This window comes from Zobellella maritima, from assembly GCF_003075035.1.
In the GTDB taxonomy this organism is placed as follows: Bacteria; Pseudomonadota; Gammaproteobacteria; order Enterobacterales; family Aeromonadaceae; genus Oceanimonas; species Oceanimonas maritima.
Genome location: NZ_QCZE01000006.1, coordinates 57,672 through 109,292, shown reverse-complemented (window position 1 = coordinate 109,292; position 51,621 = coordinate 57,672). Strand labels below are relative to the sequence as shown.

Here is a 51,621-nt window from a genome sequence, read left to right as displayed (position 1 = left end):
TCTTTGGGGCCGCGCTGCGACCCTCTATTTCAGATACCGCTCTGGTAAGCCATATCCTTTCAATTTGGAGCGGGAAACGAGATTCGAACTCGCGACCCCAACCTTGGCAAGGTTGTGCTCTACCAGCTGAGCTATTCCCGCAAATATTGCTATGGCAGACGGCGGCGGTGATACGATTTGCTGCTGTCTACGGGAGGCGAATTATACGAGCCGAATGAATGAATGCAAGATTTTTTTCAGCCTCCAGAACCGGTTGCCGAATTTAACAGCAACCGTCTCCAGCAACATCAAATTTTGAACACCTGCGCCCGATAAAACCTCAGTTCGTCGATGGATTCGCGAATGTCATCCAGTGCCTGGTGGCTGCCCTTCTTGGTGAATTGCTCCAGCAACGCCGGCTGCCAGCGGCGCACCAGCTCCTTGACCGTGCTCACATCGATATTGCGGTAATGGAAAAACGCCTCCAGTTCGGGCATGTGTTTGACCATGAATCGTCTGTCCTGGCCGATGGAGTTGCCACACATGGGCGATACCCCTTCCGGTACCCACTGCCGCAGGAACGCCAGGGTCTGCTCCACTGCCAGGGCCTCGTCGACCTTGCTGCTTCTAACCCGCTCCACCAGACCCGACCCGGTATGGGTACGCACATTCCATTCGTCCATCTTGGCCAGTTCGGCCTCGCTCTGGTGAATGGCCAGCACAGGCCCTTCGGCCAGCACGTTCAGCTCCTTGTCGGTCACTATGCTGGCGATTTCGATGATCCTGTTTTCTTCCGGATCCAGCCCGGTCATTTCCAAATCAACCCAAATCAGATTCTCGGCATTCTGGCTCATATCGCTACTCTTTGATCGGCAATGGGGACAAGCTTTAAGGGGAAAGTGTATCATAGCCAGGTATCAGTGCTGGTCTGAGGAAGTCCGTGACAAAGAAAAAACACCTGAACAAGGGGCAGAAGCGCAGGGTTAGTGATAACCACAGCCGCCGCCTGCGCCAAAAAAATGACGTGCAGATCGATGACAGCCTGTTGGGTTCGCCCCAGGATGGCATTGTGATCAGCCGCTTTGGCCAACATGCGGATATCGAAGATGCCCAGGGTGCGATTCATCGCTGTAATATGAGACGCACACTGGACTCCCTGGTCACCGGCGATCGTGTGGTCTGGCGACCCGGCGCCGACAATATGCAGGGGATCAGCGGCGTGGTAGAAGCGGTTTATCCTCGCCAAACCGTGCTCACCCGTCCCGACTACTATGACGGTATCAAGCCTGTTGCCGCCAATATCGATCAGATAGTGGTGGTGTCATCCGTGTTGCCCGAACTCAGCTGCCATATTATCGACCGTTATCTGGTCGCCGCCGAAGATGTGGGCATGCCACCTATCATCGCCTTGAATAAGGTCGACTTGCTCACCCCGGAACAACGCCAGCAAGCCGAGCAGGCCCTGCAGCGTTATCGGGATATCGGCTATCAGTTGCTGATGGTCAGCTGCGAAAGCGGAGAAGGCCTGTCCGAACTCAAGCAGGCGCTGAGTGATAAAACCAGCATCTTTGTCGGCCAGTCCGGGGTAGGGAAATCGTCTCTGGTCAACGCTGTGATGCCCCACGTCGAGGCCATCACCGGGGCTGTATCCGATAACTCGGGGCTGGGACAGCACACCACTACCACAGCGCGTCTGTATCATTTTCCCTCTGGGGGCTCCCTGATCGACTCACCCGGTATTCGCGAGTTTTCACTCTGGCACCTGGAACCCGAACGGGTCGCCTGGTGCTTCCGGGAGTTCCGGGATTACCTGGGGGGCTGCCGTTTCCGCGATTGTACTCACGGTGCCGATCCGGGTTGCCTGTTGCAGCAAGCCAAGGAGCAAGGAGATATTCATCCCGAGCGGATGGAGAGCTATCACCGTATTATCGACGCCATGGCCGATCGCCCCACCCGACATCTGCCCAAAAATGCCTGAAGTCACAATTTTGCCACTCATCACCCAACTCTGCTTTTCGGTAACAACATGATCGATCACCTGAAAATTCTGCTGCAGTACCTCTTGCCCAAACACCTGCTGTCCCGCCTGGTTGGCCGCCTAGCCGCCATGGAAGGCGGTAACCTGACCCAATATCTGATACGCCTGTTTATTCGTCGCTATCAGGTAAATATGAGCGAAGCGCTGCACCCGGATCCAGCCCACTATGCCAGCTTCAACGACTTTTTCACCCGACCATTAAGCCCGGATGCCCGCCCCTTGGTGACCGCGCCCGAGACGCTCGCCATGCCGGTCGATGGCGCCATCAGCCAACTGGCTCCCATCCAGCAGGGCCGCATCATCCAGGCCAAGGGGCATGACTACAGCGCACGCACCCTGCTGGGGGGAGACAAGACCCTGGCCGCGCCTTTTATGGGCGGTGACTTTGCCACCATCTATCTGGCCCCCAAAGACTACCACCGCATCCATATGCCCCTCGACGGAACACTGAGGACCATGGTGTATGTGCCCGGCGAGCTGTTCTCGGTCAACCCCCTTACCGCATCCCGGGTACCCGGCCTGTTCGCCCGCAACGAACGGGTGGTGTGTATCTTCGATACCCAGGTCGGCCCCATGGCCCTGGTACTGGTGGGCGCCACCATCGTTGCCAGCATAGAAACCACCTGGGCGGGGACCATCACACCGCCGGTCGGCAAACGGATCCAGCGCTGGGATTATGCGCCCGAGACGGCCCCCCGCCTCAACAAGGGGGACGAAATGGGTCGCTTTAAACTGGGCAGTACCGTCGTGTGTCTGTTTGCTCCGGACAGGGTTACACTGTCTGCCGAGCTGACTCCCGGTACCCCGACCCGGATGGGCACGGAGTTTGGTCGAATCAATCCGCAGTAACAGGGAACAGTCGGAAAGGAACCAAGGGATTGCTTTATAGACTAACCAGGCTCATCACCTGGTTAGAAACAATCAGCTAATCATTATTGTCGAGAGTGTCGCGTGCTTGCCCCTATCCTGCTGTTGCTGAGCCTGTTGTTTATACCTGCCACTGTCCAGGCCGATCAGACGACGGCCGATATCGAGGCCTTGCTGGCGGAGGTTCCCAAAGGAGACAAACCGGAACTGCAGCGACTCCGTGACAGCTATGGACAGGCCCTGCAACTGGTACGGGAAGGCGAGCGCTATCAGCAACAAGCCATCGAGCTGAAGGAGTTTATGGACAGCTATCCGGCCAAGTCCAAAAAACTCGAACAACAGCTGAAAAATTTCAAGCCCACCAACACCGCTGGCATCGCGAACATGACCGAAGAGGCGGCCCAGCTCGCCCTGGTCAGTGCCCAGACCCGCCGCCTGAAACTCAGCCAGCAACGGGAAGAGCTGAACAATGCCCTGAACCTGCTTGAGCTGAGCGACAGCGGCCTTCTCGACCTGCTCAACGACTTGCGTCAGCGTCTGCTCAAGACCCAGAAAAGTCTCGATGACATGCAGCTCGATGAGAGTCAAGGGCGCCAGCAGGCCGCCAACCGGATCCTCGCCCTGGCACGCGAGCAGGCGCTGCAGAAACGTATTCAGGCCGTTGAACTGGAACAGCTTTCATCCGCCAACAGAAACCGCATGGATAGGCTGACCCTGGAGCTCTTGCAAAAGCAGATAGCCGATCTGGACAGCCGGATAGAAGCCTTGCAGGGCCGGCAAAACGAACTCCGGAGAGAAACCACCGAAGCCACCATCGCCGAAAGCGATCGTTTGCTCGGTGAGGTCATGTCAGACGCTCCCCTGCTGGCCAAGCAACAGGAACTCAATCAACGACTGTCCACCCAGCTCAGCGACAGGAGCCGGGCCATAGAAGCCCTGCAGCAGGAGTATCAGGCGGTCGAGCAATCAGCCGGCGAGCTGGCCACCATGCAGGCCAACCTCAAGGAGCAGCTGGAGTGGCTGCAGGTAAGCCGGGGCTTCGGGGAAAACCTGCGCAACCGGCTCAATGATCTGCCGGCCCCCTATCCGCTGCCCCAGCTGGAAGCCCGCATTGTGGAAAGCCGGGTCGACAAGTACAGCTTCCAGGAGGCGCTCGATAACCTGCAAACCAATGGTTACAGCGAAAACCTGCGACTGGCTCAACTGGATCCGGAACTGGACGCGGAGCAGCTGGCTCAGTTGGAAGAACTGCTGAGTACCCAGCAACGCCTGTTGGAAAGGCTGATTGTCGCCACCGAGAACTATATTCATGAACAAACCCGGCTTAAGGTGGCCTATAGCCGCCAAAACAACCAGTTGGCGGAGATCAAGGCCCTCACCGACGAACGCCTGTTCTGGCTGCCGGATCTACGGCCGCTGGACGGCCATTTTCCTCAGGCCCTGGCTGAAACCCTGGGCTGGCTGCTTAAGGCCAAAACCTGGACGGCCCTGCCCCAGTCTCTGTTGCAGCAGGGAACAGCCAACCTGACCCTCTATGGCCTGGGCAGCCTGGTGGTGCTGTATCTGTGGTACCTGAGTCGACGCAGCCTGAAAGACTACCTGGCCGACATCAGCACCCGCATCGGCAAGGTCACCCTGGACAAGTACCAGTACACCTTCAATACCCTGCTGCTCAGCCTGCTATCCGCCCTGCCGCTCCCCGCCCTGTTGTCCCTGCTGGGCAACGCCATCGACTCAACCTGGGCACCGCCCATCGTTGCGGCCCTGGCACACGGCCTCAGGGAGCTGATGGCGCCGGTCTTTATCCTGCTGGTGGTCACCAACCTGATGCGTGGCAACGGCCTGCTGGTGGTGCATTTCAATCTGCCTCGGCAAAAGGTCCAGCGGATCCGCCGCCAGTTTCAGACCCTGATGCTGATGTTGCTGCCCGCCCTGCTGCTGTTCTATGTATCCCAGGAGTTTCGTGAGTATTCCTTGTACGACACCCAGGGCCGGCTCAGCTTTATGTTCGGTTGCGTGCTGATCAGCTTATTTTCCTGGCGCATGTACCGGGAAGGCCTGCCATTGCTGATCACCACCCCCAAAAGGGAACATCTGACCTACGTCAACCACCTGCTCTGGGCCGTGCTGATCATCTCGCCGCTGGCCGCCATGGTTGCCGCCATGATGGGTTATCTGTTCACCGCCTACACCCTGTTGCGCCAGCTTGAGGTGTCGGTGCTGGTCGGGGTCAGCTTCCTGCTGTTCTACTACCTGGTGAGCCGCTGGATGCTGTTACAGAGGCGCCGTCTGGCTTTTGAGCGGGCCAAGAGCAAACGGGCCGAGATGCTGGCACAAAGAGGCAAGGAACGGGTAAAACAGAAAGAAGAGGGTGCCGAACCGCAGGCCAGCAGCGAGATGGAAATGACCGAAGAGCCGGAAGTGGATCTGAACACCATCAGTTCCCAGTCCCTGGGCTTGCTGCGTTCGGCACTGATGTTTGGCTATGTGCTGGGGCTGATGCTGCTCTGGTCCGAGCTCAATACCGCCTTCAGCTTTCTCGACACCATCGAAGTGTGGCAGGTCAGCAGCACCCTCGCCGGCGAAGACAGCCTGGTGCCCATCTCCCTGAAGGATCTGGTGATCGCCGTATTCGTGGTGGTGCTGACCCTGGTCACTGCTCGCAACCTGCCCGGATTGATGGAGCTGAGCCTGTTACAGCGCCTGGATCTGTCACCCGGTACCGGCTTCGCCATTACCACCATATCCAAATATGTGGTGCTGATCGTCGGCTCCTTTACCACCTTCGCCATGCTCGGCATCGACTGGTCCAAAACCCAATGGCTGGTCGCCGCCCTGTCGGTCGGCCTGGGATTCGGACTACAGGAGATTTTTGCCAACTTCGTATCCGGCCTGATCATCCTGTTCGAAAAACCCATCCGGATCGGTGATACCGTTACCATACGGGAGTTGACCGGCACCATATCCAAAATCAAGACCCGGGCAACCACCATAGTGGATTGGGACAGGCGGGAAATCATAGTGCCCAACAAGGCCTTTATTACCGAGCAGTTTATCAACTGGTCGTTGTCCGATGCCATTACCCGGGTGAAGCTGTTGATCCGGGTGCGCCTGGATGCGGATATCGAGCTGGTACAGGCCCTCACCCACGAGGCCATCGGTGAATGCAGCCTGATCCTGGATTCCCCCATCCCGGAGGTTTTCCTCGTGGAAATGACCGATTCGGCCCTGGTCTATGAAGTACGGGTATATGTCAACGATATGTCCCATCGCATGCCGATGACCCATGAACTGCACAACCTGCTACTGGAGCGATTGCGCCGGTACGATATCAAGATCCCCCATCAGCAGATCGATATTCGCCTGATTGGCGAGCAGCCGATCAGGACAATCGATGCCGGCAGAGGCTGACCCCGAGATGAACTTCACCCTAAAACAGCTCAGGTTATTCGTCACCGTGGCCGAACGTGGCAGCCTGAGCCAGGCCGCCGAACTGATGGCCATGACCCAGTCAGCCGCCACCATGGCGTTACAGGAGCTGGAGCGCCAGCTTAATCATCCCTTGTTTGATCGGGTCGGTCGCCGCCTTAAACTCAATGCCTGGGGCCAATGGCTGCTGCCCCGGGCCCAAAAGATGATGGCCGAAAGCTATTTGATTGAACAGGGCTTCAAGGGCCAGAGCCCCATCGCCGGCCGCCTCAAGCTGGGTGCCAGTCGCACCATCGCCGACTACTGGATACCCGAGCTGATTGAGTACAGCTCCCGCCGTTACCCCCAACTGGATATTAGCCTGGTGGTCGATAACACCCACAGCCTGTTGAACCAGCTGTACCTGGGCAAGCTGGAACTGGCACTGATTGAAGCGCAGGCACAGGAAAAGTGGCTCAAACTGGAACCCTGGACTCAAGATGAACTGGTAATCGTCTGCCACCCCCAGCACCCCCTGGCACAATGCCAACGGGTCGGCCTGGAGCAGTTGAGCAAAAGCGAATGGATTTTACGCGAACCCGGCTCCGGTACCCGGGATACCTTCGAACAGGCACTGCAAGGCAAGATGGGGCCGCTGAAGATCCGTCAGGAATACCCCCATCTGCCGACCATCAAGCGCCTGCTGCAGTGCCGGCCCTGGCTCAGCTGCGTCTCCCGCCTGAGCGTGGCCGAAGAACTGGCAGCCGGTACCCTGGTGGCATTGCCGGTCCCGGAGCTGTCTCTGAAACGCTTCTTCCACTTTGCCTGGCACAAGGACAGGGGCGATCACCCGGCCCGTGCGGCATTGCTGGAACTAGCCAGGGAAATTTTGCACTGAGCGGCCATACTCAAGGTATATGTCGGAGGCATTATGGTGAGAATCTTCCTGTTTTGTCTGCTGCTTGCCGGTTGCGCCTCACCTTACGACTATGATGAAGACGTCAACTTCGACCAGTACGACAGCATAGCCCTCTCCCCCGAGGGCGATTTCCAGTCCCTGGACGGGGCCAGGATAGGCGAATATTCCCTGCAGTTACTGGCGGAGAAAGGACTGACGCCCAAACCGGCCGACCAGGCGGCGCTCTGGCTGAATTACCGCCTCACCACCGAAACCCGGCTGCTGACCACCATGCCACGTATGCTGCCAAGAGGACGTTATCACCGCGGGTCCGGCTGGTATGATGAAGAGCGGGTATATGGTTCGGTACAGGAGCAGAAGCTGACCCTGATGCTGACCGATGCCCGCACCCGCAAGATGGTCTGGCAGAGCAAGGCCAGGCAGGCCTTTCCCGCGCAATACCGGGGCGCAGAGCGCAGTGTGCGGGTAGAGGAGCTGGTACGGCACCTGCTGGAAAATTATCCGCCCCGACGGTGAGAAAGTCCGCCGGAAACGTAAAGCTGAAAGCTTGAAGAAAGACAGCCGGCCTCTGATTGTCGCATGACACGCCGTAGCCCCATCCATAGGGACTCAACCGCGCAGCTGACCACCCGGGATGCCGGTCAGATGGCATTTGCCTGCAACACAATGAGCCTGAAGCGTGCCTGAGCAGCCCCCCAGTTGATACCTGGCTTCGCAGGCGGTACTGACAACTTGTGACCAAGAGTCAGGCCTACAGCTTAAAACTCACATTCAGGCCCGATCCACGGGAAAGGCGATCACCTGCTCCAGCCGTTCGGCTTCAAGCGCCAGCATCACCAACCGATCGATACCCAGCGCCACCCCGGCACAATCAGGCAGGCCGGCATGCAGGGCCGCAAGCAGGTATTCATCTATAGGCTTGGGAGCAAGGCCACGGGCGACACGCAGCCGGTTGTCCTGTTCGAAGCGCCGCCGCTGCTCATCCGCATCGCTCAGCTCATGGAATCCATTGGCCAACTCTATACCCTTGAAGTACACCTCGAAACGCTCGGCCACCCGCGGGTCATCCGGGCTGACCCGGGCCAAGGCCGCCTGGCTGGCAGGAAAATCATGGATAAAACAGGGTACCCGTTGTCCAATGACGGGCTCCACTCCCAAGGCGAACATCAGCTGCAACAGGGTATCCCTGTCCTCTTCCCCGGCGACCAGCTCATCGGCCCCCAGGCCCAGTGCCGCCGCCTTCAGCTCATCCAGGCTGGCCGTTAACGGACAGACCCCCAGCTGCTGCCGGACCGCAGCCTGATAGCTCAGCCGCTCGGGCTCGCCACAGCTCAATACCAGCATCAACAACTCGGCCATCTCGTCCATCAGCCGATGATGATCGAAGCCGGTCCGGTACCACTCCAGCATGGTAAATTCAGGGTTGTGCAGGCGCCCGGACTCTTCGTTACGGTAGGACTTGCATATCTGGTAGACAGGCCCGCTGCCCGCCACCAGCAAGCGTTTCATATGGAATTCAGGCGACGTCTGCAGATACAGATCCTGCCCTCGAGCCATGCCCGGTCCGACAAAGCGGGTGACAAAGTTTTCCAGGTGCAGATCCGTCACCCCCGCCTGGGCCAGGGTCGGGGTATCCACCTCCAGCACACCACGCTGGCTGAAAAAATCGCGGATAAGGGCCAGTATACTGGCCCTTTGCTGTAACAGGGCAAGGGAGGCCGAAGGCCGCCAGTCGACAGGCTGAGACATAAGGTTTTCCGGCAAAAAAGGCGATTTTACCCTTGCCCTGCCGCTTTACCAGCCTCGGGTGGACCTTTTAGCTCCAGTTGATTACCTTCCGGATCAAACAGGTAGATAGACAAGCCCTCGCCTTCGGCGCCATAACGCATCACCGGCGACTCACAAATCACCCCGGCCTGACTGAAGTAGGTCAGCAGCCGGTCGGCGTCGAACGGCGTAATGCGCAGGCAGAAATGATCCAGGTTGGCCCTGCACTGATCAGCCTCCAGACCATCACCGCCCAGCGGGCCTCGGATATCCACCAGATCGATCAGGCTGTTTCCGGCTCTCAGTTGATACAGGCCGATATCGGTTTTCTCCCGCTCCAGCTGACACCCCAGAATACGGCAGTAAAAGTCAATCATGCGTTCCGGGTGCCGGACCCTCAGTACCAGATGATCAATTCCCAGGATCTGAAACATACAAGCACCCTCTTTTGCTTAGGCTGCTATGAGAATGGCGTAAAATTAATCGGATTAAAAGGGTAAACTGAGATCCGTCTGCCTCGTTAAAGACAACGCTGCCCGGGTCAGAAGTCTCTGCGTACCCATGTGATGACATCAAAGAGTTGCAATGGCTGCGACGATGAATAGGATCGGTTCCCTTGCATGAACGCATGTCTTCCCCCTTGGCAGGCCAGGCATGTTGAAATACCCGTGGCCCGTGTCTGGGGTATTCGGTGCCGCCTCTTGCTATGTGTTTCACTTTTTAAGGATCTACCTATGGATATTCAGCGTATCAACCCGGCTCCCCGCTGGTCGGATGCCACCATTTATAACGGACTGGTGCATGTTGTGGAAATTCCCGAAGATGCGGATGCGTCTACCGGTATCAGGGAGCAGGCACGTCAGATCTTTGCCCAGGCCGAGGCATCCCTGGCGCAAGCGGGCAGCGATAAGTCCCGAATCTTGTCGGTCACCATCTACATCACCGACAGAAACAATGTCGCTGCCTTCAATGAAGAATGGGAAGCCTGGCTGCCGGCCGGTTGCGCCCCCTCCCGTGCCTGCCTGAAGGTCGAGCTGCTCAACCCGGATCTGCTGGTGGAAATTGCCTTTGTGGCCGCCAGGGCCGACGCCTGAACAGAAAAAGACAGCAACAGTAAAAATAATAATACCAGGGCAAAAAAAAACGGCGCCGAAGCGCCGTTTTTCAGAGGCAGGACGAGTAGATTATTTCACTCGAGAGACATATTCCCCGGAACGGGTGTCGATTTTCAGCACCTCACCGATCTGAATAAACAGCGGAACCCGTACCACGGCGCCTGTGCTCAGGGTGGCCGGCTTGCCACCGGTACCGGCGGTATCACCTTTCAGACCCGGATCGGTTTCCACCACTTCCAGTTCAACGAAATTGGGCGGGGTCACCGAGATAGGGGCGCCGTTCCACAGGGTCAGTACGCACACATCCTGCTCTTTCAGCCACAGCTTGGCATCACCCACGGCCTTGTCGTCGGCAGCCAGCTGTTCGAAGGTGTCGTTGTTCATGAAATGATAGAACTCACCATCGTTGTACAGATAGGCCAGTTCCATATCCATGACGTCCGCCGCTTCCACACTGTCGCCGGACTTGAAGGTCTTTTCCAGCACCTTGCCGTTAAGCAGGCGACGGATCTTTACCCGGTTGAATGCCTGGCCCTTGCCCGGCTTGACGAATTCGTTTTCGATAATGGCACAAGGCTCGCCATCCAGCATAATCTTTAGGCCGGATCGGAATTCATTGGTACTATAAGAGGCCATTTTACCCTCGAGAATGTCACAGAGTTGCAGAAAATGCCGGCAATGATACCCCTAAACGGTGAAGATTTACATATTAACTGGCAAAAAGAGCTTGCCCAGGCCTTCACCACCCCTGAACAACTGCTGGCTTACCTGGATCTGGACCCGGCTCCCTGGCAGGCCGGACTGGCCGCCCGTCGTCTGTTCCCCATGCGGGTTCCCCGTCCCTTTGCCGACAAGATGGAAAAAGGCAATGCCCGGGATCCCCTGCTGCGCCAGGTGCTGCCCCTGGCCGAAGAATTTCGGCAGGTTCCCGGATATGTCCGGGATCCGCTGGCAGAACACGACAGCGCCCTGCCCGGCCTGTTGCACAAATACCGCTCGCGGGTACTATTGGTGCTGCGCGGCGGTTGTGCCGTCAATTGCCGTTACTGTTTCCGCCGCCATTTTCCCTATGGCGACAACAGCCCCGACAGGGCCGGCCGGCAACAGGCCTTGGACTATATCCGCCACGATCCCGAGATCAACGAGGTGATCCTCTCCGGCGGCGATCCGCTGATGGCCAACGATCGGCAGCTGTCCGTCTTGCTCGACGAGCTGGAAGCCATTCCCCACATCAAGCGGCTGCGAATTCATACCCGGCTGCCGGTGGTGATTCCGAGCCGCCTGACCGACACGTTAAGGGCTCGCCTGGCCAATAGCCGGCTGCAAGCCGTCATGGTGCTGCATATCAACCATGCCAGGGAAATAGATGAAAAACTGGCAGCCCTGTGCCGGGACTGGCGCCACGCCGGCATTACCCTGCTCAACCAGAGTGTATTGCTGGCCGGCGTCAATGATGATGCAGACATTCTGGTCCAGCTGTCTGAACGATTGTTTGAAGCCGGCGTTTTACCTTATTATTTGCATCAACTGGACAAGGTCGAAGGCGCCGCCCATTTTGCCGTCGACGACAAACAGGCCAAACACCTCATGGCCTTGCTGTTGGCACGCCTGCCTGGTTTCCTGATGCCCAGGCTGGTGCGGGAAATCGGTGGGGAAAACAGTAAAACACCCATCGATCTCGGCCTCGAACCCCGTTAAGGAGCACCAATGCACGATTCTGTCACCGCCAAGTTGCATGACACCATTAAAGAGTTGTACCACCAGGCCATAGACGCAGATAAGAAATTGCAGGCCCTGCGAGACAAGGGTCAGGCCAAATTCAATGCGGTGTTGCGGGAGGACAGCCAGTTTATCTGCCACGCGGATCATTTTATGCCCTACGTGGCGGAGCTGGCAGAAGAGCTGGAACTGCTGGAAATGGCTGATCAGGAAGAATATGCCAAACTGCTGGCCCGCATGGTCAGCAAGATCCAGTTGCTGGCCGCGACCCTGAACCAGTTTGTCCGCCTGTCCTGATCGGGGCCGCTCGCCCCTGGCGATTTAGGCGGGTGTCGCTGCCCTCAGGCCACCGCCTGGCGCTGTGCCATGCTTTTTCAGCCAGGCCTGAACCTCCAGTGCCGGCAGGGGGCGAGTGACCAGCTCCCCCTGTATCATTAACTCCCGGCTAAGCTCGCCGAGCACCTGCCGCTGATGCTCCGACACCACGCCATCACAAATCAACGGCAGGTTCAGTACCTGCCCGATGGCAATCAAATTACCCAGCTGATGACGGGCCGGACCCGGATGTTCGATGCCAGACATAAAACCGGTATCAATCTTTAACCAGTCGAAGGGTGCGCGGGATAGCTGCCCCAGGGAAGAGAGGCCGCTGCCGAAGCCATCCAGGATCAGGCGGATGCCGTGCCGGGCAAAAGTATCCATTAACACCATCGTGCCCGGAATATCCTGCGCCAGGGTCTCCTCGGTCACTTCCAGCACCAGATCCTGCGGTTTCAAGCCGGCCTGCTTCAACTCGTCCCGGATCGCCGCCAACAGTTCCTGGCGAAACACCGACGGGGGGATCTTCAAGACCAAAGTCAGCTGTCGATATCCCTGCTGGTGCCAGTTGCACAGATACCGGCAGGAAAGCCGCAAGACCCAGTTGACCAGGCGTTCCGACAATTGAAACTGTTCGGCCACCCGTAGCAGCTCCGGCTGGGTAATCACCCCAAATTCGGGGTGGTGCCAGTGACACAGGGCCTCCAGCCCTGTGCACCGGCCCGATCCCAGCTCGATCACAGGTTGATAGCTCAGTGTCAGGCTGTGGTTTTCCATGGCGACGATCAGATCGGTGGCCAGCTGCCGGGTACGGGTGATTTCTTTCAGCAGGGAGGGGTCAAAAAAGACATACGGTGCCTGCTGCCGACGGCACAAATCCAACGCGATTTCCGCGTGGGAGACCAGCTCGACCGCGGTACCCGCATCCGAGGGGTACAGGGCAACCCCGATCATGGGCTGCAGGTAAAAATCATGCTCCATAATACTCTGTCGACGGCCGATGGCTTCGCGGATCCGGGAAACCTGGGCCCTGACCTCTTCCAGTTCAACCAGTCCCTCGGCTACCAGCAGGAACTCATCCCGCTCCAGGCGGGCAAGGTACTCATTGGCGGACAAAGATTCTGACACCCGGCAGGCCACCGCCTGTAACAGCTCGTCACCGAATTCAAAACCGAATTTACGATTGATATCACCAAATTGCCGTATTTTTATCAGGGTCACACTAAAGGGCACCGCCCGTCCGATCAGCAGGTTCAGCCGCCGCTGGGCTGCTGCCCTGTTGGCCAGCTGGGTCAGCGGATCTTTCAGCTGCTGCTGCTGGTGACGGAGGTGTTCTCGCAACAGCAGCAGCAGCAGCAGGATCACGCTGACGAACAGACTGGCCACCTGGATATTGAGCCGCTGGCTCAGGGCCCGATAGGCCTGATCATACTCGTTATAAAACCGCACATTGTTCTGCATGGTCGCGGTTACCGTCTGAGACAAAGGCTCGAAATAGGGAATCAGCTCGATCAGGATGGTCTGATAGTCGGAACTGTTGGGCAACAGCTTTACCACTTGTGGCTCCAGCCCCTGGACCCGGTTTTCAATCTGTTGCACCAATTGCAGCAGGTCCGGCCTTCTATCCAACACCTCCGTGAGTTTACCACTCAGCAATACCGGGGTACGACTCCAGAGAATATCGTAACGCAGCATCAGTTCATCATGGGTCACTGCCCCGTAGTGCCGTAACCGTACCGCATCGATAAAGCGTCCCATTTCCAGCTGCAATTGCATCAGCGACCAGGGGACGTCATAGGCTCTCTGCTCCAGCAGGCTGTTATGATCGCGTATCTTGACCAGGGTATGGGTGGCGCCGACGGCAAACAGTATCATGATGCCCAGCAGCAGCAGGGTCGCGCCTGTCTTCAGATAATTAAGAGTGACCTGATTGCTCTTGAACCAGTATACCAGCGGGATCTGCACGCCTAGTTAATCTCCGTTTGGACTTTGATATGACGCAGCTGCCAAACCATCAAGTGGGTAAATTCGGCCTGCTGCAACACGGGCACCTGATCAAAGGGCAACATCAACCACAGGGGCCCCTTGTTTCTGCGGCTCATTGCCTGGCCATTATCCTGCCAGGCCAGAATGGGGTCGTAAGGTACCACCTTCGACCAGTCAACCGCGATGCTGTAGCCGTTTAATCCGCCGAGTGTCAGGGTTTTTATGGTGGTATGGGCAAACAAGGGGGCCAGCAACTGCTGCAACGCCGGTCCGGTATAGGTATGAGGCTGCCGCGTCCAGACATGACTGGTCGTGATATTATCCTGCGGAAATGCCTGCAACTGGCGCAGGGTATAATCCACCCGATCCAGGTGTTGACCATGCTCGATAATCGGACCCGAAATACTCAATACCACCGGCTCCATTGCCTCCTGTGCCTGCAACTGCCATCCCAGCAGTATCAGCACCAAGCCAATCACTTTCATTGCCGCTCCTCCCTGCTTTTATTTGTCTTATTGCCAATGACAAATAAACAACCGCGCCTGAAAAATAACACTCAAACGAGTCAGTATCGCATAGATCCATATGAATCTTAATTCCATCATCGCAATCCAATGATAGTCGCGAGCAGGCCGATATAATCAATACTCAGATCCGGAGAAAGTATCAATAAAAAAATCCGGGCCACCAGGGCCCGGATTAGGATGTTCCCGACAGTCAAACGCCGGGAAAAGGGGAGATGAGACGGATTACATCATGCCGCCCATGCCACCCATGCCACCCATACCGCCCATATCAGGCATGGCAGCGGCTTCGTCTTTCGGCAGGTCGGTAACCATGGCTTCGGTGGTGATCATCAGACCGGCCACGGAAGCGGCGAACTGCAGGGCAGAGCGAGTGACCTTGGTCGGATCCAGGATACCCATTTCCAGCATGTCGCCGTAGCTGTCGTTACCGGCGTTGTAACCGTAGTTACCTTCGCTGGCCTTGACCTTGGATACCACTACAGAGGCTTCTTCACCGGCGTTGGTGACGATCTGACGCAGCGGGGCTTCCATGGCGCGCAGGGCAACCTTGATACCCACGTTCTGATCTTCGTTGTCACCGAGCAGGCCGACCAGCTTGCTGGCAACGCGTACCAGCGCCACACCGCCGCCAGGCACCACACCTTCTTCAACCGCGGCGCGAGTGGCGTGCAGAGCATCGTCAACGCGGGCTTTTTTCTCTTTCATTTCCATCTCGGTGGCAGCACCCACCTTGATCACGGCAACACCGCCAGCCAGCTTGGCCACACGCTCCTGCAGCTTCTCCTTGTCGTAATCGGAAGAAGACTCTTCGATTTGCTGACGGATCTGTGCAACACGGGCATTGATGGCGTCAACCTCACCCACGCCATCGATGATGGTGGTGTTGTCTTTGGTAACCACCACGCGCTTGGCACGGCCCAGATCTTCCAGGGTCGCCTTCTCCAGCTCCATGCCCACTTCTTCGGAGATCACGGTACCACCGGTCAGGATAGCGATATCCTGCAGCATGGCCTTGCGACGGTCGCCGAAGCCCGGCGCCTTGACGCCGGCCACTTTCACGATACCGCGCATGTTGTTGACAACCAGGGTGGCCAGGGCTTCGCCTTCCACGTCTTCGGCTACCAGCAGCAGCGGCTTGGATTGCTTGGCCACACCTTCCAGTACCGGCAACAGTTCGCGGATGTTGGATACTTTCTTGTCAACCAGCAGGATGAAGGGATCGTCCAGCTCGACGGTGCCGTTTTCCTGCTTGTTGATGAAGTAGGGAGACAGGTAGCCACGGTCGAACTGCATGCCTTCTACCACATCCAGCTCGTCCTGCAGGGCCTGGCCTTCTTCCACGGTGATGACACCGTCGGTGCCGACTTTTTCCATGGCTTCGGCGATCAGCGCGCCCACTGTCTCGTCGGAGTTGGCGGAAATGGTACCTACCTGGGCAATGGCGGTGGTGTCTTTACAGGGAACAGACAGGCCCTTCAGTTCTTCAACAGCCTGGATCACGGCCTTGTCGATACCGCGCTTCAGATCCATCGGGTTCATACCGGCGGCAACCGCTTTCAGACCTTCGTTGACGATGGACTGAGCCAGTACGGTGGCAGTAGTGGTACCGTCACCCGCTTCATCGTTGGCCTTGGAAGCAACTTCCTTCACCATCTGGGCGCCCATGTTCTCGAACTTGTCTTCCAGCTCGATTTCCTTGGCTACGGACACGCCGTCTTTGGTGATGTTGGGGGCACCGAAGGACTTGTCCAGTACCACGTTGCGGCCTTTGGGGCCCAGGGTCACTTTCACGGCGTCGGCCAGGATGTTTACACCCTTGAGCATTTTAACGCGGGCATCGTTACCAAATTTTACGTCTTTAGCTGCCATTGTTCTTTCTTCCTTTAAGCTGAATGAAAATTAGGCTTCGACAATAGCCAGGATATCGTTCTCAGACAGGATCAGCACTTCTTGGCCGTCCAGCTTCTCGGTCTTGACACCAAAACCTTCATTGAAAATAACCTGGTCGCCAACCTTGACGGACATAGGCTTCACTTCACCGCTATCCAGGGTCCGGCCATTACCGACCGCCAGGACTTCACCACGGGTAGATTTCTCGGCGGCGGAGCCGGTCAGTACGATACCACCGGCAGATTTGGATTCGGCTTCAATACGCTTGATAATGACACGATCGTGCAATGGACGAATGTTCATCGATAACTCTCCTGATGAGTGTTGTTACCTTGTGAGATAAACGGCCCAAGGCCGCAAACTGTTCCGTTGACCCTTTATATGGGAGCGCTTTTTTCCCCTTCAAGGGGTAGAACCCAAAATTTTTTAAATTTTGCTCCAGCGGGGCGTTATCATAGCCGCCACCCTTACGCGGCCATGACCCGCGTTCAATCAAGAGAGTCCGAGTGGCACGACAAAACTCCCTGCTTACCGCGCCCATAGGCCCGCAGCTGGCCAGGATGACAGGACCCATGGCGCTGGGCATCGTCGCCATCCTGGCGTTCAACCTGGTCGACACCTTCTTTATCGGGCTGCTGGGTACAGAGGCACTGGCGGCGGTGAGCTTCACCTTTCCGGTCACCTTTGTAGTGACATCGCTGGCGATGGGCCTGGGGGCGGGCCTGTCTGCCAACCTGGGGCAGGCGCTGGGTGCCGGCAACCAGCGCCAGGCGGCCCAATTCACCAGCCACAGCCTGCTGTTGTCGGTGTTGCTGGTCAGCCTGCTGGCATTCGCCGGCGCCGGCACCATAGATCCCCTGTTCCGCGCCTTGGGTGCCGGAGCCTCACTGATCGGGCTTATCCATGAATATATGCTGATCTGGTATCTGGCGGTGCCCATGCTGATCCTGCCGATGGTCGGCAATGCGGCGATTCGGGCCACCGGCGATACCCGCACTCCCAGCCTGGTGATGACGGTGGCCGGACTGGTCAACGGCCTGCTCGACCCCCTGCTAATCTTCGGGCTGGGCCCCTTTCCCGAACTGGGTATTCGCGGCGCGGCCATTGCCTCAGCCTGCTCCTGGCTGATGGCCATGCTGGTGGGCATGTATCTGCTGCAGACCCGTGAACGCCTGCTGATCTGGCGCCTGTCTCCCCTGCCGGTACTGCTTGCCCATTGGCGTCAGCTGTTGCATGTGGCCATCCCCGCCTCTTTTACCAACATGCTCAATCCCATCGCCACCGCCCTGCTGATGACGGTACTGGCCGGTCTGGGAACGGAGGTGGTGGCCGCCTATGGTGCCGCCTCCCGGGTGGAGGCCTTGGTATTGATCGTGATGATGGCGCTCAGCTCGGTCCTCGCGCCCTTTATCTCACAGAATACCGGAGCCGGCCTGCACGAGCGCAGTCGCACCGCCCTGCTGATGAGCATGCGTTTCGCCCTGGGCTTTCAAATGCTGGTATTTGCCTTGCTGTGGTTGCTGGCGCCTCTGATTGCCAGGGCCTTTACCGACAGCGACGTGGTGGCCCGACATATCACCCTGTATCTGCGGCTGGTACCGCTCGGCTACGGCCTGCAGGGCTGTTTTATGTTGCTGTCCTCGGCCCTGAACGGTCTGCGGGTATCGGTGATTTCGCTGATGCTGAACGGCCTGCGACTATTTGGCCTGTTGCTGCCCCTGGCCTGGCTGGGTGCCGGCTGGAGTGGCGAACCAGGCATTTTTACGGGCATACTGCTGGCGAACATGCTGGCGGGACTGATTGCCTGTCTGTTCGCCTGGCAGCGCTTTCCCTGGCAGATCAAGCACCCGCTGGCCTGAGGCTTGCCAATACAGGATTAGTCGTCCTTGCGCTGGTAGTCGCCTTCAAAGGTAGAGCCTTGATCCTGAGGATGACGTTTGATGCCGGGGCGCTCAACCCCTTGTTCGGTGTAATGGTACTCCGCATGGGTAAAGGTCCGCCCCTGACGCATATGAACCTGGGCATTCCCTATCAATCGGGTTGCCAGCCGCTCACGCACCGGAGGCAGCAACAGCGCCAGACCGACGAGGTCGGAAACAAACCCCGGGATCAGCAGCAAGAGTCCGCTGACCCCCAGCATCAGGCCAGACAACATTTCCTGTGCCGGCGCCTCCCCCCGGTTCATCTTTTGTTGGGCATCCATCATGGTTTTCAGCCCCTGATGACGCACCAGGTTAATACCCGCCAGGGCGGTCAGGATGATCAAGGCGATGGTGGTCCAGGCGCCGATGGCCGAGCCTACCTGGATAAATACAAAAATTTCCAGCAAGGTCATGCCGACAAATAACAAAAACACTTTACCCACTCGTTACCTCATCACGCCGGTTTCGGCTTTATTCGGGTTAAGGGTAATAAAATGGGGGCAAAGCGCACCACTTTCAAGCAAAAATCTCTCCCACTGGTATGCGCCCCGGCCAATGCCGACGAGTGATCTTGTTTGCTTCCCGGGGTATATTAGGGTGCGTCCCGTTACTGTTCATGATTTTGCCGCCATCCCAACAGGGTGCGACCAAGCTTGGGCTGGCTCCCGCAATGCCGCTGTTGATCAACTCCTCCAGCTTTCATGAGCCCAGTCAATGCAGCAGACAACTGCATAGCTATGATAAATCCAAGATACTGGTGCCAAGCGAGCGGTCAACGTAATGCCAGGTGGATATCCGATGTTACACAGAATTCATATTCTTTTAGTCTGTTGCTTGTTGGCCAGTCCCGCCAGCGCCGGTCTGCTGGAGCGGCTTGCCGCGGGCAACAGTGCCCCGGTGCAAGACGCCTTCCTGCGGGTGGAGCAGGCGTTCAGGGTCGACAGCTGGCAACAGAACGGCCAGCTGGTTATCCATGTTGATATTGAACCCGATTATTATCTCTATCGCCACAGTATTTCACTGAGTACGGAAGGGGCCGAGCTGGGTCAGTGGCTGCTGCCGGAAGGCACCCCCCACGAGGATGAATACTTTGGCAAGAGCCAGGTCTATTACCAGAACCTGCAGCTCCGCTTGCCGCTGGAAAATGTTGATGCCGAGGCCAGGGTCAGCTTCGCTTATCAGGGATGTACTACGGGTCTCTGCTACCCACCTGAACGACTCGACATAGCACTTGATGCCGTTGCCGACGGGAACCGAGCCATTCCCACGGCCGCCGGTAAAGGCTCACCGGTCGATACCCGCTTCGATGCCAGCGAACAAGGCCTGCTCGCCGCCACCCTGAGCAGCCAGGGTGTCTGGCTCAACATGGGTGTCTTCCTGTTACTGGGAATCGGTCTGGCCTTTACCCCTTGCGTCTTTCCCATGTATCCGATACTCACCGGTATTATCGCCGGCAGCGGTCGGCTAAGCACTGCTCGGGCATTGTGGCTGTCCTTCGTGTATGTACAGGGCATGGCCCTGACCTACACCCTGCTCGGCCTGGTAGTCGCCTCCATCGGCCTGCAGGCCCAGGCAGCATTTCAGCATCCCCTGGTGCTGGTGATCCTGGCGCTGCTGTTTGGCATGCTGGCGCTGTCTATGTTCGGACTCTATGAACTGCGTCTGCCCAACCACCTGCAAACCCGGCTAGCCGGGCTGGCCAATCGCCAGCGCGGCGGCTCCACGCCGGGCGTCGCCGCCATGGGCATGATCTCTGGGCTGGTCTGCTCCCCCTGCACCACGGCGCCGCTCTCCGGTGCCCTGCTCTATGTCGCCCATAGCGGCGATCTGGTACTCGGCGGCCTGGTGCTGTATGCCCTCAGCCTCGGCATGGGGGTGCCGCTGCTCATCCTCGGCACCAGTGGCGGCAAGCTGTTGCCCAGGGCCGGCGCCTGGATGCACCAGGTCAAGGCCCTGTTTGGCTTTGGCTTGCTGGCGGTGGCCATTCTCCTGCTGGCCCGGCTGCTGTCCGACTCGCTAATTGTCTGGCTCTGGCTGGCGCTGGCGCTGATGCTGATTGGCTACCTCTATCATCAGAACCGGCGCCGCGCCCTGTCGGCACTGCGTTCCGCCATCACGCTCGGACTGACTGCCGGCCTTGCCCTGACCCTATTGTCTGGCTGGCAGCAACTGCAAAAGCCGGAGCCCGCCGGCCAGCCGGTCGGCTTTACCCGCATCAAGACCGTCGACGATCTGGCCCTGCAGCTGGCTTTTGCCCGGGAGCAGGGTAAAACGGTGATGGTTGACCTGTATGCCGACTGGTGCGTGGCCTGCAAGGACTTTGAGCACAAGACCTTCAGTCAGCCGGGAGTACAGCAACGCCTACAGCAGATGCATCTGCTGCAGGCGGACGTGACCGGGAATGACACGGATGACATCGAGCTGCTCAATGAACTCAAGGTGCTGGGTCTGCCGACCCTGGTGTTCTTCGACAAGCATGGAGAAGAACCGGCGGGCAGCCGGATAACCGGCTTTATGGGGGCGGACGCCTTTGCCGAGCACCTTGCCCGCCATCGCATGGCCGACGGCTGAGACGGCGCTATTCCAGACGATACCACCTGCAGCTGTTTTCGCTCCGGGATATAGCTGTCAAGATAGGACACGGCGAAGTAACCTTGCTGGACGGAGCGAATGGCATCGGCACAATAGCATTGCGCCGCCCGTCGCTCACCATAGTTGTCTACCCATGATCGCTAACCGCCGGCGCCGTCCCATTGATCTCCTGCAGGCTGAATCCCGCCTGCGTCAAGAAAGCAGGGATTGTATGCCGCTCCTTATCGAGCGCCTCGTATAACGGCATTAATCCCAGTAAACAATTGCTCTATTTCATCCCTTCGTAATGTCGGACAAAGCGTCTCAGTAACCCTGTCAAAGATGATCAGAGCTTTACTGGGATTGGTATAACTCGGTCAGGGTGTCTGCCGTGACCGAAAAGCCAAGCGACCATAAGGCCAGAGCCACCTGAACTTCCCGTTCGGCCAGCCCCGGTGCAATAAGAGAACCCGGCACCAGGGCTGCATCGCTATCGTTTCTATTCATTCTGGAACCCGGTATTATCCGTCTTATCAACCTTTTGATTATAAACGGCTAAATGAACTCAGTCCCGGATGAGCACTGCCAAAACTGGTTTATTTATCTGTTGCGCTGCCGGGACGGCAGCCTGTATGCGGGTATCACCCTGGATCCACAACGACGGTGCCGGGAGCATAATCGTGATGCACGCCGGGCATCACGCTATGTCTGGTCACGCCGTCCGGCGGTACTGGTATGGCAACAGCCCCTCACCGACAAATCGCAGGCTCTGCGCCTGGAGCGCCGCCTCAAACGCCTGCCGAAAGCACACAAGGAAGCCCTGCTCGCGGCCCCCGAGCACTGGCAGGGCTGGTTGATCGGCTGCGAAGCAGAATAAAAAAGGCGCCGAATGGCGCCTTTTTTTTCGATTAACCGGTCGTTAATCTTCGCTTGCCACTTCCTCGGCCTGGGCAATTTCCAGCAGCTCAACCTCAAAGATCAGCACTGAATTACCGGGAATGGTACCGGCACCTGTCTCACCGTAACCAAGCTCGGCGGGAATAAAGAACTTGTACTTGGCACCAACCGGCATCAGCTGCACGCCTTCGGTCCATCCCGGTATCACCTGATTCAGCGGGAAGCTGGCGGGCTCGCCACGCTCAACCGAACTGTCGAACTGGGTGCCGTCGATCAGGGTCCCGGTATAGTGAACTGTCACCACATCTTCGGCCTTTGGCTTGTTGCCTTCTGCTGCCGTCAGCACTTCATACTGCAGGCCGGAGTCGGTGACCTGGACACCGTCACGCTTGGCATTTTCTGCCAGGAATTCCTGGCCCTTGGCCTGGTTGGCCGCCGCCTTTTCCTCTGCCTGTTGCTCTATCAGGGTATTGATGCGTTCGTCATAGGCAGTCAGGGCACCCTGCACTTCCTCGTCAGACATCTGTCCCTGATCGGCAAACCCGTCCTTTACCCCCTGCAAGATAACCTCGTCATCAAGGTCAACGCCCAGTTCCTGTTGTTTTTCCAGGGTCGAGCCAATGTAGCGGCCCATGGATAAACCAATGGCATAGGCCGACTTCTGCTCAAAGCTGGTCAGCTCCACACCGGAATCGGTGGTTGCCGCCGGCGCAGTTTCCGCCACTTTGTCATCTTTACAGCCACTCAACCCCACCAGCACAGCAGATGCCAACAAACTTACTTGCAACAGTTTTTTCATTATCTACTCCAAACTGGGGCGCAACCCCATGGAAAATAAAGTACTTATCACTCACGCCCTATACTACCGTCTCAGCTTGTCCATGCGAAAGCCCAAGCACGTAAAAATATCCACAGGCCTGTAGGCTACGCCATCTTTCGTCAGCCCCGCGTAAAACCAGTGCCGATAAGCAACCGGCCCATGGCAAAGTAACTGGTTTCGGCCGGCGGCTTCGGTGACAATAACCCGGTCATCACCCCATCGCCCAGCTCATCACCCAAGCCCGGCAATCGACAAGAGGTCAGCATGAATCAGGATGCCCGCATCGAACAACTGGAAACCCGCCTGGCATTTCAGGACGACACCATAGAGCAGCTCCACCGGGAAATCACCGCCCAGGGTGCCGAGCTCGCCAAACTTAAGACTCAGCTCACCCTGATGGGTTCAAAATTAAAGGAAATACAGGGCGGGCAGATTGCCAGCCAGTCGGAAGAAACGCCGCCGCCTCATTACTGATGGCAAGGGCAGCCGCCTTTCAGTCGATGACCGGCATGAGGTAACCGGGCGGCACCACAGATTAAAAAGGGCGCCGCAGCGCCCTTTTTAATCATTTTCGATCAGTGCTTATGACCGCAGCAGCCGCCGGAGTGGTCATGATCATGGTCGTCATGGCCGTGCTCACCATGCACATGGCCGTGGGCCAGCTCTTCTTCGGTAGCGGCACGCACTTCACGCACCAGCCCCTTGAACACCAGGGTCATGCCCGCCAACGGGTGATTGCCGTCGACTTTTACATACTCTTCGGCCACTTCCACTATGGTCACCGGACGGTGGCCGTCGTCGGTCTCGGCCACAAAGGTATCGCCTTCCGACACTTCCATGCCGTCAAACAGCTCGCCGGGTACCGACTGTACCAGGGTCTCGTCGTATTCGCCGTAAGCCTGTTCCGGCGACAAGGTAACTTCGAAGTCTTCGCCGGCCAGCTTATCGATCAGGGCGGCTTCCAGGCCGGCTACCAGATAACCCGTGCCGTGCAGGTATTGCAGCGGCTGCTTGCCTTCGGTGGAGTCGAGCACTTCGCCGTCGGCCTTGGATACGGTGTAATCGAGGGTAACTACACTGTCTTGAGATACTTTCATTGGTTCTACCCTGGTCGTGAATATGCGCATAGGATACATGATGGCCAGGTGGGATGAAATGCGCGCCGCCTGGAAGAAATGAAGCTGACAAAAAATGGCCCCATAATGGGGCCATCATGGCAGAAAACCAGCTTACACAGGGAATATGATTGCCTCGATCTGCCGGCTCCTATTCTAGCCCACTATCTCCACTCTTGAAACAGGGTTACTGCGGCTTGAACAGGCCTATCACATCTCCACCGCCGGCTTCGCTCACCTTGGTATCCGTCTGGCTCTGGCTATGACCACAGGCGACACAGTCAACCTTCTCGACACCGTGCTCCATATACAGCATCATGGTATCCATAGCACGACATTTAGGGCAGGTGGCGCCGGCAATAAAGCGTTTCTTGCGGCGAGTCTCCATGGCTACATCCTCTGAGTGACAACTAACCCGAATTTTCCGCCAAAATCGAACCAACTACAATGACCTCACGCCAGCATTACAGCATTAGTTATCTTTTTCACGCCTCGACCAAATTGACCCCCGGCAAGCGCCGGCGCCACCCCAAGGGTCAGCTGTTGCTGGTCCATCAAGGCTCGGGGCTGTTGCAACTCGGCCGCCACCATTACCCGCTGGTCGCGGGACAGGCCGTCTATCTGGCCGCCGACACCCTGTTTGCCTGGCATGCCTTTGCCGGTGCCAGGGTCAGCACCCTGCTGCTGTCTCCTCGTCTGACACAACCGCTGGACAGTGGCCGCCTACCGGCTTCCGCTCTGTTACCCGCCCTGCTCGACAAGCTGGCCCACTGGCAGCAACCCAAGGATTGGCAGGGTCCCTACGGGCGCCTGTGCCGGGCCGCCTATGATGAATTGCTCGCGCTGTCCTTTAGTCCTGTAGAGAGCCAACCGCCGCTGCTGACCAGGATCACTCAGGCTCCGACCGAATTCAGGCTAGATAGCCAGGAACAGCCCGACTTTCGCCGCCAGTTCGATACCGATGCCGACAGCTGGCGCCTGCAGGCCAAGTTGCTGTTTGCGCTGCGCGATCTCGGGCAGGGCCTGGGCCTGGAACAGCTGGCCGAACGCTATGGTTTCGCCGGTGTGCCCCAGTTCGAGCAAGATTGCCGTCAATGGCTGGGCACCCCCTGTCATCAGAGGGGGAAAACCGGCTAAAATGGCGTTTTTCGCCACGAGTTTGCCCACGCCATGATTATCGCCAGTCAGATTGAGTTACTCCGGGGGGGCCGCCCCCTGCTTAAAGACACCAGTGCCACTATCCATGGCGGGCAGAGAGTCGGCCTGGTCGGTCAGAACGGCAGTGGCAAGTCCAGCCTGTTTGCCCTGCTCAAGGGAGAACTCGGCCTGGATAGTGGCCAACTGAGCCTACCCGCCGACTGGCAGATAGCCAGCGTGGCCCAGGAAACCCCGGGGCTGGACTGCTCGGCGCTGGACTATGTAATCGATGGCGATCGGGAATACCGCCGACTCTGCCGGTTACTGAGCGAGGCCGAAGCGGCCCACGATGGCCTGGCCATCGCCGAGTTGCACGGCAAGCTGGACACCCACGGCGGTTATCATATCCATGCCAGGGCGGCGGAACTGCTCCATGGTTTGGGCTTTGCCGCCGATGCCCAGGCCCGCCCGGTCAAGGATTTTTCCGGTGGCTGGCGAATGCGCCTGAACCTGGCCCAGGCGCTGATTTGCCGCTCCGATCTGCTGTTGCTGGATGAACCCACCAACCACCTGGATCTGGACGCGGTGATCTGGCTGGAACGCTGGCTGAACAGCTACCCGGGCACCCTTATCCTGATCTCCCACGACCGGGATTTTCTCGATGCGGTGGTGAATCGCATCATCCATATCGAAAACGCCAAACTCAACGAATATACCGGCAACTACTCGGATTTCGAGCGGATGCGCTGCGAACAGCTGGCACTGCAGCAGGCCATGTACGACAAGCAGCAGCGGGCCCTGAGCCATATGCAGAGCTATGTGGATCGCTTTCGCTACAAGGCCAGCAAGGCCAAGCAGGCTCAGAGCCGGCTCAAGGCCATGGAACGGATGGAGCTGATCCTGCCGGCCCATGTGGACTCGCCATTCAGCTTCAGCTTCCGTCCCCCGGCCAGCCTGCCGACTCCCCTGCTGGTCATGGAGAAACTGTCGGCGGGATACCAGGGCAAGGCGGTGCTGTCGAATATCCAGCTCAACCTGGTGCCCGGCTCGCGCATCGGACTGCTGGGGCGAAATGGCGCCGGCAAATCGACCTTTATCAAGCTACTGGCCGGTGAGCTGTCGCCGATGTCCGGCAAGATTGAAGCCAGCAAGGGCATCAGCCTGGGCTATTTCGCCCAGCATCAGCTCGAAAGCCTGCACCCGGCGGAGTCACCGCTCACCCATATCGCCCGGCTCGACCCCAAGGCCAGCGAGCAGAGCCTGCGGGATTACCTGGGCGGCTTCGACTTCCGGGGCGACAAGGTCAAGGAACCGGTCGGCCCCTTCTCCGGCGGAGAAAAGGCCCGCCTGGTACTGGCGCTAATCGTCTATCAGAAGCCCAACCTGCTGCTGCTGGATGAACCCACCAACCACCTGGATCTGGATATGCGCGAGGCGCTGACCCTGGCACTGCAGGCATTCGAGGGCGCCATGGTGATCGTCTCCCACGATCGCCACCTGCTCAGGGCCACCACGGACGAACTGTATCTGGTGGACAGTGGCCGGGTCTCGCCCTTCGACGGTGATCTGGAGGATTATCACAGATGGCTGCTGGAACGGGAAAAAGCCGTGCAGCCGGCCGCCACCGGCGCGGGAGAAAACTCGGCCCAGGCCCGCAAAAACGAAAAACGCCGCCAGGCCGAGCTGCGCCAGCAAAGCCAGCCCCTGCGCAAGGCGATCGGTAAACTGGAAGGAAAAATGGAGGAGATCGCCGATAAACTGGCCGCCATCGAGACCGAAATGGCCGATCCCGAGCTGTACCAGGCCGAGCACAAGACACGCCTGCAGCAGCTGCTGCAGGCCCAATCGCCCCTGCAACAGCAACTGGCAGACACCGAAGCCGAATGGCTGGAACTGCAGGAGCAACTGGAACAGCTGGAACAGGAAGTCAACTGATGGCCATCACCCCGACCGCCTTCTGGCAGTTCAGCCTCCGTCATTACGGCAAACCCGGCGTTGCCCGGGCCTGCCTGGGGCTGCAGGATGACCATGGTGCCAATATCAACCTGCTGCTGCTGTTGCTGATGCTCGAGCAACAGGGGCTGACGGTGTCCCTGGCGCCTTTTAACACCCAGGTATCGTTGCGGGCCCCCCTGTTCGACCGGTGGCGCGACCTGAGAAAAAACCTCAAGCACGACCTTCCCAGCGAGCAGTACCAGCACTTGCTGCAACACGAGCTGGAGCTGGAGCGCTGGCAACAGGCCGAGCTGTTGCAGGTACTGGCCGAGCACCCCGCCATCCCCGGTACCGGTGCCCTGCTCGCCTACCTCATTCAATCCGGCGTAGCCGATGCCCCCCAGTGGCAAGCCCGACTTGCCGGTACCCTACAGGAATAATCATGCTGAGTTATCGTCACGCCTTTCACGCCGGCAACCACGCCGACGTGCTGAAACACGCTGTGCAATGCCTTATCCTCGAAGCCCTGTGCGCCAAGGACAAGGGCTTCAGCTACATAGACACCCATGCCGGTGCCGGTGGCTATGCCCTGGATCATGAGTGGACCCAGAAGCGGGCCGAATACCGGGACGGCATTGCCAAGCTGTGGCAACAGCAGGACCAATGGCCCGAGCTGCGCACCTATCTGGATGCCGTCCAGGCCTTGAACGAAAATGGCGAACTGGCCTGTTATCCGGGCTCCCCCCAGGTGGCGCGCCACTTCAAGCGCCCTCAGGACAGGCTGGCGCTGATGGAGCTGCACAACAATGAGATCGACATACTGCGCGCTCAACTCAAGCAGGAGGGCATCGCCATTCACCACAGGGACGGCTTCGAAGGCCTGGTGGGCCTGCTGCCGCCCACACCCAAGCGGGGCCTGGTGCTGATCGATCCGCCCTACGAACTGAAGGAAGACTACCAACGGGTCGCCACTACCCTCGCCAAGGCCCATCAACGCTGGCCCATCGGCATCTATGCGGTCTGGTATCCTTTGCTGGCGAAGCAGGTGGATCGCAGCACCGGCCTGAAACAGGCCTTAGCCCGCTGCGGCTTCGAACAGGTATTGTGTGCCGAACTGATGGTGGAGCAGCAGGCCGATGACTTCGGCATGTACGGCTCGGGCATGATAGTGCTCAACCCTCCCTGGCAGCTCGACAACAAGCTGGCCGGGCTGCTGCCCCGCCTAGGCCAGGCCCTGGCGCTGGACAGCCAGGCCGGCTGGCGGCTGGAGTGGCTAAAACAGGCAGAAGCGGGAAGCTAGCAGAGCACCTGTTTCACCCAGCCGACGTTGCGCTGTCCGCTTCCTCGCGGAGCCACTGGCAAAAGGCCCGGATCCACGCCAGCTTGGGCGAGTCAGGGCGCCACACCATATAGTACTGATGCAGGGGCGCCAGCTGTTCGGCGAAGGGCCGGCACACCCGGCCCTCTCGCAGCAGCTCGGCCACCAGCACAGAGCGGCTCAAGGCCACGCCCTGACCCGCCAGTACCATATCCAGCGCCAGGCTGCCATCATCCACCGTCACACTCCGGCAATGCGCCAGCAGGGACTGCCGGCCCGTGAGCGCCAGCCAGCTCTGCCAGCTGACGCCGGCATACTCGGGGGCCGCCACCAGCATCACCTGTTCAAGATCGCTGACCCGATGCAGCCGGGCCGCCAGGGCCGGACTGCAGACCGGGTAGGCCATGTCCTTCATCAACAATTCGCTGTGCAATCCGGGGTAGTGACCCTGGCCGTAGCGAATGGCCAGATCCACCCGATCCCGGGACAGGTCCGCCAGCTGCTGGCTGGGCAGCAGACGGATCTCTATGGTGGGGTAGGCACTGGTAAAACGCCACAACCGCGGCACCAGCCAGCGTGCCGCCAGCGAGGGCAGCACGCTGATCACCAGTGGGCCTTCCAGAGTGGGTTCGGCAAGCCGGGCCAGGCCTTGTTGCAGCAGGGCCAGGCCCTGCTCCACCAGCGGCTGCAACTGTTCACCCTGTTCGGTCAGCAGCATCTGCGTCCCCTGACGGCGAAACAGCCGGCAGTTCAGGCTCTGCTCCAGGTTACGGATCTGCTGGCTGACGGCAGCCTGGGTGACATGCAGCTCAGCGGCGGCGGCGGAATAACTGTGCAGCCTTGCGGCCACGGCAAAGACCCGCAGCCCGCTTAACTGACTGGCCGTTATTTCTTGAGCCACCGGCCTGCCTCCGTTAAGCCTGCCCTTTGTTGGCGACCGGCCTGGCGTACATGGACAGCACCAGCTCCCGCAGATCCTGGGGCATCTGCGCCATATGCTGTTCAAACACTTCGATGGCCTTGGGGTCGATATGGGCCGTTTGGCCCGCCGCCAGATAGTTGCTGGGGAACAGGTGGTAGTTGGCGTGAATTTCCCGATCGATGGCCTGGGCCAACTGCTCGGGACCATCAAACTCACCGCTGACCGGCTGACCGAAGGTAACATGCACCCGGCCCTTCTGGCCGACAATCCCCTGTACTATGCTCTGAATGTCCTCGAACTCACTCTTTTCATAGGAGCCATGGCGGGCCTTGGCGTACAGCTCGCGGGCCTTGGCCAGGTCGCCCGGATCGTATTCATAGGCAATGGATACGGGTACCAGATTCAGGCTTTTAATGTAGTCGTTGAAGGGGATTTTCTGCCTTTTCCCTTCCATATAGAACATTTTCAGGATGGCCGGATCTGTCCTGTCGTCTCCGTCCTTGGCCCGCCCTTCTTTCTGGGCGATCCAGATGGACTGACCCTCGTCGATGGAATGGCGCAGATAGGCGGACAATTCGCTGAAGGCTTTCATCATCTCCCGCGGCCCCTTGGCCGAGCGCTTGACAATAAAGCTCTTGTTCAGTTTCATCAGCTCGGTGGCGCAGGGTTTGCGCAGCAGGTTATCACCGATGGCAATACGCACCGTATCCAGGCCATTGCTGTGCAGGCCCCAGTTGACGAAGGCCGGATCCAGGGCGATATCCCTGTGATTGGAGATAAACAGATAGCCGACACCCGGCTGCAGCTGTTCCATGCCGGAATAACTCACACCGTCGGTGGTATTGGCTATCATTTTTTCCATATAGCCCGCCACTTCCAGCTGAACCTGGCGAATGCTGGTGAGTTTGCGCCACCGCCAGCCCAGGTAGAGCCGGATAGCGACTTTCAACAGGGGGCCACCCCATTGGGAAAAAGCGGGAAAACGATATTTGGCGATGGCGCCTATGAATTCATCATCCCGGATCAGGCGCTCGGTCGCCGCGGCCACCTCGTCATCTCGATAGGGACGAATTTCTTTAAATGTATCAGTGTCTGAAACCATGACTGCCTTGGTCTAAATAATTGTTCCAAATGGCACCATTTCGGTAAGTTCCGCACCTCGCCGCAGTCCTGTCGACGACGAAAGGTAACAGATAAACGGCCATCCAGAGGGCAAAATGCGCCCAAATTCTACACCCTTTGACCATAATCGCTAATCAATTAACAAAAAAAACGGCTCACCACCAAATCATCAGCACACTGGCCGCGGTCAGACTTGCCATCAGCAGATTAAAGCATCGCCAATCCAGCGGCGTATGCAGCCAGCGCCGCACATGCATGCCGAACAGGGCCCAGACATGGCCAGTCAGTAGCCCGAAAAACAGGAATACCGACAGTACCCAGAAGGTCGATGGCCAGTAAGCCTCACCGGCCAGGGTAAAGCCGCTGATGGCGGAAATGGCCATCAGCCAGGACTTGGGATTCAGAAACTGGAACAGGGCCCCCTGATGCCAGCGCATGCCTGTATCGTCGTGCCGCCGATCCGGAGGGGGAGCACTGGCTATTTTAAAGGCCAGCCAGAGCAGGTACAGACTGCCGGCAATTTTCAACGCCCACTGCAACACCGGCCACAGCAGGAAGAGCTGCCCCAGCCCCAGGGCGGTCAGCAGCATCAGGGACTGCAGCCCGAGCATGATCCCCAGCAATAACTTCAGGGTAGGCCGATAGCCAGAACGGGTGCCCGAGCTGGTGAGCAGCATGTTATTGGGCCCAGGCGTGCCGCAGGCGGCCAGGGCAAACCCGGCGACCGGGCCGATAAATGCAAGATCCATCAACATCAACCGAAAGGAATAAAAGCATGTTCTACTCGATTTTATCGCTGCCGCCCAGTATTTTATGAGGAAGTTCCCAAACAGGCAGTAGCCCTGCCCACATCAACCAGATATATCAGCTTCTTGTAGGTTCAGATGAATCAACCCGGGCCCTTTACTCCTCCCTGGTGGGCGCGCAACGGCCATGTGCAAACCATCTTCGCCAAATACCTGCAGCGGGCCCGCATCGCCTATTGGAGCCAACGCCTGGAGCTGCCCGACGGCGACTTCGTGGACTTGGCCTGGGGCAAGCCCCGGCTGCCCGACGCCCGTCCCCTGGTGGTACTGTTTCATGGCCTGGAGGGCTGTGTCGAGTCCCATTATGCCCGAGGCATGATGGCCGCCATCCATGCCCGGGGTTGGCAGCCGCTGCTGATGCATTTCCGCGGCTGCAGCGGGGTACCCAACCGATCCCTGAGGGCCTATCATTCAGGCGCCATTGAAGACCCCCATTATCTGTTGCAACGGCTGGCCGGAGACTTTCCCGGCCGCCCCCTGGCCGCCATCGGCTATTCCCTGGGCGGCAACATGCTGGTCAATTACCTGGCACAACACAGGGACAACCCCCTGTGCAGCGCCGCCGTGATCTCGGCCCCCCTGCATCTGGCCGACTGTGCCGAGCGTATCGACCAGGGATTTTCCCGGGTCTACCAGCATTACCTGCTGAATCGCATGAAACACAACTGGCAACAGCGGCTGGTCCGGCACCCGGGACAGGCCTGGCCCGACCGAATGGAACAGATCCACAGCCTGAAACAGTTTGATGATAGGATCACCGCCCCCGTGCATGGCTTCAAGGATGCCGACGACTACTACCGGCGTTGCTCCGGCCTGTTCAAACTGCAGGCCATTACCACCCCGACCCTGGTGATCCACGCGGCAGACGATCCTTTTATGTCGGAGGCGGTTATCCCGGACCCGGCATCCCTGTCACCGGCCGTTCATTATGAATTAAGCCAGGCCGGCGGCCATGTAGGCTTTATGCAGGGCCCACCCTGGCGCCCCCGTTTCTGGCTGGAACAGCGTATACCCGGCTGGTTGGCTAGCCACTGGCCTACATCATGAGGAACATAGCTTGATCATTCCCTATACAGAACTTGCCGAAAACACCCTGAACAACCTGATTGAACATTTCGTGCTGCGGGAGGGCACCGATTACGGCGAACAGGAAACCGGGCTGGCAGACAAGGTGCGACAGGTCAAACAGCAGCTGAAACAGGGCGAAGCAGTCATCGTCTACAGCGAGCTGCATGACAGCATCAACATAGTGCCGGCGACCCAGCTGGCTCACAAACCTTGACCTGCCCCCGGCCGACTGCGTATAAACATCCACAGTCACTGAATAAATAGAGCCCATTATGTCAGCCAAATACCCCGTTATTGCGGTTACAGGTTCATCCGGTGCGGGCACATCCACCTCCACCGACGTCTTTCAATCCATGTTCGCCCAGCTGGGCGTCAAGGCGGCGGTAGTCGAGGGCGACAGTTTCCACCGCTATACCCGCCCGGAGATGGATGTGGCCATTCGTCGGGCCCGGGAGCAGGGCCGACATATCAGCTATTTCGGGCCCGAAGCCAACGACTTCGATCTGCTCGAACAGTTTTTCAAGGAATACGGCAATACCGGCACCGGCCAGTTCCGTCGTTATCTGCATACCTTCGATGAAGCCGTGCCCTTTAACCAGATGCCGGGCACCTTCACGCCCTGGCAGCAGCTGGCCAACGACACCGATCTGCTGTTTTACGAAGGCCTGCATGGGGGGGTGGTGACCGATGAACAGAACGTCGCCCAGCATGTGGATCTGCTGGTGGGCATGGTGCCTATCGTCAACCTGGAGTGGATTCAGAAACTGATCCGCGATACCGCCGAGCGGGGCCATTCACGGGAAGCGGTGACCGATTCCATCGTCCGCTCGATGGAGGATTATATTAACTTCATCACCCCCCAGTTTTCGCGCACCCATATCAATTTCCAGCGGGTACCGACGGTAGACACCTCCAACCCCTTCAGTGCCAAGACCATCCCCACCCTGGATGAGAGCATGATGGTCATTCGTTTCCGGGGGATCAGAAATGTCGACTTCCCCTACCTGCTGGCGATGATCGACGGCTCTTTCATGTCCCGTCGCAACACCCTGGTGGTCCCCGGCGGCAAGATGGGCTTTGCCATGGAGCTGATCTTACGCCCTATGCTGGAGCAGTTGCTGGAGACCGGGAAAATCCGCTAAATAACGGCCCCGCCCGGGCGGAACCGTATCGGCATCAGGCGGTGTGGATCTCGAAGGAATGGGATACCTTGACTGCCTTTTCCAGCATCATCATGACCGAGCAGTATTTTTCCATCGACATTTGAACGGCCCGCGCCACCTGCTTGTCGGCCAGCTCGGGGCCGCTCACCACAAAGTGCAGATGAATGTCGGTAAACACCCTGGGTGGCTGTTCGGCCCGTTCGGCACTGAGTTCCACCTCGCAACCGGTAACCGTATGGCGGCCCTTCTCCAGGATCATCACCACATCGATGGCACTGCAACCACCCGCTCCCAGCAACACCGCTTCCATCGGACTTGGTCCCTTGCCCGGATTGGTACCATCCAGGATGATCTTGTGGCCGGATTCGGAGGTTGCCTCGAAACACAGATCCTGCAGCCAGTTCACCTTCGCTTTCATATCGCCTCCCGCATAGACAAAAGAGGCATATTAGCCCATTGCCCGCATCCCGACGAGTGGATAAAAGCCCACAGGCTCTTGATGGCGGGGTCCAAGCCTTTTATGCTAGCGACTATCCACGAGGCAAGGCAGCCTGGTTGCCTGGGTATTGCGCCCGAGTTAATTAAGAGGAAAGTCCATGGTTATTGGCAAGCCCCAAAGTGATCCTACCCTGGAATGGTTTTTGTCACATTGCCATATACACAAGTATCCGGCAAAAAGCTCCCTGATCCATGCGGGTGAAAAGGCCGAAACCCTCTACTACATAGTGAAAGGCTCGGTGGCGGTACTGATCAAGGATGAAGACGGCAAGGAAATGATCCTGTCTTATCTGAATCAGGGCGACTTTATCGGTGAGCTGGGCATGTTTGAGGAAATCGAAAGCCCGGTGCGCTCCGCCTGGGTACGAGCCAAGACCCCCTGTGAAGTGGCAGAAATTTCCTACAAGAAATTCCGTCAGCTTATCCAGGTGAATCCGGAAATCCTGATCCGCCTGTCCGGCCAGATGGCCAAGCGGCTGCAGAGCACCAGCCAGAAGGTGGGCGATCTGGCGTTCCTGGATGTTACCGGCCGCATCGCCGAGACCCTGCTCAACCTGGCCCGCCAGCCCGATGCCATGACCCACCCGGACGGCATGCAAATCAAGATCACCCGCCAGGAAATCGGCCAGATCGTCGGCTGTTCCCGGGAAACCGTGGGTCGTATCCTCAAGATGCTGGAAGAACAGAACCTGATCTCTGCCCACGGCAAGACCATAGTGGTGTTCGGTACCCGCTGACGGCCACCGCCGCTTATTGCAACGCCACCAACTGCGGTGGCGTTTTTGTTTTTTATGATGAGGAATAAACCATGTCGAGCCGAGTCTATTGTATCGCCGCCTTCCAACCGAAACCGGGCAAGGAGCAGGAACTGTTTCGCGTGTTGCAGGCGCTGGAAGCCGATACCCTGCGCGAGGATGGCTGCATTCAGTACAGAGTGACCCGCCATATTGCCAGCCCCTTTGCCGGCGGTCACAGCTATCCGCTGGTGTTCAACGAGATCTGGGCCGATACGGCCAGCTTTGAGGCCCATTGCCGGCGCAGCGGCATTCAGGCGTTTTTTGAAACCCACTGCGTCAGCCCCGATGGCCTGGTGGCCGAGCACAACGTCTGTATCTACACGGACGAGCCGGAAGACTACGACGCGCCCAAACTCGGCTGAGCTGGCTCCATAATCCAATAAAAATGCCGGGTAAACCCGGCATTTTTATTGGAAACAACCGTCCGAGAGTCCAACGAAAGTCGCCCAAAGGACAGACCGGCGCGGGCGTTCAGACTGCTCGATTCGGCTTAGTCCACCAGCCCGTACTGGTCACGCAGGATATTGATGATATCCGCCTTCGGGTTGTCGGACAGCACCAGCTTTTCACCGGTGATTTTCTCGGCAATCCCCACATAGGTGCGGGAGATATCCATCAGTACCTCGGTCGGCAACGCATTGTCCCTTGCCAGTGCCTCCCGTTCGGCCATGCGCTCCTTATTGAGCAGGATATCCGGGTCGGGGAAGTGGTTGAGCAGCAGCTGGCGGAAACCTTCCTTGGAATTCTCCACGATGCGTCCTTCCCGGTAGGAGGGGCCGTCCCAGATACGGGAAGAGTCGGGCGTCCCCACCTCGTCCATGTAGATCAGCTTTTCGTTGCCATCGGCATCGGCAACATAGCCAAACTCGAACTTGGTATCGACGAAGATCTGATCGAGCCCGGCCAACTCACGGCTTATCACCTCGAAGCCTTCTTTCAGCAACTTTTCGTAGTGGGTGATATCCTCCCGGCTGCTGAAGTTGAAGGCGGCGAAGTTGTCCTCGATATTCTGGCGGGTGATGTTGACATCGTCCGCCTCCGGCACCCCGGGGATGCCCTTGAGAATGCCCTTGGTAGAAGGCGTCATCAGCAGCTCTGGCAGCTTCTGATCTTTCTGCAGGCCGTCGGGCAGGCGAATACCGCAGAATTCCCGCTCCCCCTTGGCATAGCTGCGCCACATGGAACCGGTAATATACTGACGGCAGATGGCCTCGATCTTTACCGGTTTGGCTTTTTGCACTATCCACACGAAGGGATGGGGGATATCCAGAATATGGCTGTCGGCCAGGCCCTGCTCGCGGAACAGCCTGAACCAGTGGTTGGAGATGGCATTCAGTGCCGCCCCCTTGCCCGGCACCCCGTAGATACCGCCCTCACCATGCCAGATGCAGTCAAAGGCCGAGATACGATCGCTGATCACCATGATCGCCAAGGGCGCGTCGGCGGCCACGTTATAACCCTTTTCGGCGATCAGCCGGCGGCTGTCCGCTTCGGTCAGCCAGTAGACAGAGCGCACCTTGCCGCTGTGAACCGGCTGCTGGGTACGGATGGGAAGGTCGTTGTTGACGGCTAAAACCTTGTCGGCAAGACTCATTGCAGGTGTCCTGTATGAAATGTTCAACGTTGGGTGGTCTGGAAACTCTCCGCGGATATTATTATGTCATGCCCGTTTGGGGAGGCGGTTCGGGGCTTTCCAGTGGCGCTATGATAGCAGAACTTGCCCGGCCGCCTAACCTCCCGCGTCGCTTTTATGGCCGCCCTTGCTCCGCCCGGTTCCGACATTGGGCTTGATGCCGGTAACACCGGCGGTCAGGGTAAAACGCATGGCTTCTTCCAGGCTCATGTCCAAGGGGCGCACCGCACTGCTCGGCATCAATACCGCGTAACCGCCGATCATATAGCTGAGGGGCAGATAGACCAGTACATAGCCCGCCTGGCGGAGCCCGGGCGGCAGCCGTTCCTGCCTGGCCTGGGTGACAAAGCCAATCAGCTCCATCTCGCTCTCCCCCAGCCTGACCGCCACCACCTGCTCGAATTCCTTACGGGTTTCCGGCGAAAAGTAATCGAAGAAGTCGCGTATGGCCCGATAGACCGATTTGATCACCGGCATACGGTAGAGCAGCTGCTCCCCCCTGGCAAACAGGCTCTGCACCACATAAGCATGCATCAACAGGCCCACCAAGAAGGCCACCCCGCACGCAGCCAGCAGCCCCATACCCGGCTGATACCAGCCGTCGGGCAGCAGGCCACGAAGCAAGCCCCCCAGGGCGGTTTCAATGGAAATGAGGATCCAGTAGAGCAGATACAGGGTGAGTACCACCGGCAATAGGGTGATCAGGCCGGTCAGGATATTTTTGCTGATAAACTTTACCATCAGGAGCTACTCCCTGCGGGTATGAAACAGGCCCGGACCCGCAACGAGACAGGACTCTGCTGTTAGGGTGCGTCCCGTCACGGGACACCCCCTAAGTCTCAACGCAAATACAGATTCGGGCCAGTCGACGAATCTGGCAGCGGTTAAAATCCACCCATCAGCAGTGTCCCCCCCTGCCGCACCCACTCGCTCAGCCCCTGTAGGGAGTGCATCACACCGCTACCGGCAGCCCAGGGCCAGAGTTGGTGGTGCTGTAATACCAGTTGCCAGTCCTGCGGGCTGGGCGCCAGCCACCAGCAGGCAGCCACCTGCAACACCAGCAACAGGCTCCAGCCCGGTTCCGACCAGTCGGTCAACTTCAACGCCGTGCCGAATGACTGCTTGATACGCATGCCGGCCAGATCCACGCTGTACAGCTCGTCCAGCAATAAATGAATGGTGGCACCGATAAACACAAAACCGCCAATCCCCCAGGCAACCTTGGCACTCAGCTGAAAGAGGTGATAGGCCAGTACCACGGCAACCAGGGTAAACAGCAGGTTGGCCAGCAATGAATGAAGCACGCCTCTGTGCACGCTGAAGTGGGCAAACAGCTGACACAGCAGATAACGCACCAGCAGGTAGGCACTCATGCTCAGGCCCAGTACCGCCGACATCGGCCACAAGGGCATGGCCGTGATAAAGCTCAGGGTGGCCGCCATCACTCCCAGGCAGCGGAACACGATGCGTAGTGCCCTTGAGCTGTCGGAGTCGATATCCGGCAGTATGCCGCCCAGGGTACCGGCCGCCCAGTAGAACAGGGCTTCCGGCAGGGAAGCCAGCCCGGAAAACAGGGCCAGCCCGGCCAGGCCGCCGCTGAGCACGGCGGCAACCTGGGTATGAGTTCTGAAATCAGCCATAAGATCGAGGGGCTCCCGAAAACCGGGCAAACAGTAATGCCCGTACCACAAAGGGCCGAGAGTCTAGCATGGGGAAACAACTGGATAAATATCCATAAGTGTCGACCGTTGGCGGTGCGGTAGCGACGCTCCCTTGCCGGAAGGCCGAAGAAATAAAAAGGCCGCCCGAGAACGGGCGGCCGATAGGCGGATATCGTGACAGAGTCCACCCGCCAACACGCAGCAATGGATGAAACTCGCAGTTTCCACCTGCTGCGAACATGCACTGGATGTTCGGTCAGGCTGAAACAGCTCATCTCGGCGAGCAAGCTCGCCCCATCTATGCTCGACGACGGCATCCCTGCCGCCAATAGTTGGCTCAGAGGCCCACCTGTCCCTCTTGCAGAACGGCGTCTGACGCGTTAGAAGTTCAGCTGGCCTTCCAGCATATAGGTGCGTCCCGGTGCCGGCAGGCGGCCGACCGGACTCACGTCCACACCACGGAAGTAATAGTCTTCATCCAGCAGGTTGTTCACGCCCAGGCCCACATTCAGGGACATGTCGTTACCCAGGGGAATATCCCGGCCCAAGCGGGCATTGACCAGGGTGTAGGCCGGCAGTTCGCCAGCTTCACCTGCGGCACGCATTTCGTCAGGAGCAACAGACTCCTCATTTTCGATCACCGTATTGGCGGCATCGCTGAAGCTCTCGGACACATAGAGCGCATTGGCGCTGGCGGTCCACAGGCCCATCTTGTAGGTGGCATCGGCGCTGACATGGTGGCGCGGTGCATTGGGCAGTTCATTGCCAGCAAAGCTGGAAGAACTGTCGTTCAGCTGCTCGGTATCCAGGAAGGTATAGCTCAGGCCCAGCTCGAACGCATCGCTCGGCGTCCAGCGGCCTTCCAGCTCGATGCCCTGCTGGCGGGTCTCGCCCAGGTTCTCGAAACGATCAGTATTCCTGTTATGCTGAATTTGATCTTCGTAGTCGATACGGAACAGGGTGGCGGAAGCTTGCAGGCCGTCGGTCAGCTGCCAGCGGCTGCCCAGCTCGTAGTTCCAGGCGGTTTCATTGGCAAACTCACCGTCCTTGGTCACCTGGGCGGTCTGCACCGGTACCAGGGAGCGCTGGGCATTGGCGAACAGGAAGACGTCATCGGTCGCCTGCAGGCCGATGGTCAGGCCGGGCAACCAGGCGCTAACGTTATTGCTATCGGTTTTATTACTTCCCGGTTTTTCATCCACCCAGTCGGTGCGTACTTCCTCATAGCGGATGCCCGGGGTGACGGCCAGGCGATCATCCATAAAGCGCACCGTATCGCTCAGATAGGCGGCATAGGCGTTGGTGGTAAAGTCCCAGTCCCGCACATGATCGTTGTAGCTGCCATCGGCCAGGGTCAGGCGGTTGACGTCAAACTCCACCTCTTCCCGTACATAGCGGCCGCCCAGCATCAGGGTGTGGTTGGCCAGCTGCTTGGTTACCCGCGGCTCGGTGCCGTAGACGTTAAAGAGTCGGGGCGAGTCTGCCACATGACTGCTTTCCCTACTGGGATCAGCCCAATGTGTCTCGCGTGGCAGGTCCTGTCCAAAGAAAAAGGTCCTATCCGCCCGGTGGGCGAAGTTGCGCCACTGGAATTCCAGGTCGTCGCTGGGGGTGTGGATCCAGGCCAGGGTGCCCCGCCACATATCCGCATCATAGGCATCAAAGGGCCGCTGGGACTGGGTACGGTCGGCCTCATAGGCGGTCGGGCTCAGGGCGCCGGGCAGGTCGGCGGTCACATCATAGTACTGCAGCTGGGCCTGGAGCTCGTTGATATCATCCAGGAAGTAGTCGACATCGAAAATATAGTTCTGTACTTCGGTGTCGGAGTGATCGCGGAAGCCGTTGCCCTTCTGCAGGTTGGCCTGGAATTGCAGGCCCAGGCTGTCGGTCACGAAACCGCCCACCCGGTAGTAGGTATCGGTCATCACATGGCCGGTGCCGTCGGCGATCAGCAACCGCTCACGCAGAGTCTGTTCCACCTCGTTGGGAATCGGCTTGGTGACCAGGTTGAGCACACCGCCCACGTTATTGGGACCATAGTGTACGGCGGCCCCGCCACGCACGATATCCACCGCCTCCAGGCTGGGCAGAGTTACCGGAAACAGCGAGACACCCACATTGGTATAGGGGCCGATGGCGATCGGATAACCGTCCACCAACATCTGCACCCGCTCGCTGCGCAGCGGGTTCAGGCCTCGCACCCCTATGTTGGGTAATATACCGGTACCGGTTTCGTCCAGTACCTGGATGCCAGGCACCTGGCGCAGGGCATCTTCCAGGTTGAGGGCGCCGCGCTCGTGCAACTCCTCGCTTTCCACCACGTTACGCGCCCCGGTATAGGTCTTGACGTTCTCCTTGGTCGGGGTACCCAACCAGTCACCTTCGACCACCACCTGCTCCAGCTGGCTGGTGGCAACCTCCTCGGCGGCGATCGACGGCATGGCCGGCACCAGCGCCAGGCTGACCAGGACACTCAAGGGGCGACGACGGAAACCGGCGGCCGTGTTATTCACTTTCCCTGCAAAAGACATAAAGAAACAAACCCAAATGATAATGATTAGTATTTGGTGATTATTTTACATTATTGTTTTAATTTCAATTATAAATTGAACTTTTTATTGGTTTTGCTGACGCTAACCTCATACAGCGTCAGAGCTTAAAAGAGGCAACAGGGAATGCCTCCGCCGACCGGTACATGCCAGGGAAGGCATGTACCGAGCGTCACAGGGATGCGCTTGAAGCGTGTCGGTGGAGGTGGACCTGTTGTCTCTTCGCTGGGTCGTAACCAGCAGCTTAGCGAAGATCATAAACAGGTTCTGACATGTACATGGCAATAATAAGGGATAGGCTGGTTAGCAATGGGTATTATTTGGCCGTGCCCCGCGCCAGGGCATAATGATAGCCTTCCTCGTCGCGGGTGATGGTGGCATCGACGCCGAACACCCCAGCGATCAGCTCCCGTTTCAGCACCTGCTCCGGGCTGCCCTGGCAGGCCAGCCTTCCCTCCCGCATCACCACCAGCTGGTCTGCATAGCGGGCCGCCTGGTTCAGTTCATGCAGCGACATCAGCACCGACAGTCCCTGCTCGCTGTGCAGCTCCCTGAGCAATTCCAGGGTTTCCAGCTGATAGCCCCAGTCCAGATAGGTGGTCGGCTCATCCAGCAACAGCAGGCCGGCCTGCTGGGCCAGGGCCATGGCGATCCAGACCCGTTGTTGCTGGCCGCCGGACAGGCTGCGCAGCTGCCGTTCGGCCAGTTGAGCGACCCCGGTCAGCCTCATCGCCCAGCCCACCCGGTCATGATCCTCCTGACCCGGGCGACGCCACAGCCCCAGGTGCGGGTAGCGGCCCAGCATCACCAGCTGGTTCACCCGGATCTCGTCCGGCGCCGTCGGCTGCTGGGGCATAAATGCCAGCTGGCGTGCCAGCTCCCGTCTCGGCCACTGGCCGATCGCCCTGCCCTGCAGGCGAATTTCCCCCGTCTCGGGGGCCAGCAGGCCGGCCAGCCCCTTGAGCAGGGTGCTCTTGCCACAACCGTTGGGGCCGAGCAAGGCGCAGATCCCCGCGTCCAGCCTGAGGCTGATGCCGTTGACAATCCGTTGCTCGCCATAGCCCAGGCTCAGCTTGTCGATTTCCAGCATGTTCACACCTTGCGATTGAGTAGATAGAGGAAGAAGGGGCAGCCGACCAGGGCGGTGACCACGCCGACCGGCAGCTCAAACGGACTCATCAATACACGCCCCAGGGTATCGCCAACCACCACCAGCAAGCCGCCCAGCCAGATGCAGGCCCACAGCTGACTGCGGACGCTCCGGGGGCAGAGCCGGCGAGCCAGGTAGGGCACCAATATGCCGACAAAGCCAACCGGTCCGCTCATGGCCACGGCGCTGGCGGCCAGTGCCACCGCCAGCCCCAGCATCAGGCCGTTCCACAGGGTAATGTTAAAGCCGAGGGTCTGGGCCTTCTGCCGGTCCAGGCTGAGCAGCATCATGGGTCGGGCCAGACCGGTGACCAGCGGCAGCAACACCAGGCTCCAGGGCAGCAACGCCCAGACCCGCTCCCAACCGGCGCCATAGAGGGTTCCCGCCAGCCAGAGGATGATCACGTCACTGGTCGCCTGGCCCCAGACCACCAGCGCGCCCATCAGCAGGGCGGAAAAGATGGCGGCGCAGGTGGCGCCGACCACTGCCAGCCGCACCGGGCTCAGCCCGGTGCTGCGCCATAGTGCCCACAGCAGCCAACCCGCCAGCAGGCCGCCGGCCAGGGTCAGCCAGGGCAGCAACGACAGGGTGACCGGCACCAGCTGGTAAGAGGCATCATGACCCAGTAGCCGGGTCATGATCACAAACACCGTGACCGCCGCCAGCCCGCTGCCGGAAGAAATGCCCAGCACTCCGGCATCGGCCAGGGGGTTGCGGGTGATCAACTGCAGCAGGTAACCGGCCAGGGCGAAATGGGCGCCCACCAGTACGCCCAGCAACACCCTGGGCATGCGATAGTCCAGTACCACCCGCCGGATATGCTCCCCGGCCTCGCCGGCCGTCAGTTCCACCAGGTTGGCCAGCTGCACATTGGCCGCCCCCTGTATCAGGGCAATAAAGGCCGCCAGGACCAGCAACAGGGGCAAGCCCAGGGAAGGCAACAGTCGCCTCATACCTTCTCCTTTACCATCAGCCGCAGCAACAAGGGACCGCCCAGCAGCGCGGTCATCACCCCCAGCGGGATCTCCTGGGCGGTTCCGGGCAGCCTGGCCAACAGGTCGGCGCTCATCAGCAAGACCCCGCCCAGCAAAAGGCTCAGGCCCATGGGCAGGCGCCGCCCCGGCCAGCAGAAACGCACCATATGGGGCGCCAGCAGACCGACAAAACCGATGGGGCCGGCCACCGCCACCGTCGACGCCGCCAGTACGGTGGCCAACACCAGGTACCAGGCCCGCCAGCGCGCCGGTTTCAGCCCCAGGCTCAATGCCATTTCGTCACCACCGCTGAGCAGCTCCAGGTTGCGCCGGGTTAGCCACAAGGCCAGCAGTGGCGGCGCCATGCAGCACAGCAATAACACCAGCTGCGGCCAGCTACGACCGGCCACGCCGCCCGCCATCCAGAACAGAAATTCGCCGGCATCCGCCTCTGCCCGCAGCAGCAGCGTGGTGGTCAGGCCGCCGCACAAGGCGGTGACCGCCACCCCGGCGAGCACGATACGGGTCGGCTGCAATTGCCGGCCGCCGGCCAGCAGCAGGGTCAGCAGGCCAGCACACAGGCCGCCGGCGATCGCCAGCCAGGGGGTCAGGTTAACGCCGGTATTCAGCAACAGGATACCGGCGACCACCGCCAGGGCGGCACCGGCGGACACCCCGGTCAGCCCGGGGGATGCCAACGGATTACGACTCACCCGCTGCATGACCAGCCCCGACAAAGCCAGGCTGGCGCCCACCAAAAAAGCCAGCAGGGCCCGCGGCAGACGCAGCTCCCATACCACCACCTGGGCCAGGACCTCGCCCTGCCCCAGCAACGCCGCCCATATCTGGGCCGGGGACAGCGGCAGACGGCCCAGCGCCAGCCCGCTCCAGAGCAGCACCGGCACCATGATCAGCACCAAGCTCAGCGTCCTCATCGGAAGGAATGCAATTCCAGCTCGGCCGGCAGATCGGCGGGTGAGTCAAACAGATCCGGATAGGCCAGGTGCCCCAGCTGACGCAGGATCAGTGCCCGGGCGACAGGTCCTCCCCCTTCCTTCCAGTGCTGGCCCACCAGGTATACCCGCTGATTTTTCACCGCCTTGAGGTGCTTCCACAGGGGATTCTTGACAAAGGCCCTGGGCTGGGCGCTGGGAAACAGCACCAGAATATCCGGGTCGGCGGCGAGTAATTGCTCCAGCGGCATGCGGAAACCAAAGGGCAGTTTTCCCGGCCAGTCGGGATTGGCACCGGCCACATTGTTCAGGCCCAGGGCCGTCGCCAGTTCCACCGGCAGGAAATGATCGTAATAGACGAAGGGCTCTTCGCTGGCGGTGACCAGCAGGGCGATGCGCTGCCCGGCCCGCTCCCCAACCTGCCCGGCCATCTGCTCCAGGGTCTGTTGAAATTCCAGGTTAAGCCGCTCGGCCTGCTCCGGCCTGCCGACCAGGGTGCCGATGTCGGACACCGCCTTCAGGCTGTCCGCCAGAGTCAGATCATCGAACGCCACATAGGGGGCGATGGCGTCGAGACGTTCAGCGATGGTCTCGGTATAGCGACGCACCGCCAGCACCGTATCCGGTGCCAGTTCAGACAAAAGTTCGAGATTAGGCTGTCCACGCGTGCCCAGGCTGACCGCCTCGTTAACCGCATCTCCCAGGTAGACGGGCCTGTCCTGTTCATCGAACTGGGTCACGGCCACCGGCGGAACGCCCAGCGCCGCCAGGGTATCTGCGGCAAAAGTGGAAATCGCCGCCGGCCGGCTGGCCGGCTGGGACAAGGTTATCTCCATTCCCCTGTCATCCGTGACCTGGATCCCGGCCGTCACCCTAAAGGCCAATGCCGCCAGCAGGGCGGCAGCTAGAGTCAATCTCATCTGAAACCTCTCCATCTTGGAATGGCTGACGAGTCTAAATCAAATAAGAATCAAAATCAGTTGCTTTTTGTTACCTCGAATTGATTCACCCATAAAATTCATGGTTGAATTCAAATGATAATGGGAATAGTTTACATTTAATCAAAAACAACAACGCCATCCTATGTTGACCATCAACCCCTTAAAAACCAGCCTGCGCCAGGGCAGCCCCGTATACGGCCTGCTCAATTCCGTGCCCGGCCCCTGGCTGGCAGAAATGATCGGCCGCGCCGGTTATGACTTTGTGATCCTCGATATGGAGCACCTGCTGGTGTCGGAAGAAACCCTGCGTCACAGCTTGCAGGCCGTGCTCGGCACCGGCTGCACTCCCTTGGTGCGGGTACCCGCAGCGGACGCCAAACTGATCGGCCGGCTACTGGATGCCGGTGCCCGCGGCATAGTACTGCCCCAGGTAGAGAGTGCCGCCACCGTCGCCCGGGCCATCGCCGCCTGCCGCTTCCCGCCCCAGGGCTTGCGCGGCATCACCGGCGGCCCCATCACCGGTTTCGGTACCCTCAAGCTCGATGACTATATTCGGCTCGCCAACGACAACATCATGGTGGTGCCCATGATCGAATCACGGGCCGGTATTGACGCCTTGCCCGAGATATTGGCGCTGGACGGTGTCGACATGGTGCTGGAAGGCGCCCTGGATCTGGCGCTGGATATGGGGATCGGCCCCCTGCCCCAGGATCCGCGGGTAGAAGCCGCCATAGGCCGGCTGGCAGCCCTGTGCCACGATGCCGGTGTGCCTTTCTGCGCCAACCCGCGCAGCCCGGAGCAGGCCGGGCGCTGGCGACAGGCCGGCATCACCGCCTGGCTGGCGGGAGAAGACAGGGGCTATCTGTGCCGGGCCCTGCGCAACCGGCTGACCGAGCTCCGCCAGGATAATTGAACGCCTAATCTGATGCCGAGCCGTTAACGGGATTGGCCGGCTTTCGATTGGCCTTCTGCATTAGCACTCGTGACCCGTTTTTCAGAACGTTAAGGACAGTTATGTCATCACCCATCGTGATCCTGACCCATGTGGTTAACAGTGCCGTCATCGACGGCTTTATTCCCGCCGCCCGACAACTGGGCCATGAGGTGGTGCTGGTCACCGACCAGGGGCTGGCGCATCGGGAATGCCTGGCAGAGGTGCGCATCCTCGAATGCGACGTCTTCAATCCCCTGGCGATACTGGACCTGCTGACCGAGCAGGCCATCCGTCCCGCCGCCCTGTTCTCCAACAGCGATCATCTGCAGACCGCCGCCGCCATCGCCGCCCGAGCCCTGGATTTGCCGGCCAAGGACTGGCAGGTCTGCTACCGGGCCAAGGACAAGCTGCGCATGCGGGAACGTCTGGCCGAGTTGGGCCTGCCCAGCGTCTGGTCTCGCCAGCTGCAGCCCGGCGAGGTACCGGAGCACGACTGGCCCTACCCGCTGGTGGTCAAACCCAGCCAGGGCGTGGCCTCCCTGGACGTGTGCCGGGTCGACAGCCAGCCTCAGCTGGTCGCCTTGCTGGCAGATCGAGTCCAATCGGCCCCTCTGCTGCTGGAACAATATATGGAAGGCCCGCTGTTCACCCTGGAAACCCTGGGCGACGGCCGGGAGCTGGTGGCCGTCGGCGGCTTCGATGTCGAGCTCTCCGCTCCCCCCCATTTCATCGAGACCCGGGCCCGCTGGCAGGGATCGATCGGCCGGGAGTGGCAGACCCGGGCCCTGGAGCAGGTTCGTCGCTTCGGCGTCGGCCTCGGGGTGTGCCACAGCGAATTTATCCTCACCCGGGACGGCCCCGTACTGGTCGAGATCAACTACCGCAGCATAGGCGACGGCCGTGAGTTCCTGCTGGACCAGTTGCTGCCGGGCGGCTGGTTTGCTCCCATCTTGCGGCTGCATCAGGGCAACCCCCTGCCGGCCATTAGCCCCTCGACACAACAGGCGCTGATCCAGTATCTGGTGGCCGAGTCCAGCGGCCGGCTGGTCCAGGCCCCACAGCCTCCGACCCGGCCCGGCCTAAGCTACAAATCCCTCCGCCAGGCGGGCGACAGCCTGTTGCTGAGCCACTCCAACAAGGATTATCTGGGCGTGCTCTATCTGCAGGCCGAGTCGGCCGGGGAGCTGGAGCAGCTGCACGAAGACGCCATGGCCGCCATCCACTGGGAGATCAACTGATGACAGAACAACAACGCATCTGCCGGCGCATCATGGACACCTGCCTGCGGGAGGATGTACGCCAGATCCTCAGCCGCGGCCGGCGCATCGAGCAGGACGGCCAACTCTGGCTTGAGCTCGACCATCTGGGAACGCCCCTGCGCCTGCCGGTGACAAACTGCGATTACATGCAGCCCCTGCGCACCACGGCCAGCCACTGGTTTTACCGGGCGGGCGACCAGTGGCGCCAGGAGTCCGGCCACCGCGCCTGGCTCGGCCGGCTGATGACCGGTCTGGAGCCGGCGGAGCAGGCACTCTATCTGTCCTATATGGATGAGGCCGACGCCGCGGTCGAGCAGGGCGAGCTTTGTCGCCGGGCCTTCGCCGAACAGGCCGGGCAACTGGCCCGCTTCGGAGGGGACTGGGGAGCGCGGCTGCTGCATGCAGATCAGCTGGCCAGCTTCCTCGATCACCCCTATTACCCCACGGCCCGGGCCAAGTTCGGCTTCAGCCCCGAGCAACTCAGGGCCTATGCGCCCGAGTTCGCCCCGGTATTCGAGCTGCACTGGCTGGCGCTGCCCGCCGGCCGGGTGACCCTGACCGGCCCCCTGCCGGACTGGTGGCCCGGCTTCGCCCAGGTGGGCCTGTCCGCGAGCCTGGCCCACAGCCATGTACTGCTGCCGGTGCACCCGCTCACCTGGCAGCAGCTCGGCCCCCTGCCCGCCGACGCCCTGCCGGCACCCAAGACCTGTCTGCCGGTGGTCCCCACCCTGTCGGTGCGCACCCTGGCCCTGAAGGACAGGCCCGGCGATCATCTCAAGGTGCCGCTGGCCATGGCCACCCTGGGCCAGAAAAACATCCGCCTGATCAAGCCCAGCACCCTGTATGACGGCCACTGGTTCGCCCGCTGCCTGACGACCCTGGAGCATCACGATGCCCGGCTGCAGGGCCATTATCGCCATGTGGACGAATCGGTGGCCGGCCATCTGGGCGATGACAAGCTCCATGCCTTCCTGCTGCGCCGCTACCCCGAGCCCAAAGCCGGCGAAACCCTGGTGCCGGTGGCCGCCCTGTGCAGCCCCCTGCCCGACGGCCGCCCCTATATTGCCGCGCTGCTGGAACAGCAGGGCGGACCCGGACTCGAGCACTGGTGGCAAGAATACTGTGCCCTGATGGCCAGGGTGCATCTGCGGCTGTGGCTGAAATACGGCATTGCCCTGGAATCCAACCAGCAAAATGCCGTGCTGTCCCTCGTACCCGGTCATCCCCTGAGCCTGGTAATGAAAGACAATGACGCCGCCCGGCTGTGGCCGCCCCGCTTCAGCCAGGCCTGTCCGGGACTGGCCGGTAGCCTCGACGAGCTGCGCGATGCCCGTATCCTGGTGGACGACGAGCTGGCCCTGGCGCAGATGTTCACCACCATCACCCTGCAGCTGGATCTCGCCGCCGTGCTCGAGGGCCTAGCCGAACAGGGCTGCCTGGACCGGGAGTGGGGCTACCGGGTGTTGCGCCTGAGCCTGCGGGGCGAGCTGGATGCCCTGCAGCTGGAGGGGCTGGATACCCGGCTGGCCGAAGAACTGCTGTTCGGTGCCGAGCGCCAGTACGTCAAGTACCTGCTGCAAAGCGGCAGCCTGCTCAGCAAGCAACACTCGGGGGCGGCCGACATCAACAAGTTCTACGGGCTGTCGGGCCCCAACTTCCTGCGGGCGGCCCCATGATCAACGTGCTTCCCGCCGTGCTGGCCTGTCATTTCCTGGCGGCCTTTACCGTGCTCGGCATGCCGCTGTTTATGCCCCGCCTGGTGGCCGAATTCGGTCTGGCGCAGACCAGCCCCTGGGTCGGCCTGTTGTACAGCCTGCCCGCCGTGCTCACGGCCATGTCCGCCCCCTGGTGGGGGCGGTTTGCCGATCGCTTCGGCCGCAAGGCCTCGCTGTTGCGGGCCCTGGCTGGACTGAGCCTGGCCTTCCTGCTGGCCGGACTGGCGCCCAGCCTGAACTGGTTCATCCTGGCGCTGGCGCTGCAGGGGCTGTTCGGTGGCACCCTGGCCGCCGCCAACGGATACCTGGCCGTCAGCCTGGGCCGGGAACAGCTCGCCCGCGCCCTGAACTGGACCCAGTTCACCGCCCGCCTGGCGCTGGTCTGTGCACCCATCGGGCTGGGGTTGCTGGCCGCCGCCTTTTCGGTACGCCAGCTCTACCTCTGGCTGGCGCTGTTGCCGCTGCTGGCGCTGGGGTTGGGGTTGGCCCTGCCCGGTGAAGGCAAGGCCGGCACCAAACAAGCGCCCGAAGCCGGTGATGCCGCCCTGCCCGGCCACTGGCTGTGGATGGCCATGGCGCTGCAGTTCCTATTCTTCTTTGCCATGGTGGCGACCTTTCCCTATTTCCTGCCCTATGCCGAGCGGCTGGTCGCCGAGCCGGCACTGATCGGCCTGCTCTACAGCCTGCCGCACCTGGTGTACCTGCTTGTGCAACCCTTTGCGCACCGTTGGCAACTGCCCTGGCGCGCGGCACTGCTGTGGGGGCTGTCGCTGCAACTGCTGGCCTGCCTCTGGCAGTTTCAGCTGCACAGCCTCCCCGCCCTGCTGGCGGCCCGCCTGCTGTTCGGTCTGGGCGTCTGGCTCGGCTTCCAGGGCCTGAACCAGCTGATCGGCCAGCTGACCCAAAGCCACAACGCCGGCAGCTGGTTCGGCAAACTCGACGCAGTGGGCAAGGGCGCCGGGGTGCTGGCCGGTCTGGTGGCCGCCTGGCTCAGCGCCGGTCCGGGCGTGCAAGCCCCCTTTGTCGCCGCCGCCCTGGCCTGTGCCGGTGGCCTGCTGTTACTCGCTTTTTTCACTATGGAGACCCACACAGATGGAAGCCCAGCTCATCTCGACCGCACCGTTAAGTGATCCGCTGCAGGGCCTGGCCGAACATCAGGCCATCGGCTGCCTGTTGAACTGTTACCTGCGGGAATTCGCCCTGCCCGCCGGCCAGGTGGAGTGGCGGGCCGATGGCGATCTGCCCAAGGCCCTAACCAGCACCCTGCTCGCCGGCGAAGCGCTGCGCCTGAGCCTGCCCGAAAGCGGCGTCAAACTGGCGCTGAAGGCGGACCGCGTCAGCCTGTTGGGCCGGGCCCGCTTCAGTTCGGCGCCCTTCATCAAGCGCTTCGGCCAGCCCTGGCGACCGCTGTCGGCCCTGGATGCCCGCCGCCTGCTGCTGCAGGAGATGGCGCTGCAGACCCGTACCCCCTATAACCGGGAGCTGGCGGACCAGTTGGACAACAGCATCGGCATCACCCGCGCCTTCCTGGCCCATGCCCGTCCCGTCCAGGCCGACCGCCTGCTGGAAAGCGAGCAGGCCCTGCTCTGGGGGCATCCCATGCACCCCAGCCCCAAGAGCCGTCACGGCGTGCCCATGGACGCACTGCTGGCCTGTTCACCCGAGGTCGGCGCCCGCTTTCCGCTTTGCTGGTTCCGGGTCGATGACGCCCTGTGGCAACACAGGGGCGAGCCGGCGGTGCTCGCCATGCTGGAACAGCTGGCCGGCGCCCCCGGCCTCTATCCCTGCCACCCCTGGGAGGTCCGCCATATCCTAGACTCCTCGCTCTACCGTCGGGCCGAGCAACGGGGGCTGATCGAATACCTGGGTCCCCGGGGGCTGGCCATGTGGCCCACTTCCTCGGTGCGCACCCTGTATCGCGCGGATCTGCCCTATTTTCTCAAGTGTTCCATCCATGTGCGGCTGACCAACTGCGTGCGCAAGAATGCCTGGTACGAACTGGAAAGCGCGGTCTTTATGAGCGAATGCCTGGCCCCGGTGCTGGAACAGCTGGAGCGGACCAATCCGGGCTTTGTGCTGATGCGGGAGCCCGCCGCCACCAGCTTGGACTTTTCGTCCCTGGCCGGGCCGGCAGAACAGGCGGACGTTCAACACCTGCAGGAATGCTTCGGCCTGCTCTACCGCGACAACCTGGCGCCAAACGCTCAGCAGGCCTGCGAGCCGACCCTGGCCGGTGCCCTGTTCGCCTGGGATCGCTTCGGCCAGAGCCAGCTGGTGCCACGACTAACCGGTCTGGCCCGGGAGCGGGGCTGGTGCTACCGGGACGCCGCCCTGAACTGGTTCGACGCCTACCTGCGCGCCCTGGTGCCCGGGGTGCTGGATGCCTTCTTCAACCATGGGGTGGTGTTCGAGCCCCACCTGCAGAATACCCTGATAGGCTTCGATAACGGCCTGCCGAGCCGGGTCTGGATCCGGGATCTGGAAGGCACCAAGCTGCTCCCGGAGCTGTGGCCGGAGCAGCGCCTACAGGGCCTGTCGGAGCGGGCCCGAGCCTCGGTTTACTATCCCAGGGCCCAGGGCTGGAACCGTATCGGCTATTGCCTGCTGGTCAACAACCTGTCGGAAGCCATCTTCCATCTGGCCGACGGCAGCGCAGAGCTGGAACAGGCCGCCTGGCAGCGGCTGTCGTCTGTCCTGCGGGCCTGGGCCGACGCCAACGGCCGCCCGGAGGAAATCGCCGATCTGCTGGCCGGCGGCCCCCTGCCATCCAAGAACAACCTGAAGACCCGGCTGCTGCAAAAGGCCGACCGTCAGGCCGATTACACCCTGCTTGCCCACCCGATGAGAGCATCCGCATGACCCCCTTGATTGAACAACAACTGCGCCACCTGCAACAGACCGCCGGCGAACCTTTCTGCGCCTATCTCTACGACCTGGACGCGCTGGCCGCCCACGCTAGACAGATGCGCGAGGCCCTGCCCGCCAACTGCGAGCTGTTCTATGCCGCCAAGGCCAACCCCATGGGACCCATCCTGGATACCCTGGCTCCCATCGTGGACGGCTTCGAGGCTGCCTCGGGCGGCGAACTGGCCTGGCTGGCGGAACGGCACCCGCAACAACGACTGCTGTTCGGCGGCCCCGGCAAGCTGAACGCAGAGCTGGAAACCGCCCTGCAATTGGGCGTGGAATGCATCCATGTGGAAAGCCTGACCGAACTGGAGCGGCTAG

The 51,621-nt window shown here is 60.0% G+C and carries 52 protein-coding genes and 1 tRNA gene (1 of these 53 cut by a window edge); 27 read left to right on the top strand and 26 right to left on the bottom strand.

Translation table 11 applies throughout. The features are described 5' to 3' along the window. Positions 1-65: 65 nt before the first annotated feature. Together DCS96_RS17225 and orn are read right to left on the bottom strand one after the other, a co-directional pair. Positions 66-141 (bottom strand) — tRNA-Gly (locus DCS96_RS17225). A gap of 146 nt (positions 142-287) precedes the next feature. After that, the gene (orn, locus tag DCS96_RS17220) at positions 288-833 is read right to left on the bottom strand and encodes an oligoribonuclease (RefSeq protein ID WP_116475646.1); all 546 of its coding nucleotides are present in this window, start codon (positions 831-833) and stop codon (positions 288-290) included. Positions 834-919: 86 nt separating this feature from the next. Here orn and rsgA point away from each other — a divergent pair, with 86 nt between their 5' ends. The 5 genes from rsgA (at position 920) to DCS96_RS17195 (ending at position 7,727) form a co-directional block, all read left to right on the top strand. Continuing rightward, positions 920-1,957 (top strand): small ribosomal subunit biogenesis GTPase RsgA, encoded by a 1,038-nt coding sequence (gene rsgA, locus DCS96_RS17215; protein WP_116475645.1) that lies wholly within the window; start codon positions 920-922, stop codon positions 1,955-1,957. 48 nt (positions 1,958-2,005) lie between these two features. Further along, complete coding sequence (gene asd, locus DCS96_RS17210; RefSeq protein WP_116475644.1) at positions 2,006-2,866, top strand: archaetidylserine decarboxylase; 861 nt, start codon at positions 2,006-2,008, stop codon at positions 2,864-2,866. Between the two features lie 102 nt (positions 2,867-2,968). Beyond that, entirely contained in the window at positions 2,969-6,295 is a 3,327-nt protein-coding gene (mscM, locus tag DCS96_RS17205) for a miniconductance mechanosensitive channel MscM (RefSeq protein ID WP_116475643.1), read from the top strand. Continuing rightward, positions 6,279-7,190, top strand: coding sequence for a LysR substrate-binding domain-containing protein (locus DCS96_RS17200; RefSeq protein WP_116475642.1), 912 nt, complete (start codon positions 6,279-6,281; stop codon positions 7,188-7,190). Before mscM ends, DCS96_RS17200 begins: the two co-directional genes overlap by 17 nt. A gap of 33 nt (positions 7,191-7,223) precedes the next feature. Next, positions 7,224-7,727 carry a DUF4136 domain-containing protein gene (locus DCS96_RS17195; RefSeq protein ID WP_116475641.1) on the top strand — a complete coding sequence of 168 codons (504 nt, stop codon included), beginning with the start codon at positions 7,224-7,226 and terminating at the stop codon, positions 7,725-7,727. A gap of 255 nt (positions 7,728-7,982) precedes the next feature. Here the strand turns inward: DCS96_RS17195 and epmA are convergent, their stop codons facing one another. Next, entirely contained in the window at positions 7,983-8,960 is a 978-nt protein-coding gene (gene epmA, locus DCS96_RS17190; protein WP_116475640.1) for an elongation factor P--(R)-beta-lysine ligase, read from the bottom strand. 26 nt (positions 8,961-8,986) lie between these two features. Then, positions 8,987-9,412, bottom strand: coding sequence for a VOC family protein (locus DCS96_RS17185; RefSeq protein WP_116475639.1), 426 nt, complete (start codon positions 9,410-9,412; stop codon positions 8,987-8,989). A 300-nt stretch (positions 9,413-9,712) separates the two neighbouring features. Here DCS96_RS17185 and DCS96_RS17180 point away from each other — a divergent pair, with 300 nt between their 5' ends. Continuing rightward, positions 9,713-10,072: a RidA family protein gene (locus tag DCS96_RS17180; protein ID WP_116475638.1), complete on the top strand. Its 360-nt coding sequence runs from the start codon at positions 9,713-9,715 to the stop codon at positions 10,070-10,072. Between the two features lie 90 nt (positions 10,073-10,162). On the opposite strand, the gene efp is transcribed toward DCS96_RS17180, so the two are convergent. Next, positions 10,163-10,729 (bottom strand): elongation factor P, encoded by a 567-nt coding sequence (gene efp, locus DCS96_RS17175; RefSeq protein ID WP_116475637.1) that lies wholly within the window; start codon positions 10,727-10,729, stop codon positions 10,163-10,165. 42 nt (positions 10,730-10,771) lie between these two features. Here efp and epmB point away from each other — a divergent pair, with 42 nt between their 5' ends. Continuing rightward, a complete protein-coding gene (gene epmB, locus DCS96_RS17170) occupies positions 10,772-11,791 on the top strand; it encodes an EF-P beta-lysylation protein EpmB (RefSeq protein ID WP_198650119.1) in 1,020 nt (339 codons plus the stop codon). Between the two features lie 9 nt (positions 11,792-11,800). Further along, the gene (locus DCS96_RS17165; RefSeq protein WP_116475635.1) at positions 11,801-12,109 is read left to right on the top strand and encodes a hypothetical protein; all 309 of its coding nucleotides are present in this window, start codon (positions 11,801-11,803) and stop codon (positions 12,107-12,109) included. A gap of 24 nt (positions 12,110-12,133) precedes the next feature. On the opposite strand, the gene DCS96_RS17160 is transcribed toward DCS96_RS17165, so the two are convergent. From DCS96_RS17160 to DCS96_RS17145, 4 genes are all read right to left on the bottom strand, one after another. Then, the gene (locus DCS96_RS17160) at positions 12,134-14,095 is read right to left on the bottom strand and encodes a putative bifunctional diguanylate cyclase/phosphodiesterase (RefSeq protein WP_116475634.1); all 1,962 of its coding nucleotides are present in this window, start codon (positions 14,093-14,095) and stop codon (positions 12,134-12,136) included. Positions 14,096-14,097: 2 nt separating this feature from the next. Next, entirely contained in the window at positions 14,098-14,601 is a 504-nt protein-coding gene (locus DCS96_RS17155; RefSeq protein WP_116475633.1) for a molybdopterin-binding protein, read from the bottom strand. 264 nt (positions 14,602-14,865) lie between these two features. Next, positions 14,866-16,512 (bottom strand): chaperonin GroEL, encoded by a 1,647-nt coding sequence (gene groL / locus DCS96_RS17150; RefSeq protein WP_116475632.1) that lies wholly within the window; start codon positions 16,510-16,512, stop codon positions 14,866-14,868. Between the two features lie 30 nt (positions 16,513-16,542). After that, the gene (locus DCS96_RS17145) at positions 16,543-16,836 is read right to left on the bottom strand and encodes a co-chaperone GroES (protein ID WP_116475631.1); all 294 of its coding nucleotides are present in this window, start codon (positions 16,834-16,836) and stop codon (positions 16,543-16,545) included. Positions 16,837-17,093: 257 nt separating this feature from the next. Here DCS96_RS17145 and DCS96_RS17140 point away from each other — a divergent pair, with 257 nt between their 5' ends. Then, a complete protein-coding gene (locus DCS96_RS17140; RefSeq protein ID WP_116475680.1) occupies positions 17,094-18,392 on the top strand; it encodes an MATE family efflux transporter in 1,299 nt (432 codons plus the stop codon). Positions 18,393-18,409: 17 nt separating this feature from the next. Here DCS96_RS17140 and DCS96_RS17135 read toward each other — a convergent pair whose 3' ends face one another. Then, on the bottom strand, positions 18,410-18,898 hold the full coding sequence (locus tag DCS96_RS17135) for an FxsA family protein (RefSeq protein ID WP_232818311.1): 489 nt from the start codon (positions 18,896-18,898) through the stop codon (positions 18,410-18,412). Between the two features lie 355 nt (positions 18,899-19,253). Here DCS96_RS17135 and DCS96_RS17130 point away from each other — a divergent pair, with 355 nt between their 5' ends. Then, positions 19,254-21,026, top strand: a complete 1,773-nt coding sequence (locus DCS96_RS17130; RefSeq protein WP_116475630.1) for a protein-disulfide reductase DsbD — start codon at positions 19,254-19,256, stop codon at positions 21,024-21,026. Between the two features lie 354 nt (positions 21,027-21,380). Here the strand turns inward: DCS96_RS17130 and DCS96_RS18640 are convergent, their stop codons facing one another. Then, positions 21,381-21,533, bottom strand: a complete 153-nt coding sequence (locus DCS96_RS18640; RefSeq protein ID WP_157953653.1) for a hypothetical protein — start codon at positions 21,531-21,533, stop codon at positions 21,381-21,383. Positions 21,534-21,585: 52 nt separating this feature from the next. Between DCS96_RS18640 and DCS96_RS17125 the strand changes: the two genes are divergently transcribed. Further along, positions 21,586-21,903 (top strand): GIY-YIG nuclease family protein, encoded by a 318-nt coding sequence (locus DCS96_RS17125; RefSeq protein ID WP_116475629.1) that lies wholly within the window; start codon positions 21,586-21,588, stop codon positions 21,901-21,903. A 42-nt stretch (positions 21,904-21,945) separates the two neighbouring features. Here the strand turns inward: DCS96_RS17125 and fkpA are convergent, their stop codons facing one another. After that, positions 21,946-22,722, bottom strand: coding sequence for an FKBP-type peptidyl-prolyl cis-trans isomerase (gene fkpA / locus DCS96_RS17120; protein WP_116475628.1), 777 nt, complete (start codon positions 22,720-22,722; stop codon positions 21,946-21,948). A gap of 285 nt (positions 22,723-23,007) precedes the next feature. Here fkpA and DCS96_RS17115 point away from each other — a divergent pair, with 285 nt between their 5' ends. Beyond that, positions 23,008-23,217 carry a SlyX family protein gene (locus DCS96_RS17115; RefSeq protein WP_116475627.1) on the top strand — a complete coding sequence of 70 codons (210 nt, stop codon included), beginning with the start codon at positions 23,008-23,010 and terminating at the stop codon, positions 23,215-23,217. A 101-nt stretch (positions 23,218-23,318) separates the two neighbouring features. On the opposite strand, the gene slyD is transcribed toward DCS96_RS17115, so the two are convergent. Together slyD and DCS96_RS17105 are read right to left on the bottom strand one after the other, a co-directional pair. Further along, positions 23,319-23,840 (bottom strand): peptidylprolyl isomerase, encoded by a 522-nt coding sequence (gene slyD / locus DCS96_RS17110; RefSeq protein WP_116475626.1) that lies wholly within the window; start codon positions 23,838-23,840, stop codon positions 23,319-23,321. Positions 23,841-24,045: 205 nt separating this feature from the next. Continuing rightward, complete coding sequence (locus tag DCS96_RS17105; protein WP_116475625.1) at positions 24,046-24,246, bottom strand: YheV family putative zinc ribbon protein; 201 nt, start codon at positions 24,244-24,246, stop codon at positions 24,046-24,048. Between the two features lie 59 nt (positions 24,247-24,305). On the opposite strand from DCS96_RS17105, the gene DCS96_RS17100 reads away from it, so the two are divergent. The 4 genes from DCS96_RS17100 to DCS96_RS17085 are packed head-to-tail and all read left to right on the top strand — an operon-like array spanning position 24,306 to position 28,230. After that, positions 24,306-24,995 (top strand): cupin domain-containing protein, encoded by a 690-nt coding sequence (locus tag DCS96_RS17100; RefSeq protein ID WP_116475624.1) that lies wholly within the window; start codon positions 24,306-24,308, stop codon positions 24,993-24,995. 33 nt (positions 24,996-25,028) lie between these two features. Continuing rightward, complete coding sequence (locus tag DCS96_RS17095) at positions 25,029-26,930, top strand: ABC transporter ATP-binding protein (RefSeq protein WP_116475623.1); 1,902 nt, start codon at positions 25,029-25,031, stop codon at positions 26,928-26,930. Continuing rightward, complete coding sequence (locus DCS96_RS17090; protein ID WP_116475622.1) at positions 26,930-27,370, top strand: TIGR02444 family protein; 441 nt, start codon at positions 26,930-26,932, stop codon at positions 27,368-27,370. Before DCS96_RS17095 ends, DCS96_RS17090 begins: the two co-directional genes overlap by 1 nt. Positions 27,371-27,372: 2 nt before the next feature. Next, the gene (locus DCS96_RS17085) at positions 27,373-28,230 is read left to right on the top strand and encodes a 23S rRNA (adenine(2030)-N(6))-methyltransferase RlmJ (RefSeq protein ID WP_116475621.1); all 858 of its coding nucleotides are present in this window, start codon (positions 27,373-27,375) and stop codon (positions 28,228-28,230) included. Positions 28,231-28,243: 13 nt separating this feature from the next. On the opposite strand, the gene DCS96_RS17080 is transcribed toward DCS96_RS17085, so the two are convergent. From DCS96_RS17080 to DCS96_RS17070, 3 genes are all read right to left on the bottom strand, one after another. Continuing rightward, entirely contained in the window at positions 28,244-29,149 is a 906-nt protein-coding gene (locus DCS96_RS17080; RefSeq protein ID WP_116475620.1) for a LysR substrate-binding domain-containing protein, read from the bottom strand. A gap of 13 nt (positions 29,150-29,162) precedes the next feature. Then, a complete protein-coding gene (locus tag DCS96_RS17075) occupies positions 29,163-30,272 on the bottom strand; it encodes a 1-acyl-sn-glycerol-3-phosphate acyltransferase (RefSeq protein WP_116475619.1) in 1,110 nt (369 codons plus the stop codon). A gap of 175 nt (positions 30,273-30,447) precedes the next feature. Beyond that, the gene (locus DCS96_RS17070; RefSeq protein WP_116475618.1) at positions 30,448-31,041 is read right to left on the bottom strand and encodes a LysE family translocator; all 594 of its coding nucleotides are present in this window, start codon (positions 31,039-31,041) and stop codon (positions 30,448-30,450) included. 135 nt (positions 31,042-31,176) lie between these two features. Here DCS96_RS17070 and DCS96_RS17065 point away from each other — a divergent pair, with 135 nt between their 5' ends. Genes DCS96_RS17065 through DCS96_RS17055 form a run of 3 tightly spaced genes read left to right on the top strand, consistent with a single transcriptional unit; the run spans position 31,177 to position 33,308 of the window. Continuing rightward, positions 31,177-32,145: a hydrolase gene (locus tag DCS96_RS17065; protein WP_116475617.1), complete on the top strand. Its 969-nt coding sequence runs from the start codon at positions 31,177-31,179 to the stop codon at positions 32,143-32,145. A gap of 10 nt (positions 32,146-32,155) precedes the next feature. Further along, positions 32,156-32,380 carry a YheU family protein gene (locus DCS96_RS17060; protein WP_116475616.1) on the top strand — a complete coding sequence of 75 codons (225 nt, stop codon included), beginning with the start codon at positions 32,156-32,158 and terminating at the stop codon, positions 32,378-32,380. A gap of 58 nt (positions 32,381-32,438) precedes the next feature. Further along, positions 32,439-33,308: a phosphoribulokinase gene (locus tag DCS96_RS17055; protein WP_116475615.1), complete on the top strand. Its 870-nt coding sequence runs from the start codon at positions 32,439-32,441 to the stop codon at positions 33,306-33,308. Positions 33,309-33,342: 34 nt separating this feature from the next. On the opposite strand, the gene DCS96_RS17050 is transcribed toward DCS96_RS17055, so the two are convergent. Continuing rightward, entirely contained in the window at positions 33,343-33,747 is a 405-nt protein-coding gene (locus DCS96_RS17050; protein WP_116475614.1) for an OsmC family protein, read from the bottom strand. Between the two features lie 178 nt (positions 33,748-33,925). On the opposite strand from DCS96_RS17050, the gene crp reads away from it, so the two are divergent. After that, positions 33,926-34,564 carry a cAMP-activated global transcriptional regulator CRP gene (gene crp, locus DCS96_RS17045; RefSeq protein ID WP_116475613.1) on the top strand — a complete coding sequence of 213 codons (639 nt, stop codon included), beginning with the start codon at positions 33,926-33,928 and terminating at the stop codon, positions 34,562-34,564. A gap of 71 nt (positions 34,565-34,635) precedes the next feature. After that, on the top strand, positions 34,636-34,986 hold the full coding sequence (locus DCS96_RS17040; protein WP_116475612.1) for a putative quinol monooxygenase: 351 nt from the start codon (positions 34,636-34,638) through the stop codon (positions 34,984-34,986). A 128-nt stretch (positions 34,987-35,114) separates the two neighbouring features. Here the strand turns inward: DCS96_RS17040 and DCS96_RS17035 are convergent, their stop codons facing one another. The 8 genes from DCS96_RS17035 to DCS96_RS17000 all read right to left on the bottom strand — a co-directional run bounded on the left by DCS96_RS17035 (position 35,115) and on the right by DCS96_RS17000 (position 44,464). Then, complete coding sequence (locus DCS96_RS17035; RefSeq protein ID WP_116475611.1) at positions 35,115-36,218, bottom strand: phosphoribosylaminoimidazolesuccinocarboxamide synthase; 1,104 nt, start codon at positions 36,216-36,218, stop codon at positions 35,115-35,117. A 135-nt stretch (positions 36,219-36,353) separates the two neighbouring features. Continuing rightward, the gene (locus DCS96_RS17030; protein WP_116475610.1) at positions 36,354-36,998 is read right to left on the bottom strand and encodes a DUF502 domain-containing protein; all 645 of its coding nucleotides are present in this window, start codon (positions 36,996-36,998) and stop codon (positions 36,354-36,356) included. Between the two features lie 143 nt (positions 36,999-37,141). Beyond that, a complete protein-coding gene (locus tag DCS96_RS17025) occupies positions 37,142-37,897 on the bottom strand; it encodes a metal-dependent hydrolase (RefSeq protein WP_116475609.1) in 756 nt (251 codons plus the stop codon). 401 nt (positions 37,898-38,298) lie between these two features. Next, positions 38,299-40,431 (bottom strand): TonB-dependent receptor family protein, encoded by a 2,133-nt coding sequence (locus DCS96_RS17020; RefSeq protein ID WP_198650118.1) that lies wholly within the window; start codon positions 40,429-40,431, stop codon positions 38,299-38,301. A 352-nt stretch (positions 40,432-40,783) separates the two neighbouring features. Next, the gene (locus DCS96_RS17015; protein WP_116475607.1) at positions 40,784-41,557 is read right to left on the bottom strand and encodes an ABC transporter ATP-binding protein; all 774 of its coding nucleotides are present in this window, start codon (positions 41,555-41,557) and stop codon (positions 40,784-40,786) included. Between the two features lie 2 nt (positions 41,558-41,559). Further along, positions 41,560-42,570: a FecCD family ABC transporter permease gene (locus DCS96_RS17010; RefSeq protein ID WP_116475606.1), complete on the bottom strand. Its 1,011-nt coding sequence runs from the start codon at positions 42,568-42,570 to the stop codon at positions 41,560-41,562. Beyond that, positions 42,567-43,526 carry a FecCD family ABC transporter permease gene (locus DCS96_RS17005; protein WP_116475605.1) on the bottom strand — a complete coding sequence of 320 codons (960 nt, stop codon included), beginning with the start codon at positions 43,524-43,526 and terminating at the stop codon, positions 42,567-42,569. The genes DCS96_RS17010 and DCS96_RS17005 overlap by 4 nt, the downstream gene beginning before the upstream one ends. Beyond that, entirely contained in the window at positions 43,523-44,464 is a 942-nt protein-coding gene (locus tag DCS96_RS17000; RefSeq protein WP_157953652.1) for an ABC transporter substrate-binding protein, read from the bottom strand. Before DCS96_RS17000 ends, DCS96_RS17005 begins: the two co-directional genes overlap by 4 nt. A 163-nt stretch (positions 44,465-44,627) precedes the next feature. On the opposite strand from DCS96_RS17000, the gene DCS96_RS16995 reads away from it, so the two are divergent. From DCS96_RS16995 to DCS96_RS16970, 6 genes are all read left to right on the top strand, one after another. Next, positions 44,628-45,398 (top strand): HpcH/HpaI aldolase family protein, encoded by a 771-nt coding sequence (locus DCS96_RS16995; protein ID WP_116475603.1) that lies wholly within the window; start codon positions 44,628-44,630, stop codon positions 45,396-45,398. A 101-nt stretch (positions 45,399-45,499) separates the two neighbouring features. Continuing rightward, positions 45,500-46,657 carry an ATP-grasp domain-containing protein gene (locus DCS96_RS16990; protein WP_116475602.1) on the top strand — a complete coding sequence of 386 codons (1,158 nt, stop codon included), beginning with the start codon at positions 45,500-45,502 and terminating at the stop codon, positions 46,655-46,657. Then, positions 46,657-48,354 carry an IucA/IucC family protein gene (locus tag DCS96_RS16985; RefSeq protein ID WP_116475601.1) on the top strand — a complete coding sequence of 566 codons (1,698 nt, stop codon included), beginning with the start codon at positions 46,657-46,659 and terminating at the stop codon, positions 48,352-48,354. Before DCS96_RS16990 ends, DCS96_RS16985 begins: the two co-directional genes overlap by 1 nt. Continuing rightward, positions 48,351-49,523, top strand: a complete 1,173-nt coding sequence (locus tag DCS96_RS16980) for an MFS transporter (protein WP_116475600.1) — start codon at positions 48,351-48,353, stop codon at positions 49,521-49,523. Before DCS96_RS16985 ends, DCS96_RS16980 begins: the two co-directional genes overlap by 4 nt. Further along, positions 49,486-51,252 (top strand): IucA/IucC family protein, encoded by a 1,767-nt coding sequence (locus DCS96_RS16975; RefSeq protein ID WP_116475599.1) that lies wholly within the window; start codon positions 49,486-49,488, stop codon positions 51,250-51,252. The genes DCS96_RS16980 and DCS96_RS16975 overlap by 38 nt, the downstream gene beginning before the upstream one ends. Then, on the top strand, positions 51,249-51,621 hold the 5' portion of the coding sequence (locus DCS96_RS16970) for a type III PLP-dependent enzyme (RefSeq protein ID WP_116475598.1). Its footprint extends 848 nt past the window's final position; the window shows 373 of its 1,221 coding nt (coding positions 1-373); the start codon lies at positions 51,249-51,251; the stop codon falls past the right edge of the window. The genes DCS96_RS16975 and DCS96_RS16970 overlap by 4 nt, the downstream gene beginning before the upstream one ends.

Coding starts and splice junctions, on each gene's coding strand:
- fkpA (WP_116475628.1), bottom strand. CDS start 22,722: ATGAAAAAACTGTTGCAAGTAAGTTTGTTGGCATCTGCTGTGCTGGTG.
- DCS96_RS17140 (WP_116475680.1), top strand. CDS start 17,094: ATGACAGGACCCATGGCGCTGGGCATCGTCGCCATCCTGGCGTTCAAC.
- DCS96_RS17015 (WP_116475607.1), bottom strand. CDS start 41,557: ATGCTGGAAATCGACAAGCTGAGCCTGGGCTATGGCGAGCAACGGATT.
- DCS96_RS16980 (WP_116475600.1), top strand. CDS start 48,351: ATGATCAACGTGCTTCCCGCCGTGCTGGCCTGTCATTTCCTGGCGGCC.
- DCS96_RS16990 (WP_116475602.1), top strand. CDS start 45,500: ATGTCATCACCCATCGTGATCCTGACCCATGTGGTTAACAGTGCCGTC.
- DCS96_RS17115 (WP_116475627.1), top strand. CDS start 23,008: ATGAATCAGGATGCCCGCATCGAACAACTGGAAACCCGCCTGGCATTT.
- DCS96_RS17095 (WP_116475623.1), top strand. CDS start 25,029: ATGATTATCGCCAGTCAGATTGAGTTACTCCGGGGGGGCCGCCCCCTG.
- DCS96_RS17040 (WP_116475612.1), top strand. CDS start 34,636: ATGTCGAGCCGAGTCTATTGTATCGCCGCCTTCCAACCGAAACCGGGC.
- DCS96_RS17145 (WP_116475631.1), bottom strand. CDS start 16,836: ATGAACATTCGTCCATTGCACGATCGTGTCATTATCAAGCGTATTGAA.
- DCS96_RS17200 (WP_116475642.1), top strand. CDS start 6,279: ATGCCGGCAGAGGCTGACCCCGAGATGAACTTCACCCTAAAACAGCTC.
- DCS96_RS17075 (WP_116475619.1), bottom strand. CDS start 30,272: ATGGTTTCAGACACTGATACATTTAAAGAAATTCGTCCCTATCGAGAT.
- DCS96_RS16985 (WP_116475601.1), top strand. CDS start 46,657: ATGACAGAACAACAACGCATCTGCCGGCGCATCATGGACACCTGCCTG.
- asd (WP_116475644.1), top strand. CDS start 2,006: ATGATCGATCACCTGAAAATTCTGCTGCAGTACCTCTTGCCCAAACAC.
- DCS96_RS17100 (WP_116475624.1), top strand. CDS start 24,306: ATGACCTCACGCCAGCATTACAGCATTAGTTATCTTTTTCACGCCTCG.
- DCS96_RS17185 (WP_116475639.1), bottom strand. CDS start 9,412: ATGTTTCAGATCCTGGGAATTGATCATCTGGTACTGAGGGTCCGGCAC.
- crp (WP_116475613.1), top strand. CDS start 33,926: ATGGTTATTGGCAAGCCCCAAAGTGATCCTACCCTGGAATGGTTTTTG.
- DCS96_RS17165 (WP_116475635.1), top strand. CDS start 11,801: ATGCACGATTCTGTCACCGCCAAGTTGCATGACACCATTAAAGAGTTG.
- DCS96_RS17090 (WP_116475622.1), top strand. CDS start 26,930: ATGGCCATCACCCCGACCGCCTTCTGGCAGTTCAGCCTCCGTCATTAC.
- DCS96_RS17025 (WP_116475609.1), bottom strand. CDS start 37,897: ATGGCTGATTTCAGAACTCATACCCAGGTTGCCGCCGTGCTCAGCGGC.
- DCS96_RS17065 (WP_116475617.1), top strand. CDS start 31,177: ATGAATCAACCCGGGCCCTTTACTCCTCCCTGGTGGGCGCGCAACGGC.
- DCS96_RS17010 (WP_116475606.1), bottom strand. CDS start 42,570: ATGAGGCGACTGTTGCCTTCCCTGGGCTTGCCCCTGTTGCTGGTCCTG.
- DCS96_RS17050 (WP_116475614.1), bottom strand. CDS start 33,747: ATGAAAGCGAAGGTGAACTGGCTGCAGGATCTGTGTTTCGAGGCAACC.
- DCS96_RS17000 (WP_157953652.1), bottom strand. CDS start 44,464: ATGAGATTGACTCTAGCTGCCGCCCTGCTGGCGGCATTGGCCTTTAGG.
- DCS96_RS17105 (WP_116475625.1), bottom strand. CDS start 24,246: ATGGAGACTCGCCGCAAGAAACGCTTTATTGCCGGCGCCACCTGCCCT.
- slyD (WP_116475626.1), bottom strand. CDS start 23,840: ATGAAAGTATCTCAAGACAGTGTAGTTACCCTCGATTACACCGTATCC.
- DCS96_RS17055 (WP_116475615.1), top strand. CDS start 32,439: ATGTCAGCCAAATACCCCGTTATTGCGGTTACAGGTTCATCCGGTGCG.
- DCS96_RS17085 (WP_116475621.1), top strand. CDS start 27,373: ATGCTGAGTTATCGTCACGCCTTTCACGCCGGCAACCACGCCGACGTG.
- groL (WP_116475632.1), bottom strand. CDS start 16,512: ATGGCAGCTAAAGACGTAAAATTTGGTAACGATGCCCGCGTTAAAATG.
- DCS96_RS16975 (WP_116475599.1), top strand. CDS start 49,486: ATGGAAGCCCAGCTCATCTCGACCGCACCGTTAAGTGATCCGCTGCAG.
- DCS96_RS17030 (WP_116475610.1), bottom strand. CDS start 36,998: ATGGTAAAGTTTATCAGCAAAAATATCCTGACCGGCCTGATCACCCTA.
- DCS96_RS17070 (WP_116475618.1), bottom strand. CDS start 31,041: ATGGATCTTGCATTTATCGGCCCGGTCGCCGGGTTTGCCCTGGCCGCC.
- DCS96_RS17005 (WP_116475605.1), bottom strand. CDS start 43,526: ATGAGGACGCTGAGCTTGGTGCTGATCATGGTGCCGGTGCTGCTCTGG.
- orn (WP_116475646.1), bottom strand. CDS start 833: ATGAGCCAGAATGCCGAGAATCTGATTTGGGTTGATTTGGAAATGACC.
- DCS96_RS17180 (WP_116475638.1), top strand. CDS start 9,713: ATGGATATTCAGCGTATCAACCCGGCTCCCCGCTGGTCGGATGCCACC.
- DCS96_RS17155 (WP_116475633.1), bottom strand. CDS start 14,601: ATGAAAGTGATTGGCTTGGTGCTGATACTGCTGGGATGGCAGTTGCAG.
- epmA (WP_116475640.1), bottom strand. CDS start 8,960: ATGTCTCAGCCTGTCGACTGGCGGCCTTCGGCCTCCCTTGCCCTGTTA.
- DCS96_RS17125 (WP_116475629.1), top strand. CDS start 21,586: ATGAACTCAGTCCCGGATGAGCACTGCCAAAACTGGTTTATTTATCTG.
- DCS96_RS16995 (WP_116475603.1), top strand. CDS start 44,628: ATGTTGACCATCAACCCCTTAAAAACCAGCCTGCGCCAGGGCAGCCCC.
- DCS96_RS17130 (WP_116475630.1), top strand. CDS start 19,254: ATGTTACACAGAATTCATATTCTTTTAGTCTGTTGCTTGTTGGCCAGT.
- DCS96_RS17035 (WP_116475611.1), bottom strand. CDS start 36,218: ATGAGTCTTGCCGACAAGGTTTTAGCCGTCAACAACGACCTTCCCATC.
- efp (WP_116475637.1), bottom strand. CDS start 10,729: ATGGCCTCTTATAGTACCAATGAATTCCGATCCGGCCTAAAGATTATG.
- DCS96_RS18640 (WP_157953653.1), bottom strand. CDS start 21,533: ATGAATAGAAACGATAGCGATGCAGCCCTGGTGCCGGGTTCTCTTATT.
- DCS96_RS17195 (WP_116475641.1), top strand. CDS start 7,224: ATGGTGAGAATCTTCCTGTTTTGTCTGCTGCTTGCCGGTTGCGCCTCA.
- epmB (WP_198650119.1), top strand. CDS start 10,772: ATGATACCCCTAAACGGTGAAGATTTACATATTAACTGGCAAAAAGAG.